Origin of the sequence: Mycolicibacter sp. MU0083 (assembly GCF_963378075.1) — a bacterium.
Lineage (GTDB): Bacteria > Actinomycetota > Actinomycetes > Mycobacteriales > Mycobacteriaceae > Mycobacterium > Mycobacterium kokjensenii.
Genome location: NZ_OY726394.1, coordinates 2,176,680 through 2,234,350, shown reverse-complemented (window position 1 = coordinate 2,234,350; position 57,671 = coordinate 2,176,680). Strand labels below are relative to the sequence as shown.

39 protein-coding genes and 1 pseudogene (2 of these 40 cut by a window edge) are annotated in these 57,671 nt (G+C 68.2%); 27 read left to right on the top strand and 13 right to left on the bottom strand.

Features of this window, described 5'->3' with window-relative positions; genetic code table 11:
* The 4 genes in view from RCP38_RS10305 to RCP38_RS10290 are tightly spaced (at most 20 nt apart) and all read left to right on the top strand, a layout consistent with a single transcriptional unit that may run on beyond the window.
* Positions 1 to 4,139, top strand: the 3' portion of a protein-coding gene (locus tag RCP38_RS10305) for a type I polyketide synthase (RefSeq protein WP_308472887.1). The gene continues 1,312 nt to the left of window position 1, outside the view; only the last 4,139 of its 5,451 coding nucleotides appear in the window; the start codon falls outside the window, past its left edge; it ends in the stop codon at positions 4,137 to 4,139.
* Positions 4,139 to 9,586 carry a type I polyketide synthase gene (locus tag RCP38_RS10300; RefSeq protein ID WP_308472886.1) on the top strand — a complete coding sequence of 1,816 codons (5,448 nt, stop codon included), beginning with the start codon at positions 4,139 to 4,141 and terminating at the stop codon, positions 9,584 to 9,586. The genes RCP38_RS10305 and RCP38_RS10300 overlap by 1 nt, the downstream gene beginning before the upstream one ends.
* Positions 9,583 to 13,998 carry a type I polyketide synthase gene (locus RCP38_RS10295; RefSeq protein WP_308472885.1) on the top strand — a complete coding sequence of 1,472 codons (4,416 nt, stop codon included), beginning with the start codon at positions 9,583 to 9,585 and terminating at the stop codon, positions 13,996 to 13,998. The genes RCP38_RS10300 and RCP38_RS10295 overlap by 4 nt, the downstream gene beginning before the upstream one ends.
* A gap of 20 nt (positions 13,999 to 14,018) precedes the next feature.
* The gene (locus tag RCP38_RS10290; protein WP_308472884.1) at positions 14,019 to 15,275 is read left to right on the top strand and encodes a phthiocerol/phthiodiolone dimycocerosyl transferase family protein; all 1,257 of its coding nucleotides are present in this window, start codon (positions 14,019 to 14,021) and stop codon (positions 15,273 to 15,275) included.
* On the opposite strand, the gene RCP38_RS10285 is transcribed toward RCP38_RS10290, so the two are convergent.
* On the bottom strand, positions 15,268 to 16,098 hold the full coding sequence (locus RCP38_RS10285) for a class I SAM-dependent methyltransferase (RefSeq protein WP_308472883.1): 831 nt from the start codon (positions 16,096 to 16,098) through the stop codon (positions 15,268 to 15,270). The two genes, RCP38_RS10290 and RCP38_RS10285, sit on opposite strands and share 8 nt — an antisense overlap.
* A 63-nt stretch (positions 16,099 to 16,161) precedes the next feature.
* On the opposite strand from RCP38_RS10285, the gene RCP38_RS10280 reads away from it, so the two are divergent.
* The 5 genes from RCP38_RS10280 to RCP38_RS10260 all read left to right on the top strand — a co-directional run bounded on the left by RCP38_RS10280 (position 16,162) and on the right by RCP38_RS10260 (position 21,745).
* Positions 16,162 to 16,842 (top strand): flavodoxin family protein, encoded by a 681-nt coding sequence (locus tag RCP38_RS10280; RefSeq protein ID WP_308472882.1) that lies wholly within the window; start codon positions 16,162 to 16,164, stop codon positions 16,840 to 16,842.
* 14 nt (positions 16,843 to 16,856) lie between these two features.
* On the top strand, positions 16,857 to 17,360 hold the full coding sequence (locus RCP38_RS10275) for a DUF2505 domain-containing protein (protein ID WP_308472881.1): 504 nt from the start codon (positions 16,857 to 16,859) through the stop codon (positions 17,358 to 17,360).
* Positions 17,353 to 18,084 carry a nitroreductase family protein gene (locus RCP38_RS10270; RefSeq protein WP_308472880.1) on the top strand — a complete coding sequence of 244 codons (732 nt, stop codon included), beginning with the start codon at positions 17,353 to 17,355 and terminating at the stop codon, positions 18,082 to 18,084. Before RCP38_RS10275 ends, RCP38_RS10270 begins: the two co-directional genes overlap by 8 nt.
* Before the next feature lie 164 nt (positions 18,085 to 18,248).
* The gene (locus RCP38_RS10265) at positions 18,249 to 20,042 is read left to right on the top strand and encodes a hypothetical protein (RefSeq protein WP_308472879.1); all 1,794 of its coding nucleotides are present in this window, start codon (positions 18,249 to 18,251) and stop codon (positions 20,040 to 20,042) included.
* A gap of 236 nt (positions 20,043 to 20,278) precedes the next feature.
* On the top strand, positions 20,279 to 21,745 hold the full coding sequence (locus RCP38_RS10260; protein ID WP_308472878.1) for a hypothetical protein: 1,467 nt from the start codon (positions 20,279 to 20,281) through the stop codon (positions 21,743 to 21,745).
* 81 nt (positions 21,746 to 21,826) lie between these two features.
* Here the strand turns inward: RCP38_RS10260 and RCP38_RS10255 are convergent, their stop codons facing one another.
* A complete protein-coding gene (locus RCP38_RS10255; protein ID WP_308472877.1) occupies positions 21,827 to 22,897 on the bottom strand; it encodes a PE-PPE domain-containing protein in 1,071 nt (356 codons plus the stop codon).
* Between the two features lie 156 nt (positions 22,898 to 23,053).
* On the opposite strand from RCP38_RS10255, the pseudogene RCP38_RS10250 reads away from it, so the two are divergent.
* Both RCP38_RS10250 and RCP38_RS10245 read left to right on the top strand, forming a co-directional pair.
* Positions 23,054 to 23,866: pseudogene (locus RCP38_RS10250) on the top strand (SDR family NAD(P)-dependent oxidoreductase); the annotation flags it as partial.
* 75 nt (positions 23,867 to 23,941) lie between these two features.
* The gene (locus tag RCP38_RS10245; protein ID WP_308477182.1) at positions 23,942 to 24,727 is read left to right on the top strand and encodes an alpha/beta hydrolase; all 786 of its coding nucleotides are present in this window, start codon (positions 23,942 to 23,944) and stop codon (positions 24,725 to 24,727) included.
* A gap of 48 nt (positions 24,728 to 24,775) precedes the next feature.
* Here RCP38_RS10245 and RCP38_RS10240 read toward each other — a convergent pair whose 3' ends face one another.
* The 5 genes from RCP38_RS10240 to RCP38_RS10220 form a co-directional block, all read right to left on the bottom strand.
* A complete protein-coding gene (locus RCP38_RS10240) occupies positions 24,776 to 25,588 on the bottom strand; it encodes a phthiotriol/phenolphthiotriol dimycocerosates methyltransferase (RefSeq protein WP_373692508.1) in 813 nt (270 codons plus the stop codon).
* A 70-nt stretch (positions 25,589 to 25,658) separates the two neighbouring features.
* Complete coding sequence (locus RCP38_RS10235) at positions 25,659 to 26,489, bottom strand: SDR family oxidoreductase (protein WP_308472875.1); 831 nt, start codon at positions 26,487 to 26,489, stop codon at positions 25,659 to 25,661.
* Positions 26,486 to 27,808 carry a cytochrome P450 gene (locus RCP38_RS10230; RefSeq protein WP_308472874.1) on the bottom strand — a complete coding sequence of 441 codons (1,323 nt, stop codon included), beginning with the start codon at positions 27,806 to 27,808 and terminating at the stop codon, positions 26,486 to 26,488. The genes RCP38_RS10235 and RCP38_RS10230 overlap by 4 nt, the downstream gene beginning before the upstream one ends.
* A 198-nt stretch (positions 27,809 to 28,006) precedes the next feature.
* Entirely contained in the window at positions 28,007 to 28,774 is a 768-nt protein-coding gene (locus RCP38_RS10225) for a phthiotriol/phenolphthiotriol dimycocerosates methyltransferase (protein WP_308477180.1), read from the bottom strand.
* A gap of 97 nt (positions 28,775 to 28,871) precedes the next feature.
* Positions 28,872 to 29,855 (bottom strand): AurF N-oxygenase family protein, encoded by a 984-nt coding sequence (locus RCP38_RS10220; protein ID WP_308477178.1) that lies wholly within the window; start codon positions 29,853 to 29,855, stop codon positions 28,872 to 28,874.
* A 335-nt stretch (positions 29,856 to 30,190) separates the two neighbouring features.
* On the opposite strand from RCP38_RS10220, the gene RCP38_RS10215 reads away from it, so the two are divergent.
* The 7 genes from RCP38_RS10215 to RCP38_RS10185 all read left to right on the top strand — a co-directional run bounded on the left by RCP38_RS10215 (position 30,191) and on the right by RCP38_RS10185 (position 42,154).
* Positions 30,191 to 31,678: a flavin-containing monooxygenase gene (locus RCP38_RS10215; protein ID WP_308472873.1), complete on the top strand. Its 1,488-nt coding sequence runs from the start codon at positions 30,191 to 30,193 to the stop codon at positions 31,676 to 31,678.
* A gap of 75 nt (positions 31,679 to 31,753) precedes the next feature.
* Positions 31,754 to 34,777 carry an MMPL/RND family transporter gene (locus RCP38_RS10210; RefSeq protein ID WP_373692335.1) on the top strand — a complete coding sequence of 1,008 codons (3,024 nt, stop codon included), beginning with the start codon at positions 31,754 to 31,756 and terminating at the stop codon, positions 34,775 to 34,777.
* 81 nt (positions 34,778 to 34,858) lie between these two features.
* Entirely contained in the window at positions 34,859 to 35,332 is a 474-nt protein-coding gene (locus RCP38_RS10205; protein WP_308472872.1) for a hemerythrin domain-containing protein, read from the top strand.
* A 384-nt stretch (positions 35,333 to 35,716) separates the two neighbouring features.
* Positions 35,717 to 38,860 (top strand): isoleucine--tRNA ligase, encoded by a 3,144-nt coding sequence (ileS, locus tag RCP38_RS10200; RefSeq protein WP_308472871.1) that lies wholly within the window; start codon positions 35,717 to 35,719, stop codon positions 38,858 to 38,860.
* A gap of 349 nt (positions 38,861 to 39,209) precedes the next feature.
* Positions 39,210 to 40,391, top strand: a complete 1,182-nt coding sequence (locus RCP38_RS10195) for a PPE family protein (RefSeq protein WP_308472870.1) — start codon at positions 39,210 to 39,212, stop codon at positions 40,389 to 40,391.
* An 18-nt stretch (positions 40,392 to 40,409) separates the two neighbouring features.
* On the top strand, positions 40,410 to 41,765 hold the full coding sequence (locus RCP38_RS10190; protein ID WP_308472869.1) for a PPE family protein: 1,356 nt from the start codon (positions 40,410 to 40,412) through the stop codon (positions 41,763 to 41,765).
* Positions 41,766 to 41,812: 47 nt separating this feature from the next.
* A complete protein-coding gene (locus tag RCP38_RS10185) occupies positions 41,813 to 42,154 on the top strand; it encodes a DUF732 domain-containing protein (RefSeq protein ID WP_308472868.1) in 342 nt (113 codons plus the stop codon).
* Positions 42,155 to 42,161: 7 nt separating this feature from the next.
* On the opposite strand, the gene RCP38_RS10180 is transcribed toward RCP38_RS10185, so the two are convergent.
* Positions 42,162 to 42,728: a class I SAM-dependent methyltransferase gene (locus RCP38_RS10180; RefSeq protein WP_308472867.1), complete on the bottom strand. Its 567-nt coding sequence runs from the start codon at positions 42,726 to 42,728 to the stop codon at positions 42,162 to 42,164.
* Between the two features lie 58 nt (positions 42,729 to 42,786).
* Here RCP38_RS10180 and RCP38_RS10175 point away from each other — a divergent pair, with 58 nt between their 5' ends.
* A complete protein-coding gene (locus RCP38_RS10175) occupies positions 42,787 to 44,133 on the top strand; it encodes a DNA polymerase IV (RefSeq protein ID WP_308472866.1) in 1,347 nt (448 codons plus the stop codon).
* An 81-nt stretch (positions 44,134 to 44,214) separates the two neighbouring features.
* Here the strand turns inward: RCP38_RS10175 and RCP38_RS10170 are convergent, their stop codons facing one another.
* Positions 44,215 to 45,153 carry an asparaginase gene (locus RCP38_RS10170; RefSeq protein WP_308472865.1) on the bottom strand — a complete coding sequence of 313 codons (939 nt, stop codon included), beginning with the start codon at positions 45,151 to 45,153 and terminating at the stop codon, positions 44,215 to 44,217.
* A gap of 41 nt (positions 45,154 to 45,194) precedes the next feature.
* On the opposite strand from RCP38_RS10170, the gene lspA reads away from it, so the two are divergent.
* Both lspA and RCP38_RS10160 read left to right on the top strand, forming a co-directional pair.
* The gene (gene lspA, locus RCP38_RS10165; protein WP_308472864.1) at positions 45,195 to 45,764 is read left to right on the top strand and encodes a signal peptidase II; all 570 of its coding nucleotides are present in this window, start codon (positions 45,195 to 45,197) and stop codon (positions 45,762 to 45,764) included.
* Positions 45,765 to 45,771: 7 nt separating this feature from the next.
* Positions 45,772 to 46,692: an RluA family pseudouridine synthase gene (locus tag RCP38_RS10160; RefSeq protein ID WP_308472863.1), complete on the top strand. Its 921-nt coding sequence runs from the start codon at positions 45,772 to 45,774 to the stop codon at positions 46,690 to 46,692.
* Positions 46,693 to 46,755: 63 nt separating this feature from the next.
* Here RCP38_RS10160 and RCP38_RS10155 read toward each other — a convergent pair whose 3' ends face one another.
* On the bottom strand, positions 46,756 to 46,989 hold the full coding sequence (locus RCP38_RS10155; RefSeq protein ID WP_308472862.1) for a dodecin family protein: 234 nt from the start codon (positions 46,987 to 46,989) through the stop codon (positions 46,756 to 46,758).
* Between the two features lie 138 nt (positions 46,990 to 47,127).
* Here RCP38_RS10155 and dnaE point away from each other — a divergent pair, with 138 nt between their 5' ends.
* Both dnaE and RCP38_RS10145 read left to right on the top strand, forming a co-directional pair.
* A complete protein-coding gene (dnaE, locus tag RCP38_RS10150) occupies positions 47,128 to 50,679 on the top strand; it encodes a DNA polymerase III subunit alpha (RefSeq protein WP_308472861.1) in 3,552 nt (1,183 codons plus the stop codon).
* A 458-nt stretch (positions 50,680 to 51,137) separates the two neighbouring features.
* On the top strand, positions 51,138 to 51,887 hold the full coding sequence (locus RCP38_RS10145; RefSeq protein WP_308472860.1) for a hypothetical protein: 750 nt from the start codon (positions 51,138 to 51,140) through the stop codon (positions 51,885 to 51,887).
* Between the two features lie 6 nt (positions 51,888 to 51,893).
* Here RCP38_RS10145 and RCP38_RS10140 read toward each other — a convergent pair whose 3' ends face one another.
* Positions 51,894 to 52,727 carry a class I SAM-dependent methyltransferase gene (locus tag RCP38_RS10140; RefSeq protein ID WP_308472859.1) on the bottom strand — a complete coding sequence of 278 codons (834 nt, stop codon included), beginning with the start codon at positions 52,725 to 52,727 and terminating at the stop codon, positions 51,894 to 51,896.
* A 72-nt stretch (positions 52,728 to 52,799) separates the two neighbouring features.
* Between RCP38_RS10140 and RCP38_RS10135 the strand changes: the two genes are divergently transcribed.
* Both RCP38_RS10135 and fadD11 read left to right on the top strand, forming a co-directional pair.
* A complete protein-coding gene (locus RCP38_RS10135) occupies positions 52,800 to 53,585 on the top strand; it encodes an enoyl-CoA hydratase/isomerase family protein (protein ID WP_308472858.1) in 786 nt (261 codons plus the stop codon).
* 26 nt (positions 53,586 to 53,611) lie between these two features.
* Complete coding sequence (gene fadD11 / locus RCP38_RS10130) at positions 53,612 to 55,417, top strand: fatty acid--CoA ligase FadD11 (protein ID WP_308472857.1); 1,806 nt, start codon at positions 53,612 to 53,614, stop codon at positions 55,415 to 55,417.
* Between the two features lie 16 nt (positions 55,418 to 55,433).
* Here the strand turns inward: fadD11 and RCP38_RS10125 are convergent, their stop codons facing one another.
* The gene (locus RCP38_RS10125; RefSeq protein ID WP_308472856.1) at positions 55,434 to 55,634 is read right to left on the bottom strand and encodes a hypothetical protein; all 201 of its coding nucleotides are present in this window, start codon (positions 55,632 to 55,634) and stop codon (positions 55,434 to 55,436) included.
* A 91-nt stretch (positions 55,635 to 55,725) separates the two neighbouring features.
* Between RCP38_RS10125 and RCP38_RS10120 the strand changes: the two genes are divergently transcribed.
* Together RCP38_RS10120 and ilvA are read left to right on the top strand one after the other, a co-directional pair.
* Positions 55,726 to 56,163, top strand: coding sequence for a nitroreductase family deazaflavin-dependent oxidoreductase (locus RCP38_RS10120; RefSeq protein WP_308472855.1), 438 nt, complete (start codon positions 55,726 to 55,728; stop codon positions 56,161 to 56,163).
* 28 nt (positions 56,164 to 56,191) lie between these two features.
* Positions 56,192 to 57,505: a threonine ammonia-lyase IlvA gene (gene ilvA / locus RCP38_RS10115; RefSeq protein WP_373692334.1), complete on the top strand. Its 1,314-nt coding sequence runs from the start codon at positions 56,192 to 56,194 to the stop codon at positions 57,503 to 57,505.
* Between the two features lie 53 nt (positions 57,506 to 57,558).
* On the opposite strand, the gene RCP38_RS10110 is transcribed toward ilvA, so the two are convergent.
* Positions 57,559 to 57,671: the end of a hypothetical protein gene (locus RCP38_RS10110; RefSeq protein WP_308472854.1), read on the bottom strand. 340 nt of this gene lie beyond the right edge of the window; the window shows 113 of its 453 coding nt (coding positions 341-453); the start codon falls outside the window, past its right edge — the gene reads right to left on this strand; its stop codon occupies positions 57,559 to 57,561.

Genomic DNA, 57,671 nt, shown 5'->3' with positions numbered 1-57,671 from the left:
TCGTGGTGGCATCGCAGGCGATGGAGTGGCCGGCGGTGTCGCGGCCGCGTCGTGCGGGGGTGTCGTCGTTCGGGGTGTCGGGGACCAATGCGCATGTGATCGTCGAGCAGGCTCCGGTGGTGGCGGCGGCCGAGGTCTCGGGTGCTGCGCCGGTGGTGTCGACGTTGGTGGTGTCGGGGAAGTCGGCGGCGCGGATCGCGGCGACGGCGGGGATGCTGGCGGACTGGATGGACGGCGACGGCGCCGACACCCCCCTGGCCGACGTGGCGAAAACCCTGCGGGAGCATCGAAGCCGCTACAAATACCGCGCCGCGGTCTGCGCCAGGGATCACGCCGCAGCGGTGACCGGACTGCGCGCGCTCGCCGCCGGGGAGAGTGCCGCCGGTGTCTCCGAACCGCAGAGTCGCACCGCGGCCGCACGCCCGGTGTTCGTGTTCTCCGGGCAGGGTTCGCATTGGGTGGGGATGGGTCGTCGGTTGTTGGCCGAGGAGCCGGTGTTTGCTGCGGCGGTTGCGGAGTTGGAGCCGGTTTTTGTTGCGCAGGTGGGTTTTTCGCTGCGTGAGGTGATCGAGTCCGGGCGTGAGATTTCTGGTGATGCGCAGGTGCAGCCGGTGATCATGGGGTTGCAGTTGGCGTTGGCCGAATTGTGGCGGTCCTATGGGGTGGTTCCGGATGCGGTGATCGGGCATTCGATGGGGGAGGTGTCTGCGGCGGTGGTGGCCGGGGCGCTGACGCCGGAGCAGGGTTTGCGGGTGATCGGGGTGCGGTCGCGGTTGATGTCGCGGCAGGCCGGTGCGGGTGCGGTGGCGTTGTTGGAGCTTGATGCCGGGGCGACGCAGGAGTTGTTGGCGGGTTATCCCGGTGTCGAGGTGGCGGGGTTCTTGTCCCCGCGGCAGACGGTGGTGGCGGGTTCGCCGGCGGATGTGGATGCGGTGATCGCTGCGGTGGCGGCGTCGGAGCGGTTTGCCCGGCGGGTGAATATGGAGGTGGCGTCGCATACGGCGTTCATGGATCCGATCCTGGCCGAACTGCGCACCGAACTCGCCGACCTCACCCCGGTGGCTCCGAAGATCGGGTTCTATTCCACGGCAACCGATCCGACCGGGCCCACACCGACGCTGGACGCCGACTACTGGGTGGCCAACGTGCGCAAGCCGGCACTGGTCCACCAGGCCGTGGCCGCCGCGGCGGTAGACCACGACACGTTCATCGAGATCAGCCCGCACCCGCTGTTGACGCACTCGATCATCGAGACGGCCGAGGCCGGCACCGCCGAACCGGTGACCGTGGCCTCGACGCTACGCCGGGGCGACGATGAGACGCTGAGTTTCCACCTGCAGCTCGCCGAACTCGGTCGGTACGAAAACAGTGCGGCCCCCGGCGGATTCGCCGAACTACCGCACACCCCGTGGCAGCACACCCGGCACTGGATCTCGGCGCCGGACCACGGCGGCCGGACCCGCGACGTTCACCCGCTGCTCGGGAACCACGTCGAACTGCTCAGCGGGACAGACCACGTCTGGCAACACGAGATCAACACGGCCGCGGTGCCGTGGCTGGCCGCGCATCCGGTGCACGGGCAGGCGGTGCTGCCCGCCGCGGCCCTGATCGAGATGATGGTGGCCGCCGGCAGCCAGGCCCTGGGCAGCCCCGCCGAACCCGTCGCGGTGGCGGGTCTGGAGATCGAACAGCCCCTGGTTCTGGACCAGCCGATGCAGGTCACCACCCAGCTCAGCCAGACCGATGGTCAGATCCGGGTCGAGGTGCACGCCCGCGCCGCCGGCGAACCCTGGACCCGGTACGCGTCGGCGCGCATCGACGCGGCCACCGCGTCACCCGCTTTGGCGGTGCCGGCCGGCGAGGGTGTCGCACTGGCCGACGGCGGAACACCGCACCCGGCCTACCGCCTGAACCCGGTGCTGCTCGATGCCGCGCTGCGGCAGCTGGCGAGCGCGATCACGGTCGGCGGCACCGAAGAGCGGGCCGTCTACGTGCCTGCCGCCGTCGACACGATCCGGGTCGTCGGCCGGCCGGCAAGCACGCTGCGCTGCCACACCGAACTGAACGCCGACGGCACGAACCCGGTCGGCCGGGTGGTCCTCGTCGACGACACCGGCAGTGCGGTCGCCGAACTGGCCGGCGTCGAACTGCGCCCGATCGATCCCCGAACCCTGCGGGTGCCGCTGGAGCAGAAACTGTTCGGCACCCGGTGGGCTCCGGCCGCCCTGCCCGGCGCGACCGGTGCGACCGAACCCGCACCGGGCACCTGGCTGGTGCTCACCGAACCGTCCGCGGCGGCACTGGCCGCCGAGTTCGGGGCACGTCTGGCCGGTCCGACCCGCACGGTGGTCACCGGCGCCTTCACCGACGAACCCGCCTTGGCCGAGGCGGTCGCACGCGCTGCCGCCGACCCGGCGTCGCCGCCGGTCGGCATCGTCGCCTTCCTGGATCGCCACGACTTCGACGGCACCGACCCCGAGGCCGTGACGGCTCGTGCCCGCGACCTCGTCTGGACGGCATCGGCGGTGGCCCGGGCGGCCGTCGACGGCTGGTCGGCGAGCACCGGTGCGGACCGGCCACGGTTGTGGCTGGTCAGCCGCGGCGGCCTGGCGTTCGATGCCGGGGAGGCCGGCGACCCGGCCATCGGAGCGCTCAAGGGCGTGGTCCGTACCTGGCGGTTCCCCGGTGAACTCGCCAGGGTGCTGGCCGACGAGCCGGATCTGGGCGCGACCCTGGTCGACCTGGCCGCCGGTGACGCCGGCGTCGACACGCTGCTCACCGAACTGACCGCCCCGCTGCGCGACGATGTGATCGCCTGGCGGGCGGGACAGCGCTACACCGAACGGCTCAGCCGGGCGAGCCTGGACGGCGCCGGGCCGGAAGCCGACGCACTGCACGCCGAGGTCCGCCCCGACGGCGCCTATCTGATCACCGGCGGGCTCGGGGGACTGGGCACCGTGGTGGCCCGCTGGCTGGTGGCCCGCGGCGCCGGGCGCATCGTCCTCAACGGCCGCAGCCAGCCGTCGGAGTCGCAGCGCGCCGTGCTCGACGAACTGGCGGCCGGCGCCGAGGTGGAGTTCGTCGCCGGCGACATCAGTGCCGTGGGCGTGGCCGAACAACTGGTGTCGGTGGCCGAACAGACCGGAAAACCGTTGCGCGGAGTGATGCACGCCGCCGGTGTGCTCGGCGACGGCCTGGTCACCGCCGTCACCCCGGAGAGCCTGGAGAGTGTGTGGTCGGCCAAGGCCCTCGGAGCGGCCCGACTGCACTGTGCGCTGCAGGAAGCCGATTCCGGTCGTCGTCTGGACTGGTGGGTGGGCTTCTCCTCGATGGCGGCACTGCTCGGCCTGCCCGGTCAACTCGGGTACGCCACCTCCAACGCCTGGGTGGATGCGCTGATGGCGTGGCGGCACTCCGCCGGCCTGCCCGCGACCGCCATCAACTGGGGGCAGTGGTCCGACGTCGGACTGGGTCGTTCGATGACGTTGAGCGTGCTGGATCCGATCAACCCGGACGAGGGCATCGAGGCGCTGGACGCGGTACTCGGGGCCGGCGCCGCGGTGGTCGGCGCCCGGGTCGGTGTCGGACGGTTGCGCATCGACCGCGCGGTCGCCACCTCGCCGGAATTCCGGGACCTGACCTTCTTCGAAGACCTGGTCGCCGAAGCCGCCGAAGCTACCGTGACGATTGAGGCTGTTGAGGCTGCTGATCAGCCTGGTGCCGGCGCGAACGCGGGCCCGCCGGACTGGGCGTCGATCCCGGCGGACCGGCGGTATGACGAACTCGTGGTCCGGTTGCAGGCTATCCTGGCCCGCGAGCTTCGGACATCTGCGGCAGCCGTCGACGTGGACCAGCCGTTCCCGGAGATGGGCCTCGACTCCATGATCGCGATGACGGTCCTCAAAGAGACACAACAGTTGGTGGGGGTGGATTTGTCGGCATCGATGCTGTGGAATCACCCCAGCATCTCGGCGTTGGCGACCCATCTGGTGGGATTGCTGGCATCGCGGTACGCCGTGCAGGACGGGTCAGCGCAAGACGACGACGATTTGGGGTTCGGCTCTGCCGGCGGTGTGCTGGACGAGTTGTTCGACCAGGTCGAGTCGGCTTCAACCGGTAGTGAGAGCGGTAGTTATTGATGACGGGAACCTTCACGACGTCGATCTTCAACAGGATGTCGGCGATGAGCGCCGACAAGCGGGGGGCGCTGACCGAGCAGTTCGACAAGGCGTCGCGGATCGCGTCCGCCGAGCCGATCGCGGTGGTGGGGATCGGCTGCCGTTTCCCCGGCGGCGCCTCCGGGCCGGACGCCTACTGGGACCTGTTGGAGAACGGCCGTGACGCGATCACCGAGATCCCCCCGGACCGGTGGGACGCCGACGAGTACTACGACCCGGACCCGCTGACCCCGGGCCGGATGTCGTCGAAGTGGGGCGGGTTCATCTCCGATGTCGCCGGCTTCGACGCGGACTTCTTCGGAATCTCGCCGCGCGAAGCCGAGGCGATGGATCCGCAACAGCGCTTGATGCTGGAAGTGGCGTGGGAGGCACTCGAGCACGCCGGCCTGTCCCCGGAGAATCTGTCCGGTATCCGTTCCGCGGTCATGATGGGTGTGTATTACACCGAATACCAAGGGATTTCAGCGTCCAATCCGGACAACATCGACGGCTACTCGGCCACCGGCAATGCCCACGCCGTCGCAGTCGGCCGGATCGCCTACCTGCTCGGCCTGCGCGGACCGGCCGTCGCCATGGACTCGGCATGCTCGTCGTCGCTGGTCACCATCCACATGGCCTGCCAGAGCCTGCGCCTGCGCGAGAGCGACCTGGCCCTGGCCGGCGGAGTCAGCCTGATCCTGCGTCCGGAGACCCAGATCGCCATGGCCAAGTGGGGCATGCTCTCCCCGCGCGGCCGATGCCACAGCTTCGACGCCGGAGCCGACGGTTTCGTGCGCGGCGAAGGCGCCGGGATCGTGGTGCTCAAGCGACTGGCCGACGCCATCCGTGACGGTGACCGGGTGCTGGCGGTGGTGCGCGGTTCGGCGATCAACCAGGACGGCAGATCCAACGGGCTGACCGCACCGAACACCATCGCGCAGGTGGACGCCATCACCCGTGCGCTGCGCAGCGCCGACGTCGCCGCGAACTCGGTCAACATGATCGAAACCCACGGCACCGGTACCGCTTTGGGCGACCCCATCGAATTCGAGGCGTTGGCCGACGTCTACGGGCGCGGCGCCGAGAAATGCGCACTGGGGGCGGTCAAGACCAACATCGGCCACCTCGAGGCGGCCGCCGGGATCGCAGGATTCATCAAGGCCGCGCTGGCCGTGCAGAAGGGCAAGATTCCGCCGAACCTGCACTTCTCCAAATGGAATCCGTCGATCGACCCGTCGCCGACCCGGCTGTTCGTCCCCACCGAGACGACCCCCTGGCCGGCGGCCGAGGGGCCGCGGCGGGCGGCGGTGTCCTCGTTCGGGCTGGGCGGGACCAACGCACACGTCGTCGTCGAACAGGGTCCGGACCCGGTTTCGGCACCGGCCGCCGCAGGCCCGATCGCCACACTGGTGATCTCCGGCAAGACCGAGCAGCGGGTCGCGGATTGGGCTGCGACACTGGCGGACTGGCTGGCCGGCCCCGGCGCGGACGTTCCGTTGACCGAGATCGCCAACACCCTCAACCACCGCCGCAGCCGGTACACGAAATTCGCCACCGTCTGCGCCGGCGACACCGAGCAGGCGCTGGCCGGATTGCGGGCGGTCGCCGGCGGCTACCCGGCGCCGGGCGTGGTCGGCACCCGCAGCGCCACGGGCGCCCAGGGAGCCAAGGGCACCGTCTTCCTGTATTCGGGGCAGGGCTCGCAGTGGGCCGGAATGGGCGGCCGGTTGCTGACCGACGAGCCGGCGTTCGCCGCCGCCGTCGACGAACTGGAACCGGACTTCGTCGCGCAGGTGGGCTTCTCACTGCGCCAGGTGCTCGAATCCGGTGAGCCGGTCGTCGGCATCGACCGCATCCAGCCGGTCCTGGTGGGCATGCAGCTGGCCCTGACTGCGCTGTGGCGCTCCCACGGGATCGAACCCGACGCGGTGATCGGGCATTCGATGGGCGAAGTGGCGGCCGCCGTGGTCGCCGGCGCGCTGAGCCCCGCCGACGGTCTCAAGGTGATCGCCACCCGGTCGCGACTGATGGCCCGGCTGTCGGGCCAGGGCGCGATGGCGCTGTTGGAACTCGACGCGCAAGCCGCCGAGAAGCTGGTCGCCGAATACCCGGACATCACCGTGGCCGTCTACGCCGCGCCGCAACAGACCGTCATCGCCGGGCCGCCCGAGCAGGTCGACGCCGCGGTAGCGGTGGTCGACGCACAGGGCAAACTGGCCCGCCGGGTCGAGGTGGACGTGGCATCGCACCACCCGACCGTGGACCCGATCCTGGGCGAACTGCGGACCGCGCTGGCCGATCTCAAGCCGTTGCCGCCGAAGATCCCGCTCATCAGCACCGTCGGCGAGACCGGAAGTGCGACTGCCGCTTTCGATGCCGACTACTGGGTGCACAACCTGCGTAACCCGGTGCGGTTCGCCGACGCCGTGAGCGCGGCCGCCGCGGCGCACGCCAGGTTCGTCGAGGTCAGCCCGCACCCGCTGCTCAGCCATGCCATCAACGGCACGCTGGAGACCGCCCGGCCCGCCGGTGACGCCGTCGTGGCCGGCACGCTGCTGCGCGACCAGCCCGAGGCGCTGAGCTTCCACACCAGCCTGGCCGCCGTGGCACCGCCGTCGGCCGAAGCGGCCGCACCCGACGGCGGTGTCGGGCGCGCCGACCTGCCGCCCCGGCCCTGGCGGCATGTCCGGTACTGGGCCGCACCCACTGCGGCCAACCGCAGTTCGGCCGATGCGCACCCGCTGCTGGGGGTACACGTCGAGCTTCCCGCAGGACACGGCCACGTCTGGCAGGCCGACGTCGGCACCGACATCGTGGCGTGGATGGCCCACCACAAGGTGCACGGCCAGGTCGTGATGCCCGCCACCGGCTTCGCGGAGATGGCGCTGGCCGCCGCCGCGGAGGCCCTCGGCCTGTCGGTATCCGAACTGGCGGTGGACCGCGTCGAGGTCGAACAGATGCTGCGCGTCGACGACCGCACCGAGGTCACCACCCGGCTGCTGCACGAGACCGACGGCACCGACGAACTGCGCATCGAGGTCCACTCCCGGGCCGCCGGCGGCGCCTGGTCGCGGCACGCCGTGGCACGGGTCGCGACGGCCGATCCGGACGGCGCACCGGGCCAACACCAGCCGTCGTCGGGCAGCGGTACGGCGCTGTCGCCCGCGGACCTGTACTCCGCGCTGCGGCGCACCGGCCTGCAGCACGGTCCGGCGTTCGCCGCGCTGACCCGGATCGTGCGCAAGCCCGGCGGCATCTCCGAGGCCGAGATCGTGCTGCCCGACGAAGCGGTCGCACACCGCGGCTACCGGATCCACCCGGTGATGCTCGACGCGGCGCTGCAATGTCTGGCCGCGGCCCTGCCCGACGAATCGCTGAGCGGATCGGCCGGGGCCGACGAGGCCACCTACCTTCCGGTGGCCGTGGAGACCATCCGGGTCTTCGGTGACGTCGGACGCCGGGCCCGCGGTCACGCCGAAGTACTGAGTCACGACGACGGCGGAATCCTGGGCCGGGTCATCCTGACCGACGACACCGGGACCGTCACCGCGGTCCTGGGCGGGATCTATCTGCAGCGCGTGCAGCGCCGTACCGTGCCGCTACCGCTGACACAGAAGATCTTCGACACCGACTGGATCGAGGTTCCGCCGCCCGCCCAGCCGCCGGCCGGCGCGGACGGCAGCTGGCTAGTACTGACCGACGGCCCCGAAAGTGAAGCTCTGGCAGCCGATTTCGCCGGCCGCTTCAGCTCCGACAAGCGCCGCGTGATCACCGCGGACCGCACCAGTGAATCCGCCGTGCGCGAAGCGTTCGCCCAGACCGCCGAGGACCCGGAACGTCCGCCGGTCGGCGTGTTGGTGTTCGCCACCCCCGGTGACTTCGACGGCTCGGACGCGACCACCGCCGGCGGCCTCGACCTGGCCTGGTCGGTCGCCTCGACGGTGCGCACCGTCGTCAGCGGCTGGCACGGCACCGCCCCGCGGCTGTGGCTGGTCGGCCGCAACGGCCTGACGGTCGATCCGGCCGAATCGGGCAACCCGTCGATCTGCGGCCTCAAGGGTCTGGTGCGCGTCCTGGCCTACGAACACCCGGATCTGCACACCGGTGTGGTCGACCTGGACGCCGCCGCCGACCCGGTGGCGGCACTGATCACCGAGCTGGGCCTGGCCGGCACCGACGACGTGGTGGCCTGGCGCGGGGCACACCGCTACGTCGAGCGGCTCAGGCGCGCCACCCTGACCGGGACCGGCGCCCCTGCCGTGCGCCGCGACGGCGCCTACGTCATCACCGGCGGCCTGGGTGGCATCGGCCTGGTGGTGGCCCGCTGGCTGATCGAGCACGGCGCCGGACGCATCGTGCTCAACAGCAGGTCGCAGCCCTCCGATGAGCAGCGTGCGGTGCTCGCCGAACTCGAAGCGCGCGCACAGATCGCGGTGGTCTCCGGTGACCTGGCCGCCCCGGGCGTCGCCGAGCAACTGGTCGCCACCGCCACCGAATCCGGGTTGGCCCTGCGCGGCGTCATCCACGGGGCGGCGGTCATCGACGACCAGATCGTGGTGGGTATCGACCGCGAGACCCTGGAGCGGGTCTGGTCGCCGAAAGCCACCGGCGCCCTGCGCCTGCACCAGGCGACCCTGGGCTCCGCCGGTGCCGACCTGGACTGGTGGGTCGGGTTCTCCTCCACGTCGTCGCTGCTCGGTGCACCCGGGCAGGCGTCGTACGCGGCGGCCAGCGCCTGGCTGGACGGACTGGTGGCGTGGCGCCGGGCGGCGGGGCTGCCGGCCATCACGATCAACTGGGGCCAGTGGTCGGGCGTCGGTGTCGCCCAGGAGCTGAAGTTCAGCGCCCTGGACCCGATCAACCCCGACGAGGGCATGGAGGCGCTGGAGGCGATCCTCGGCGGCGACCTGTCCCGGGTGGGCGTGGCCCGGCTGCGGCTGGACCGGGTGGCCGCGGCCTTCCCGGAACTGCAGCAGCTCGGATACTTCGCCACCCTGGCCGAAGAGCTCGACCTGGACAGCGAGGACGACGACTGGTCGGGTCCGGAAGCACTCAAGGCGCTCGACGCGGGCGAGGCCGCCAAGGCGGTCGTCGCACGGTTGGGTGCACGGATCATGGCGATCATGGGCTACCCCAAGGGCAGTGCGATCGACCCGGCCCGGCCGCTGACGGAACTCGGCATGGACTCGTTGATGGCGGTGCGCATCCGCAACACCGTCCGCGGGGACTTCGGGGCCGAACCACCGGTGGCCCTGCTGTTGCAGGGTGCATCGCTGAACGACCTGGCCGCCGATCTGAGCCGCCAGCTCGGGTTGACCGCACCGGAGAGTGCCGCCGATGGTGCCGGCGACGTGCGTAGCCGTGCCCAGCAGCGTGCCGCGGCACGGCAGCGGGCGGCGTCGCGGCGAAAAGTAGGAGAGCGATCGTGAGCACGAAGAACGAGGTGCCGCCCAACGCGATTGCCGTGGTCGGCATGGCCGGGCGGTTTCCGGGTGCCCGCACCCTGACCGGCTTCTGGGACAACCTGCGCAACGGGGTCGAATCCATCGTCACCCTCGGCGAGGACGAGCTGCGGGCCGCCGGCGTCAGCGACAAGGCGCTGGCCAACCACAACTACGTGCGGCGTGCGGCGCTGCTGGACGGTCTCGAGGAATTCGACGCGGGCTTCTTCGGCTTCACGCCGCTGGCCGCGCGCACCATGGACCCGCAGCACCGGCTGTTCCTGCAGACCGCCTGGCACGCCCTCGAAGACGCCGGCTACCGGCCGGGGGAGATCGACGGTGCGGTCGGCGTCTACGGCACCAGCACCACCAGCGGCTACCTGCTGCACAACCTGATGTCGCACTACGACCCGAACCTGATCATCGGCCAGGGCGTCAGCTTCGAGATGGTCAACCTGTCGCTGCAGAACGACAAGGACTACCTGGCCACCCGGGTGGCCCACCAGCTCAACCTGCGCGGCCCGGCGCTGTCGGTGCAGACCGCGTGCTCCTCGGCGCTGGTCGCCGTACACCTAGCCTGCCAGAGTATCCTCAACGGCGAGTGCGACATGGCGCTGGCCGGCGGGTCCTCGCTGCGGGTGCCGCATCACGTCGGCTACTGGCACGAGCCGGGGTCGATGGTGTCGGCCACCGGGCACTGCCGCCCGTTCGACGTGCGCGCCGACGGCACCATCTTCGCCAGCGGTGTCGGCGTCGTGGTGCTCAAATCGCTCGACGCCGCCGTCGAGGACGGCGACCAGATCCACGCGGTGATCCGCGGTTCGGCGCTGAACAACGACGGCGCGGTCAAGATGACCTACGCCGCACCCACCGCCGCCGGGCAGGCCGACGTGATCGCCGAGGCACACGCGGTCTCCGAGGTCGACGCCTCCACCATCACCTACATCGAGTCGCACGGCACCGGTACGCCGTTGGGCGACCCGATCGAGATCGAGGGCCTGCGGCAGGCCTTCGCGGTCTCCGAGGAACCGCGGTCCGGACCCTGCTACGTCGGCTCGGTCAAGTCCAACATCGGGCACCTGGAGTCGGCGTCGGGCATCGCCAGCCTGATCAAGACCATCCTGTGCCTCAAGCACCGGGCGCTTCCGGCCACCCTGCACTACACCAGCCCGAATCCCGAGCTGCATCTCGAGGACGGGCCGTTCCGGATCCGCGGCGAGTACGGGCCCTGGGAGTCCGACGGCATCCGCCGGGCCGGGGTCAGCTCGTTCGGGGTGGGCGGCACCAACGCCCACGTGATCGTCGAGGAGTGGCCCGAAGAGGCCGCGGTGGGCGCCGGGGTCGCCCCCAAGCCCGGACCGGAAGTGCTGCTGCTGTCGGCGCGTACCGCCGAAGCGCTGGCGCAGGGCCGCGCCGAGTTGGCCGAGGTGTTGGCCGGCGGCGACGAGCCGGGTGCACCGGCGTTGCCGGACGTGGCCTACTCGCTGGCCCGCCGGCACCCCGAGAGCCTGCGGCTGGCCGCGGTCGTCTCCGACCGGGCCGACGCCGTCACCGTGCTGGGCGCCGAGGAGAGCGACAACGTCTTCATCGGCGAGGAGGTGGCCGGTCTCGACGCGGCCGCCGACGCCGACCGGGTGGTGTTCCTGTTCCCCGGTCAGGGCGCGCAGCACATCGGCATGGCACGCGGGCTCTACGACACCGAACCGGTGTTCGCCGAGTACTTCGACCGCTGCGTGGCCGGCTTCGACGCCGAACTCGGCTTCGACCTGCGGGCGATGATCTTCGACGGCACCTCGCGTGACCTCGAGCGCACCGACCGGACCCAGCCGGCGCTGTTCACCGTCGAGTACGCCCTGGCGAAGCTGGTCGAAAGCTACGGCGTGCGCCCGGCGGCCCTGGTGGGACACAGCATCGGCGAGTACGCCGCGGCCACCATCGCCGGGGTCTTCGACCTCGACACCGCGATCAAGGTCGTCGCGATGCGTGCCCGGTTGATGCATGCCGCGCCGCGCGGGGTGATGGTCGCGGTGCCGTTGAGCCCCGACGCCGTCGGCCAGTATCTGACCGGCGACGTGGACCTGGCCGCGGTCAACGACCCCGACGGCTGCGTGGTGGCCGGCAGCGATGCCGATATCCGCGAGTTCACCGATCGGCTCAAGCAGGCCGGGATCACCGCCCGCCGGGTCCGGACCTCGCACGCGTTCCACTCCCGCCTGATGGACTCGATGATTCCGGAGTTCACCGGCTTCCTGTCCCGGCAGACGCTGCGGGAACCGACGATCCCGCTGCTGTCGAACCTGACCGGCACGGCGATGGCACCCAGCGAAGCGACCAACCCGGCCACCTGGGCGCGCAGCGTGCGCGCCACGGTGCGGTTCGCCGACGAGATCGACACGGTGCTGGACCAGCCCCACCGCGTCCTGGTGGAGGTGGGGCCGGGCGCCACGTTGACCGCCTCGGCGTCGCGGCACCCGAAGTTCTCCGGCGGCCACCGGGCCGTCCGGTTGATGCGCCACCATGCGCAGAACCGCGACGACCGGGACGCCTTCCTGTTGGCGCTCGGCCAGCTCTGGGCGGCCGGGATCGAGGTGGACTGGCGGCCGCTGCGCGGCGACTACCAGCCCAAGCGGGTCTCGGTTCCGGGTTATCCCTTCGAGCGGCAACGGCATTGGCTGGAGCACAACGCCGAGGCCGCCTGGGTCTCCGGGGCCGGCGCGAGAACCGGCGCCGACGCCGACGGTGCGTCCGGCGCGGCAGCGGTGGCCAAGGGCGAGACCATGGACACCACCCTGGCGCGCATCTGGGCGGTCTGCCTGGGGGTCGGATCCGTCGACCGCAACGCCAATTTCTTCGACATCGGCGGCGACTCGCTGGTCGCGATCAGCGTCGCGATGGCCGCGTCGCACGAGGGCCTCGACATCACCCCGCAGGACCTCTACGACAACCCGACGGTCACGGCGCTGGCCAAGGCGCTCACGGCCCGCTATGCCGCCGGCGGCCTGGCCCGCCAGGCTCCGGGCGACGTCGTGCATCCGCCGGTCCCGCCGAACCTCACCTACTTCCTGGAGAACGGTCTGCGCGAGCACGGCCGGTGGCGTATCCCGTTGATCCTGCGGCTGCGGCCCGACGTCGGTGTCGACGACGTCCGGGCGGTGCTCACCGCGGTGGTCAACCACCACGACGCCTTGCGGCTGCGGCTCACCGAACGAGCCGGAACCTGGGAGCAGCAGGTGGCCGAACCCGGCGAATTCGGTGAGATCGCCACCCACTCGCTGCCCGAGGGCCTGACCGCCGAGCACGATGCGGTGCGCACCCTGCTGGCCGAACACATCCGCGACCAGGATCTGTCCAGCCCGCCGCTGACCGCCTTGTACGTCCGGGGCTCGTCGGGCGATCTGTGCTACCTGGCGCTGAGCCTGCACGCCGCTGTCGGCGACGAGGCGTCCCGCGACGTCCTGGTCACCGACATCTTCACCGCGTTCGCCCAGCAACTCGAGGGCAACGAGATCGCATTGCAGCCGGTGGGTGTCGGATGGGCCGAGTGGTCGCAGCGCTGCGCCGGTTTGGCGACCCACTCGGCGGTGCTGGAGAGCCGTGAATTCTGGCTCGACGCCACCACCTCGGCGACCCTGCGGTTGGCATCGAAGGTCGCCGAATCACCTTCGGCCGGGGACCTTTCCAAGCTCACCGCCACGTTGTCCGGGGCCGACGTCAGCGAGATCGACGACGCACGGCGCCGGCTGGGTCTGCCGATCGACGAGATCCTGCTGGCCGGATTGAGCCGGGCCGTGGCGGACTCGGTCGGTGCGGGCACCGTGGCGGTCGACCTCGGGGGAGCGGGCCGCTCGGTGCTCAAGCCCGACATCGACCTGCGGCGCACCGTGGGCTGGTTCACCACGCTGTACCCGGTGGCGCTGGCCTGCACGACGGCTGAGCAGACCGGGGCACGGCAGGTGCTGGACTCGGTCCACGAGCTGCTGGAGGCGGTACCGCACTACGGGATCGGCTACGGCCTGCTGCGCTACCAGTACGCGCCGACCGCGCGACTGCTCGGCGCGGTCGCGCCCGCCGACATCCACTTCTCCTACGTGGGAGCGATTCCGGAGATGCCGTCGCTCGGCGATTCGCCGGTGCAGTTCGATCCGGACACCGCGATGCCGGTCCGCGACGCGATCCCGGGACTGGGGCACGCGCTGGAGTTGCGGGCCTACCGCACCGGCGGCGCGCTGCACCTGGACTGGTGGTACGACAACCGCCGGATCGAGCAGTCCGTGGTGCAGGCGATCGCCGACGCGTTCTCCGATGCGGTGTTGGACCTGGTGCGCCAGGCGGTCGCCGACCTCGAGTCGGAGGCCGATGACTCCGATGACTCGGCGATGACCCTGGTCGAGCTGTCTTAGAACGGGAGAGATCCGCAAAAGTGTTTGCCACGTCGGTCATTCGCAAGCTGGCGATCAGTGAGGAGATGCTCGCCGAGACCCACAACTTCGTGGGCCTCGCCGCGCATGTCACCGGTCCGATCGACCTCGATCTGCTCTCGGAGGCCTACGAGGCGCTGCTGGAGGCGCATCCGATCCTCACCGGGCGGCTGGAAACGCTGCCCGACGGCCGACACCAGTTCGTCACCGACGACCTGATGCCCGACGGCATCGAGGTCATCGAACTCGACGGACCCGACGCCAAGCCGCCCACCCCCCGCTTCGACCAGACCGAATCGCTGGTGGCGATGCGGGTGCTGATCTGCGGTGACCAGACCCAGCCGACCCTGTACGTGCATCACGCGGTCGCCGACGGGCACCACATGTATGCGCTGATCGAGGAGATGCTGTCCTACTACACGGATCTGGTCACCACCGGCCGGATCGGAGCGATCAACGTCGAACCCGCGCCGCTGTCGATCGAGGCGGTCCTGGCCGACCGGGGCATCGAGAAGCAGCAGCGCTCGGGAATCGAACGGTTCATGCCGGCGCTGTTCGCCTACGACCTGCCGCCGACCCGGCGCGCCGTCGGCGCGGAGACCCCGTCGTCGCCGGTGCTGGTTCCGATGGCCTCGGCCCGACTGACCGAGAGCCAGACCGACAACGTGGTCGCGTTCGGGCGGGCCCACGATCTGAGCCTGCACGCCGTGCTGTCCGCGGCGGTGCTGATCGCCGAATGGCAACTGCGGGGCAAGCTGAGCATCCCGGTGCCCTACGTCTACACCGTCGACCTGAGATACTTTCTGTCACCGCCGGTTTCGGCGACCGGATGCACCAACCCGATCGGGCTGGCCACCTACCTGGCCGAGATCGACGCCAAGACCGACCTGGTGGCCATCGCCCGTGACATCGCCGAGAACTTCCAGAAAGACCTCGACGAGGGCGTTATCCAGCAGTCCCGGTTGCACTTCAGCCCCCAGTACGTCGGGAACCCGCCCGGACTGCCCGACGTCGTCGTGCTGAGCAACAACGGCCTGGTTCCGCCCGTGCGGACCCCACCGGGCGTGGAGGTGAGCACCACCCACGGTGAGCTGTATTTCGCGGTGAGCGCCGGCATCGACATCTATTTCACCCAGATCTTCGCCGGGCAGCTCAACATCGAATACCACTCGCACGGACCGGAGCCGGAGCGTTCGGTGGAGGCGATCCGGGCGCTGCTGTGCGGGATCGCCGAGCAGCACGCCGCCGGCGTCAGCTGAGGCGGCCGAAGGCGTAGCGGTGGTACTGCAGCATGCCGCGCAGCGGCGACACCGCGCGGACCGGCAGGCTCGACCGCCGGAATCCGGCCGGGACCCGACTGAAGGTCTCGGCGTCGAAAAGGTTGGTGGCCGCCAACAGTCGAATCCCGTCGACCTTGCCCAGCACGTCGGCCGGGCCGTTGACCGCCCAGTGCAACGTGGCGCCGGACTGCCGCTGCAGGCGGTGGGTCTTCTGGGTTCTGATGCCGAACCAGTTGTAGAAGTCGATCTGCAGTTCGCCGGAGGGGAACCGGTCGACGACACTCTGCAGCAGGGCGACGCCGTCGGCTTCGGTCAGGTACATGCTGATGCCCTCCGCCAACAGCAGCACCGGACGGTCGGCGGGGATCTCGTTCAGCCACGACGGGTCGGTCGCCGACGTCGCCATCAGGCGGTAGCCCGGGCGGGTGGGATAAACCTTCTCGCGCAACGCGATCACCGGTGGCTGGTCGATGTCGTACCAGGCGACCCGGGGGTCGGGGTCGATCCGGAAGACCCGGGCGTCGAGTCCACAGCCCAGGTGGATGACCGTCGCCTCCGGGTTGGCCGCCAGGAACTGGCGAGCCCAGATGTCGTACTGGGCGGTCCGGACCGTCACCAACGGTGCCCAGCGACCATGGGCCTTGAGCCCGTCCCAGTCGAAGTCGATGCGCTCGACGGCTTCCCTGGCATAGCGATCACCCAGTACCGGGGAGTCGAAATCGGCGTCGAGTGCTTTGAGGTACAGCGTCGTCAGCATGGTTGCAGCGGCGCCGTGCAGGTCGACGGGGATCTTTTCTGCCACGATGGCGAGCCTAATACGCTGGACGGGCGTTCGACGCACCGCCGCATGAAACAGGAGGCACAGATGTCGGTTGAGGCCAGTGAGCGCGACGCGCGTGCGCCGCGGATCCTGTTGCTGTACTACAGCTTCTCCGGGCAGTCGCGCAAGGTGCTCGAGACCGCCGGTGAGGTGTTCGCCGAACACGGGTGCGACGTGGTCAAAGCCGGTATCGAGTTCACCGATCCGCGTTATGCCCAGCGTTTCTCGCAGTTCCCGCTGCGCCGGGTCTGGCCGGACATGCTCAGCGTTCTCAAAGCCCAGCAGCGCGGCGAGACGGGGGAGATCCGCACCCCCGACGCGGTGCGCGACGGCGACTACGACCTGATCTGTATCGGCTCGCCGACCTGGTGGAAGGCTCCCGCGATGCCGATCAGGTCGTTCCTGCAGACCGATGAGGCGCGAAACCTGTTGAACGGCAAGCCGTTTGTGGTCTTCACCGTTTGCCGCGAGTTCTGGCAGGAGAACTACGCGGAGGTCGCCCGACTGGGGGAGGAGTGCGGCGGCCGGTATCAGGACGAGATCCACCTGACCTATCCCGGCGATCCGCTACGTTCGATGTTGTCGCTGACCAGCTATCTGGGCAGCGGGCGTTACCGGCAGCGCTATCTGGGCCTGCGACTGCCGCCCACCAACGTCCAGCCCGAACAGCTCGACCGGGTCCGTAAGTTCGCCACCGGCCTGGTCGGCCGGTTGTTCGGCAAGTGAGAGGCCAGCGGTAGATGCCACGTTCCTTCGAGGTGAGTTGCACCTCACCAGCCACCGTCGAGCAGGTGCACGGCGCCTTCGGCGACCGATCGTATTGGCTGGCGCGATTGGAGGCCTTCGGCGGCAGCAAGACCCTCGACTCGCTCGATGTCGACGGCGGCGGCCGGGTGCAGGTGGTGGTCACCGAGGATCTGCGGCACGGCGCGCTGCCGGGGATGTTGGCCAAGGTCTATCGCGGCGACCTCAACATCGTCACCACCGAGGTATGGACGCCGGCCGAGGACGGTCGGGTGGCCGGCGCCATCACGGTCGCGGTGACCGGGGCGCCGGGCTCGGGCGCCGGGACCGCGGTGCTCGAACCCGCCGGAACCGGCTCTCAGCTGGCGCTGACCGGCACCGTGCAGTTCAAGGTCCCGCTGGTCGGCGGCCCGATCGAGAGCTTCTTGGCGCGCGAGTTCTCCCAGGGGATCCCCGAGATCCAACGGTTCACCACGAGCTGGCTGGCCGACCATGCCTGACGCCGAGCGCACCCCGGTGGTCACCCCGACCCATGTGCCCACCGCGGCCGAGGCGCTGGCCCGGTTGGACATGCCACTGGGTGAGGCGATGATGACCCAGCGCGCGATCCGGCGGGTGTACTCCGACCCGATCGATGACGAGGTGGTGCTGCGCTGCATCGAACTGGCACTGCGGGCACCGACGGGCAACGACGGCCAGAACTGGGAATTCATCGTCGTCAAGGACCGGCGGGTCAAGGAGGAACTGGCCAAGCGGTACCGGCAGGCGTGGAAGATCCAGCGTGGCCTGGTGCTGCGGCGCAAGCTCAAGACCGACGAGTCGATCGCCGGGATCGCGCGGGCGATGGAGTGGCAGATCGACCACTTCGCCGAGCTGCCGGTCCTGGTGGTCGCCTGCCTGCGGCTCGGGGCGCGGGAGGGCCGCCTGCCGGTGGTGCGGATGCCGCACATCGCCGAATCCGCGTACTGGGGCTCTATCTATCCCAGCGTGCAGAATCTGCTGCTGGCCGCCCGTGCCATGGGGTTGGGCGCCTCGTTGATCACGCTGCCGTTGTGGAGCCAGCGCGCCGCGCGGCGTGTGCTGGGCCTGCCACACGCGGTGACGCCGTGCTGCATCGTCCCGCTGGGATGGCCCCGTGGACGGTACGGCCCGACGACCCGCAAACCCGTCGGAGAGGTGACCCATCTCGATGGGTACGGCAACCGGGAGTGGCTGGACCGCTGATCGGCGACCGAAGATCAACCAGTGGAGAACATTATGGTTGACTATGCGGAAGTTATTCCGCGGCCCGTGTAAATTTATCTGTGCTCGCTTAGACACCTCACCGTTACGGCTATATGCTGTCCCGATCTGGTGGGGGGACCAAAGGGGGATATGTGACTAGTGGTGTGACTCGAAGGCGTGGTGGCGCGCACCGTGCCGTGCCGGACCGCCGATTCGCGTTCGCCGGCCCCAACCGCGCTCAGCGTCGATCGGGTACCGGCGGTGCACACCGTGCGGCACCGCAGCGTCGCGTCGCGCCCCTGGGTGCGCACCGTGACGCGGTGCAGACCCGTTACGCCACCGCCGGTGCCGCGGTAGCCGCCGCGACCGCTGTCGCCGTCGCGCCCATCAGCCCGGTCGGCGAATGGGCGCCCGGCCTGAGCGCCACCGAGCGCGCGGTCCAGCTGGCCGCGGAAGCCTCGATCTTCAACATCCCGTTCAACTTGATGCAGGACATCTTCAACATCCCCTACAACGAGGTGAAGGCCATCGACATCATGGCCGCCTCGTTCCTGTTCACCGGGAACTGGTGGACCCCGAGCGCCACCAACATCTGGGGCGAGGACCCGGGCGACCCCGGGCACTTCATGGCGATCGTGGACATGATGCTGCCGTTCGCGCCGGAGGCCTCCGGTGTGTTCCAGCCCGAGATCGACCCGGACGCACTGGCCAACGGCACCGCGGGCCTGGGTCAGCAGCTCGCACTGTTCGCCGCCGCCATGTTGCCGGTCAGCGCCTCGTGTGACTCGATCCAGTGCTACCCGATGTCGCCGGTGGATCCGATCACCGGCATCACCGGCATCGACCGGATGATCAACTTCTTCCTGAAGTTCACCAACTTCCCCAACGACGACAATCAGCTGGACCTGTTCAAGTACTGGCTGAAGGTGCCGTTGCAGGACCTGTTCAACGGATACAAGTTCCCCGGCAGCCCGTTCGAGACCGACAACCCCACCTCGCACGGCATCGCCAACCCGGTGGACGGGATCGGCGACGGCGGCGCGGTGCCGGGATCGCCGCGGGGCAGCATTCCGGGCACCGACCAGGACGGTCCCGGCTACGGCTTCGAGGGCACCCACCCGCTGCTCGACGAGAACGGTGATCCCGTCCTGGACGAGGCCGGCAACCCGATCAACCTGCAGCCTTGGGCGGGCCTGGAGTTCCTGTTCAACCCGATCAAGCCGTTCGAGGTGTGGTTCAACAGCTTGATGCAGCCGATGGACTGGAGCTTCAACGGCGACGACCCGCTGGTCGGCTTCCACTTCCCGGACATCAACGACGTCTTCCTGACGTTCAAGACGTTCCTGGGCGGGCTGGTCATCGACTTCAACCCGTATGTGGCCGGCAGCCCGCTGTGCCCGGGTGTCTGCAACATGGCGCCGTTCTCCCCGCCGTGGGGGGTGACCTCGCTGGATCTGGTCAAGTCGATCCAGAGCCTCGGTGCGCCGAGTCCGGCGCTGCAACAGTGGATCGACGCGACCGAGGCGGCGCTGGCGGCCGGCTGGACCGGTAACGCCGTGGGTGACGCCAACGGGGCGACCGACGAGCAGAGCATGGCCGGTATCGAGGCGCTGCAGACCGGGACCTTCACCTTCGACGAGGAGACCCACCGGGCGATCATCGACTTCCTGGCCGAGCTCAACCCGTACCTGCCCGCCCTGGCGGTCAACTCCGGCCTGCTGACCGACCCGGGCTTCCTCGGGCCGTGGCCGCAGGACGAGGCCGGCTATTACCACCCGCCTGGCTACGACCCCGATCTGCCGCTGGCCGACCAGACGGTGGGCGAGTACGGCGGCCTGAACAACCTGTTGCTCTGGGACGACTTCCTGGGCTTCCTCGACCCGAGCGGCGGCCTCTCCGACGACCTCGATGCGTTGTGGGCCGAAATCATGAGTTGGTTCGACTTCTCCGCGATGTAATACACGACCGACCGACACCGCAGCCCGGCCCCGTTCGCGAGGCCGGGCTGCGGCGTTTCGGCAGGCCGGCCCAGGGATATTGACGCGGTGACCTGCCCGCGCCACATTTGAAGGATTTATATCGTTTACCGATAGCTGACTCTGCGCTTGCACTCAGGAAACGCTTTGGTAGATTGCGTGAACCGCTTGCGGCCATGTTGCTTTCATCACGCTTCGTCATACTGGAGGACCCTCGGATGGTTTCAGCCTTGCGCACGTACGTCACGGCTGGGCTGGCTGTCACCACCGCGGGACTCATCGCGGTGACTCCGGTGGCGCCGCGCGTCCCGGCGGCCGCCACCACCCAATTGCAGACGACCCTGAGTGCGGGCGAATCGTTGTGGAACGTCCCGCTGAACCTGCTGCAGGACATCATCAACATCCCGGCCAACGAGATCCACGCGATGGACACGCTGGCGAAGTCGCTGTTCTTCAGCAGCCCGTGGTTCGTCGGCAGCCCCACCAACATCTGGGGAGAGGACGCCGGCGACCTCGGACACTTCGAAGCGGTGATGCAGTTCCTCTTCCCGATCCCCGAGCTCTCCGGCGCCGGTCACGAAGGCGAATTCCTCTACCCCGGCCTGGGACAACAGCTGTCCATGCTGGCCAACGTCGAGATCCCGATAAACCTCACCTGCGCGAGCCTGGACTGCCTGCCGGCGATGCCGGTGAGCCCGATCACCGGCTTCACCTGGATCGACCAGACCCTGTGGAGCCTGCTGATCATCACCGGTCTGCAGAAGTTCCCGCTGATCGAGAACTGGTTCCAGGTGCCGTTCTCGGAGATGATGAACGGCAACTCCTACTACTTCGACCCGAACGGCCCGGGCATGATCGGCAGCGGGTTCGCCCACGACCAGTTCTACTGGGAGGGCACCCGCACCCTGGAGCAACTCGGCTTCAATCCCGAGGACTACCCCAACATCGACCCGGACGCCCCGATGATGCCGTGGACGGGGATGTCCTACCAGATGGACTTCGACACGCCGTTCATCAATTGGTTCGACAGCCTGATGCAGCCCTTCGATCCCGACAAGTTCGAACTGCCGGGCCTAGTGGAGTTCGGCCGTGCGCTGCAGGCGATGATCGCCTCGTTCACGGTGGCGTTCAACCCGTTCATCCCCGGCAGCCCGATCTGCCCGGGGCCGTGCCTGCTGCTGGAGCCGGGCGGCAACATCTGGGATCCCGAAGACTGGAACACCCCCAGCTATTACCTGGCGGTCAAGGCGATCGGCGACCTGTGGCCGGGCAACACCGTGATCGACCAGTGGCTCGCGGACTACGACGCGGGCGTCGCCAACGTCTCCACCCCGGAGATCATCGCCTACGAGGCCTGGTTGTGGCGCCTGGGCACCGTGCTGCTCGACATCAAGAACCCGCTGCCGCCGGACTCGGTGATCGAGAACGTCGACTACCTGCCCACCGTGGACCAGATCCGCGATTTCCTCGGCGACTACTTCTTCAACATCGCCGACAACATCGGGATCATCGGGCCCTTCGACATCCAGGGACTCTGGGACGCCGTCTTCAACATCACCCCAGCGGACGACGAACCGCTGGACAACGGACCGGTCGACGAAGGTCCGGGAGTCGACGTGCCGGGCGACGGCGATGTGCCGATGGATCTCGATCTCGCGCTGATCGACCTCGACCCGGCGATCTAGCCGCCCGGATACGCGCTCGGGCCCGCCGACCCTCGACAGTGGGTTTCGGTGGGCCCGAAGCGTATTCCCGCCCGCAGCGCCCTACAGGCCGAGGAGGCCCGACAGGTCCGGAAGGTAGGGGTAGAGGTCCGGCAGTTCGGTCTCGGGCAGCATGCCCAGGTCGACCTGCGCGGCGATCCAGCCCTGTTCGAAGCCGAGCTGCAGGTTCTCCGACACCTCGTCCCAGTCGATCGACGGCATGCTCCACGACACCGGCGTGATCACGTCGGCGGCATCGGTGCGGTCATAGCCGAGGTCGATCAGTACCCGCAGGGCGGGCTGAACCAGATCCGCCATCGCCGGCCCGAAGATCGGGAAGGCACGGATACCGTCGAGCAGCGGCAGATTCTGGGTGGGGATGAGGTAGTAGTCGACGTTGCCGTCCTCATCCGTCGGAAGCAGCACCGCGTTCTGGATCGATTCCGTGTCGAACGTGGTGGGCCACCCCGGCAGCAGGGCGGGGTGCAGATTGATGTAGCCGGCCATCGCGTTGGCCACCGCGAGCAGGTTCAGCGCATACTTCGGGAAGTCGGTCGCGCCGCTGTACTCGATGTTGTAGATGTCGGTGTGGTAGGCCGAGTCCGACGGTACGACCGGCATGTCGGAGCCGAACCGGGTGAAGAACCCGCCGTTGGGGTTGGCGAGGGTCTCCAGCAACACGAACTGCAAAGAGTCCGGGTCGGGTCGTTCGCCCGGGGCCAGCGCGAGCAGGTCGGCCAACTCCTGAGTGGCCACCGCGGCGCTCATCGAGTAGCCGAACACGGTGACGTTGTCGCCGGCCTCCGCCAGGTATTGGTTGATGGCTTTGTCGATGTCGGCGACACCCTGGATGAGTCCCGGGCCGTAGTCGGTCTCCGGTGTCGTGACTCCCACCGGGGTGTACCCGGGGAAGGTCGGCTGGCCGGCGAAGGGATTCTCCGGGTTGAGGAAGTCGGCCATCACGTCGTCGATATAGGACTCCGCCGGCGTCGGCTGAAAGGCCGAACCCATGATCAGAGCGGTGTCGGCACCGAACGCGAACCCGGCGTTGAGCACCGAGGTCAACCCCATCAGTCCTGCGCAGCCCCCCGCCACCAGACCGGCCGTCAGCCAGCGAACATTTGAATGCGTCATGAAAGCCCCCCGGTTATAGCGCACACATGTCCGCGTTAGCGTACACAGAAAGTATTCCCAGCGCCTGTCGAGGGCGCGAATATGTGAAGATGGGCCGGACTTCCATCGCGGTGACGGTTTTTCGGACGTTAGTGCACCGAAGGATAGGGTGGGTACGTGGGCGTACCGGTTACAGGCGGTGACCGTGCGGCGATCGTGACCGGCGCATCGTCGGGCATCGGCGCAGCGGTGGCACGCGAACTGGCGCGCCGCGGTCATCGGTTGGTGCTGGTGGCGCGCAGCGTCGACCGCCTGCAGTTGTTGGCGGACGAACTGGTGGCGGGCGGCCTGGGACCGGTACACGTGGTGCCGGCCGACCTGCGCGACGCCGCCGAGCGAGCCGCGCTGCCCGGCCGGGTCGCCGCGCTCGGCGTGGAGCCCGAGATCCTGGTCAACAACGCCGGCGTGGCGATCGTGGGGTTGGTGGCCGATACCGAGCCGCAGGATCAGCTGAGCCTGATCGAGGTCGATGTGGCCGCCGTCGTCGATCTGTGCACCCGGTTTCTGCCGGGCATGGTGGCGCGGGGTCGCGGTGCGGTCCTGAACGTGTCGTCGGTGGCCGCCTTCGGCCCGCTGCCCGGCCAGGCCAGCTACGGTGCCGCCAAGGCCTTCGTGGCCTCCTACACCGAGAGTCTGCGCACCGAGTTGCGGGGCACCGGCGTCACCGCCACGCTGTTGTGTCCGGGGCCGGTGGATACCGGCCTGGATGTGGCCGCCGGGTTCGACCGCGGCGAACGCCGCGAGGTGCTGCCCGCCGCGATGTGGAAGCCGGTGGACCGGGTCGCCCGCGCGGCGCTCGACGGCCTGGAGAAGGGCCGAAGCCGGGTGGTGCCGGGCTGGATGAACCGGCTCCTGGTCGCGGTGTACCGTTACGCGCCGCACGGCCCGCTGCTACCGTTGCTGGCACGGCGAATGCCGCGCTCGACGCGTGGCCCGGTTGGGGGGAATACCGGGCGGTGTGCGAGGCGGGCGAAGGGCGGACCGCCGGACAGGGGGAGCGGTGTTGTGCTTGAGGTGATCGACAAAGGCTGCGTCAGTGCGGAGCATCCCGTCCCGCTGCTGTTCGTCCACGGTGCGTGGCATGCGGCGTGGTGCTGGGACGAGCATTTCCTCAGCTACTTCGCCGACCAGGGATACCGCGCGATCGCGGTCAGCCTGCGGGGGCACGGCGGCAGTTCCATCGACAAGCCGCTGCGGATCTGCAGTGTCGACGACTACGTCGACGATGTTCGCTCGGTCGCCGACGAATTGCCCGTCCCCCCGGTGGTCATCGGGCATTCCATGGGTGGACTGGTGGTGCAGAAGTTCCTGGAGCTCCGGCCGTCGCCGGCCGGGGTGCTGATGGCCTCGATTCCCCCGCAGGGCAATTACGGATCGAGCCTGCGGTGGCTGCGCAATCATCCGTGGCACGCGATCAAGATGGTGATCACCGGTCGAGCACTGCCCTACATCAACACGCCCGCGCTGGCCCGGGAGAAGTTCTTCTCCGCCGGCACGCCCGAAGCCGATGTCGTGGAGTGCGCCGCGCGACTGCAGGAGGACAGTGCCCGGGTCAGTGTCGACTGCCTGATGCTCAAGTTGCCGCACCCCAAGCGGATCAGCACGCCGCTGTTGGTCCTGGGTGCCGAAGAGGACGGCGCGCACACCTGCAAAGAAGTGCGGGCCACCGCGCGGGCCTACGGCACCGAGGCGGTCTTCTTCCCCGACATGGGACACAACATGATGCTGGAACCGGGCTGGGAGGACGTGGCCGAGCGGATTCACGACTGGCTCGGCGAGCGAGGACTCTAGACCCGGCACCCGGGACCGGAGGCTCCCCGCTCCGCCGCGCCGCCCCGGTCAGTCCTTGGTGAAGCAGTACAGCCGGTAGACGAATTCGCCGTTCTTCAGGGCGCCGTTGAAGGTCCAGTCGGTTGCGGCACTGGCGAATCGGGCCAGGCTGCCGTGGTGGGCGATCATGTCCTGCTTGCGGGCGAGGTTCTTCTCGTTACCGCGCAATACGGCCATGCTGATGTCTTCTTCGGAGATCAGTCGCAGACCGGTCGCGGCCAGTTCGGCGTCCCAGCGGGCCGTTTCACTGCGGCGGCGGAAGTCGGTGTAGAGGAAATGTCCGCCCGGAGCCAGCACGCGTGCCGCACCGTTGAAGAACTGCGCCGGGTTCGGGTACAGGTGCGACGCTTCCACGTGCAGCACCACGTCGAACGATCCGTCCTCGAAGGGCAGGTTCTGGGCATCGCCCTGGACGAACTCCATGCCGGGCAACTTGTGCCGATCCCGGCAGAATTCGATCGCGGTCTCGTTGAGGTCGAGGCCGGTGTAGGAAGCGGGCTTGAACGTGCGGGCCACATAGGAGGCGCCGCCGCCGTGACCACAGCTGACCTCGAGCACCTTCTTGCCGGCCAGGTCGGTCTGAGCGGCGGTGCGGTGATACTGCTGGATGAAGAATCGGTTGGCCTCGTCGGAGGGCTCCAACGGCACCGCCATCGGCGGGTCCTCTTCGTAGCCGTAGTTGAGGAATAGCCAGTCGTCACCGCTGAGCATCTTGGTCTGGGCGGTGAATCGCTTGTTCACGAACGAGGTGAACACCAGGTGGTAGACGAACGGAGTCGTCATCACGCGATGGGCAACCGGGTTGAACAGCAGACGGTTCATCGTGGGCATCGAGGAAGTATCTCACGATCTATCGTATTGTGCCGAGGTCGGGTGGGGCGGGGGCGAACGTTCAGTCGCGCAAGCCGCGCATCAGGATTCGTTCCCACATCCGGTCGGTCACCAACGCCCGTGCCAGCACCGTGGCTTTCCCGGAGAGCCCGACCACGTAGCGCGGCTTGGGGTTTCCGGCCCGGACCACGCGCAGTACGGCGCGCGCGACATCGTCGGCTTCGATCATCACACCGCGTTTGGCGGACAGTTGCCGGGTGTTGTCGGCGTAGCGGAGTTTGAAGCCGCCGTAGGGGTCATCGGCGGCGTAGGTCGGTCGTGCTTCCTGCTGTGCGGTGACGAACGGCGTGCGCACCGCCGTCGGGTCCAGCAGCACCACCCGCACCCCGAACGGCGCCACCTCGGCGCGCAGCGACAACGACAGCGCCTCCATGCCGTACTTGATCACGTGGTAGCCGCCGGCGCCGGGACTGGCGAACCTGCCGCCGGTGCTGCCGATGTTGACGATGACGCCGGACCCGCGTCGTCGCATCTCCGGCAGGACGGCCTGGCACAGCTGCAGTGTCGCCACCACGTTCGTTTCGAAGAGCCTGCGGAAGTCGTCGAGGGCCAACTGCTCCAGCGGGCAGGTCAGTGGAAATCCCGCACTGTTGACCAGGACGTCGACACCGCCGTGTTCGGCCGTGATCTCGGCGACGACGGCATCGACCGCGTCCTCGTCGGTGATGTCGAGCTCACGGGCGATCAGGCCGCGGTCGGTAAGGCGTTGCAGTGCTTCCGGATTGCGCCCCACCGCGACAACGAGGTGGCCGGCGGCGTACAACCGGTGTGCGGTCGCCTCGCCGATCCCGCTCGTCGCCCCGGTGACCAGCGCTACCGGCCGGACACTCATCGACTGCCGGCGTCGGCGGGTATCAGTTCGACCGGCAGGTGCTCGAGCCCGCGCATGGTCGCATTGACCAGATAGCGATACTGCCCGTCCAGCCGGATCTCCTGGACGTGGGGGATCAGCTGCGTCAGCACCCGGCTCACCTCGATGCGGGTGAGGTGGGTGCCCAGGCAGTAGTGCGCGCCGCCGCCGAACGCCAGATGATCGGTCGGGTTACGGTCCAGATCGAAGGTATCCGGGTCCGGGTAGTGCCGCGGGTCGCGGTTGCCGGCGGCATAGAGCACCAGCACCCGGGCGCCGGCGGGGATGGTGTGCTCGCCGACCCGGTAGTCGCGGGTCGCGGTCCGGTAGAAGCCCTGCACCGGGGAGACCAGCCGCAGCTGTTCCTCGATGGCGGCGGGGATCAGCTCGGGCTGCTCGCGCAGCCGGGTGTAGACGTCCGGGCGCTGCGCCAGGGTCAGGAACAGTCCCGAGATCAGATTGGTGGTCGTCTCGCTGCCCGCGCCGACGAGCATCGACGCGGTCCAGAACACCTCGTCGTCGGAGAGTGTGTCCGCACCGCTGGGTGCGGCCAGCATCGAGATGAGGTCGTCGCCGGGTTCGGCGCGGCGCGCCCGGATCATCGGGTCGAGGCTGCGGTACATCGCATAGACCGCGTCGCTCGAGCGCATGTTCAGCACCATCCCGCGCAGGCTCAGCGGTGCGAACGCGGCCTCGTTGATGGTGTCCGCCCATTCCAGGAACTGGTGGCGGTCTTCCTGCGGTATCGCCAGCATCATCGTGATCAGCCGATTGGGCAGTGGCTTGGCCAGGTCCGCGACGATCTCGACACGCCGGCGTTCGATCATCGCCGCGACCAGTTCGTCGGCGGCCCGGTTGATGTTGATCTCCCACGACTTCATCGCGCGCGGGGTGAACGCCCGCGACACCGACCGGCGCAGCCGGGTGTGCACCGGCGGGTCGGTGGCGTTCATGGTCTGCAGTCGCACCCGGAAGCGGGCCTGGCTCTCCGCCGAGGACAACGCCTCGTCGTCGCGCAACGCCTGGCGGACCTCGTCGTAGCCCGGGATGATCCAGATGCCGCGCTTGCGGCTGTACCAGACCTTGGGGCCGTTGAGCAGCGTGCGGTAGCCGGGGTAGGGATCACGCATGGTCTCGGGCGCGAACGGATCGAAGTCGGTCAACGGCGCGGTCTCGTGTCGGGTCACCGCATACCGGTAGGCGGTCGCCCGGTCCCGGATGACTCCGCGCAGTCCGTCGGTGCCGATCTTGAGCAGCCCGGCGCGAAACCGCAGCCGGCGCGTCAGTTCCTTCTGATCCATATCTGGCAAGCCCTTCGTCACGATCGTCGGGTTGGGAACGCGCTGGGACCCGCTACGGGGCACCGCGATTGGTCTGCAATGAGGCTCGCCGCCACCCTAGTCGGGGTTCGGCCGTCGCCGGAACGGACGTCGATACGACAGAAGCGCCGGAGCGCCGAGATATCAATCCCGATCGCCCGGCGCTTCTCCGGTCGGTGTTCAGTCCTTGACGAGGTCGAAGATCCGGTAGGTGATCTCACCGCGGTCCAAGTCGCGGTAGAACAGCGATCCCTCGACCACCGCGAACTCCCTGGCGAAACGGCGCAGGTAGAACGGCATCCGCTCGTTGATCAACGCGTTCGAGCGCGGCGAGTTCGCCGCCAGGCCGCGGACCACCTCGCGGCTGATGTCACGCTCGTTGACCAGCCGCAGCGGCGGGGTCTGCAGGGTCTGCTGCCAGGACTCGATGTCCTCCTTGGCACGGAAGTCGGTGTGCAGGAAGTGCCCGCCCGGGCGCAGCACGCGGCCCACCTCACGGACGAACTGTGCGAAGTCCGGGTAGATGTGGGAGGCCTCGACGTTGACGATCGCGTCGAACGAGTTGTCCGGGAACGGCAGGTTCAGCGCATCGCCCTGCACGAATTCCAGGCCCGGCACCTGGTGCCGCTTCTGGCAGAAGGCCACCCCGTCGGGGTTGAAGTCCAGACCGGTGTAGGACGCGGGCGCCAGCGTGCGGGCCAGGAAGGACGCGCCGCCGCCGTGGCCGGAGCTGACCTCGAGGACCTTCTTGCCGGCCAGGTCGATCTGGGTGGCGGTCTGGTGGTAGAGCTGGATCGAGTACCGGTTCTCCTCGTCGGACTCATCGAGCTTCAAGCCCAGCGGCGGGTCCTGCTCATAACCCCAGTTGAGGAAGACGACGTCGTCGTGTCCCATCCGCTTGGTCATGAACGGATACCAGTATTTGAAGGCCTTCTTGTAGAGCGGCATCGCCGAGATGCGGTAAACCAGCTCGGAGCCGACTTTTTCCAAGGTCGCGGATGGGGAAAGCACCATACCGAAAGTATGGCACAGGCCGGCGGCTGTTTCAGACCCCGGTGAGCTGGGCGGGCACCTGCGCGCGCTGCGGCTCGCCGCGGTAGCGCGCCGGTACGCCGTCGATCTTGCAGAACCGCCACATCGACCGTCCGGCGGCGGTCATCAAACCGATGTCGTCGCAGAGCATCCGGATGTCGGCGAAGGTGTCGCGCAGCGCCTGCCGGGACTCGGGGGAACCCGCGGCAAGCTGTTTGCGGACCGAGCGGGGGATATCGAACTCACGGAAGAAGCTCTTCGGCGGCGTCACCATCGGCTTGGCGAGCAGTCGCATGACGAACGGCACGTACAGCGACATCCACAGGCGGTTGATCCGCCACACATGCGGAACGCGCTTACGCAGGTAGGCGTCCGCGAACGAGATGTGACGCGCTTCTTCGGCGACGTGGATGGCCATCACCTTCTTCACCACCGGATGGCCGGTCTCGGCCATCCGCAGTGCGTTGGTCTGCAACACGTCCACCGGCACCTCGCCGGCCAGCACGCCGAAGAAGAACACGTTGGGGAACGGCCCGGCGTACAGCGGCATCAGCGGGGACAACAACCGCATCCACCACTGCATGCCGGGAACGTTGTAGCCGATGCGGTTCACCAGTTCCTGGAACATCAGCACGTGGTTGCATTCTTCGACGGACTCGTGGATGCAGTAGCGATGTTCGGGGGAGCCGTTGGGGACCCGCGAGGCGTACTGGACCAACCCGCGGATCAGCATGCTCTCGAACTGGAGGGTGACCTTGGCGATGTTGGCCTGCCGCCACATCCCGATGGCGATCTGCTTTTCCAGCGGCTGACTGCGGTACCACTCGGTGCGTCCCAACGGGTCGTCGGTGAGCACCCAGCGCGGGTCGTCGGCGGTGATGGCGTGCTCGGGGGCATCCCAGTCGATATCGATGAAGGGGTCGAAGCGGCGACGCACCGAGCTCTCCGACAGGCCGGCCAGGATCGCCGTGTACTCGGCGTCATCGGTCACGTCCATGTTGCGCCGGTAGCGTCCCAGCGCGCGGACGGCAACGGTGATCACGGAAACGATGACCAGCGCGGTAACCGCGATGCAGATATCGATCCATAGCGCCATCGGTGAAGGCTCTCCCGTCCAGTGTGTGCCCGGCACCCGAGGGCGCCGCGACTCGCTCGAAATCTTAGCGTGGAGATTGGCAAAACTTTAAGGCTGCCCGCGCCGATTGAGTGTGATCGCTGCCATCTTGCGACCATGTGGCAGCCGTCACTTTATCTAGCGGTGTAAAAGGGTGGAATTAGCTCCCGTTTATCGGATCGGGGGCTACTGCTCATTTGCGGTAGCGTGTTGTTCTTATGGGGACCCAGCAGTACGACGCGGTCATCGTGGGCGCGGGCTTCGGCGGTATCGGAGCGGCGATCCAGCTCAACCGGCTCGGTTACGACAACATCGTGATCGTCGACCGGTTGGACGGCCTGGGCGGGACGTGGCGGGTCAACCATTATCCGGGACTTTCAGTCGATCAGCCCTCGACCACCTATTCCTATTGGTTCGAGCCGAATCCCTATTGGTCGAGACTTTTCGCCCCCGGCAACGAGGTGCAGGCCTACGCCGAGCACGTCGCGCAGAAATACGACGTGGAGCGCTTCATGCGTTTCAACACCACCGTCGAGGGCGCCCAGTGGGACGACGATGCCAAGGTGTGGCGCACATCGTTGGCCGGCGGCGAGACGTTGACATCGCAGTTCCTGATCGTCGCCACCGGATTCCTGTGCCAGCCCAAGATCCCGGACATCCCGGGCATCGAGACGTTCGCCGGGCACCTGGTGCACACCGCGTCCTGGGACCACGACTATTCGATGGCGGGCCGGCGGGCCGCCATCATCGGAACCGGATCCACCGGTATCCAGGTGATCCCGGAACTGGCCAAAGAGGTCGCCGATCTGACCGTCTACCAGCGCACCCCGATCCTGGTGACGCCGAAGTCCGACGTGGTGTTCCCGCCGGCCGTGCAGCGGATGTTCGCCCGGGTGCCGTTCACCCAGCGCATCGTGCGGTGGATGACCGACAACACCACGGACTTCATGATGGTGTTGACGATGTGGCGTTACCGACGGTTCAAGTTCCTCAACAAGGCGATGGCGGCGCAGTCGGCGTGGCATCGGCGACGGGCGGTGCGCAATCGTGAACTCGCCGACAAGATGCGGCCCGATTTCGATTTCGGCTGCAAGCGGCCGTCGATCTCCAACGACTACTACCCGACGTTCGCCCGGCCGAACGTGCAGTTGGTCACCGAGGGGATCGAGCGGATCGAACCCGACGGCATCGTGTCGGGCGACGGCGTCAAGCGTGAGATCGACACTTTGGTGCTGGCGACCGGCTACGACGTCTGGGAGGGCAACCTGCCCGCGATCGAGGTCATCGGGCGTGGGGGCCGCAATCTGGGCAAGTGGTGGCGCGAGACGCGGTTCCAGGCCTACCAGGGCATGACGGCGCCGCAGTTCCCGAACTTCATCAACATGGCCAGTCCGTTCTCCTGGGTGGGCCTGTCCTGGTTCAACACCGTCGAGTATCAGACGCGGCACATGAAGCGGCTGTTCGGTGAGGTGCAGCGTCGCGGGGCGAAGACCTTCGAGGTCACCGAGGACGCCAACACCGCGTTCTACCAACGGATGATGGACCTGTTGGACAGTTCGGTGTTCCACCGCGGCAACTGCGCCACCTCCAATTCCTACTGGTTCAACCAGCAGACCGGCGAAGCCCCGCTTTTCCGGCCGACGTCGGTGCGCAGCGCGGTCAAAGAGCAGGACCATTTCCCGCTGTCGGACTATTCGATCGAATAATTTCCGCTGCTGCGGTCCTGGACAGGGGGTTACAGTGATCGTTTGGGCATATCGGCTGGTGGGGGGTCTCGGGCAGTGACGCGTACAGATCACCAGAGTGCCGACCGGTCGTCCGCCGCCGGGTTGGTGCGACGGTTCGCGTGGCCGATCATTCTGGCGTGGGTGGCCCTCACGGCACTGGTGAGCATCGCCGTTCCGCCGTTGGAACAGGTCGCCAAGGAACACCCGGTGTCGTTGAGCGCCAAGGACTCACCGTCGATCCAGGCGATGGCCCGGCTCGGCCACGACTTCGCCGAATCCGATACCGACAGTGCGGCGATGATCGTCATCGAAGGCGATGAGCCGCTCGGCGACGCCGCGCACCACTACTACAACGAGCTGATCGCCCAGCTCAACGCCGATACCGCCCACGTTCAGCACATCCAGGACTTCTGGGGCGACCCGCTGACCGCGGGCGGTGCGCAGAGCGCGGACGGCAAAGCCGCGCTGGTGCAGCTCAACCTCGCCGGCAACCAGGGTGAGGCGTTGGCCAACGATTCGGTGGAGGCGGTCCGCGACATCGTGCGCCGCACTCCCGCGCCGGCCGGGGTGCGGGCCTATGTGACCGGTCCGGCACCGATGGTCACCGACATGAACACCAGCGGTGACCGTGCCGTGCTGAAGATCCTGGTGGCCACCGTCTCGGTCATCTCGCTGATGCTGTTGCTGCTCTATCGGTCGGTCGGCACCGTCGCGCTGTTGCTGGCCGTGGTCGGCGTGGAATTGGCCGCCGCCCGCGGCATCGTGGCGTTCCTGGCGGACAACGGCTGGATCGGGCTGTCCACGTTTGCCATCAATATCCTGGTGACGCTGGCGATCGCCGCCGGTACCGACTACGGGATCTTCTTCATCGGCCGCTACCACGAGGCCCGCCATGCCGGTGAGGATCCCGTGACGGCGTACTTCACCACCTACCGCGGGGTCGCCCACGTGGTGCTGGCATCGGGGCTGACCATCGCCGGCGCCACTTTCTGCCTGAGTTTTACCCGGTTGCCGGTCTTTCAGACCATGGGCCTGCCGTGCGCGGTCGGCATGCTGGTGGCCGTCGCGATCGCGCTGACCCTGGTTCCGGCGGTGCTGGCCGTGGCCACTCGCCGCGGCATGCTCGAGCCCCGGCGCAAGATGTCCGATCGGGGCTGGCGCAAGGTCGGCACCGCGATCGTACGCTGGCCCGGGCCGATCTTCGTGGCCGCCGGCGCGGTCGCCCTGATCGGCCTGCTGGCGCTGCCCGGTTACCAGGTCAGCTACAAGGATCCGTCGTTCATTCCGCAGGACACCCCGGCCAACCTCGGTTGGGCGGCCGCGTCGCGGCACTTCCCGGAGGCACGGTTGCTGCCGGAGGTGTTGTTGATCGAATCCGATCACGACATGCGCAACTCCGCCGATTTCCTGGTGTTGAACAAGCTGGCGAAAAGCGTCTTCGCGGTCGAGGGCGTCGCGATGGTGCAAGGGGTCACCAGGCCGGAGGGAACCCCGCTCGGGCACACCTCGATCCCGTTCCTGCTCAGCATGCAGAACGCCGGGCAGATGCAGAACCTCGACTTCGTCAAGAGCCGGGTGGCCGATATGCGCAAGCAGGCCGACGACCTCGAGGAGACGGTCGCCTCGTTGCAGCGGATGTACGGGTTGATGCAGGAGCTGGGCAACAACACCCATCACGCGGCCGGTGTCTCCCAGGAGGCGATGGACCTGGCGCAACAGGTGCGCGGCAACATCAACGAACTCAACGAGAATTCCAAGTCGCTACGCGAATCCGTTGAGACACAGCAGAACTGCCGTAACGACCAGACCTGCATGTCGCTGCGGGCGGCGTACGCGTCGATGGACGGCACCACCCTGCTGACCGAGAAGATCAGCGAGCTGGCGCCCGACATGAGCAATATCGACGCGGTGACACCGCAGTTGCTGGCGATGATGCCGGCCCAGATCGGTGCGTTGCGCAGCCTGCAGACCATGATGCTGACCCTGCACAGCACCATGTCGGGCATCGTGGCCCAGGTCGAGGAGGTCGGCGGCGACTCGGCGGCGATGGGCCAGGACTTCGACGCCGCGAAGAGCGACGACTCGTTCTACCTGCCCCGCGAGGCGTTCGACAACCCCGATTTCAAACGGGTGATCCAACTGTTCCTATCACCGGACGGGCATGCCGCACGCTTCTTCATCACCCACGACGGTTACCCGGCGACCCCGGAGGGCATGGCCCGGGTCAATGTGATCAAGAAGGCGGCCACCGAGTCGCTGAAGGGCACGCCGCTGTCGAGCGCCAAGGTCTACGTCGCCGGCACCGCGGCCCTGTTCAACGATCTTCAGGGCACCGCGGACCTGGACCTGCTGATCGCAGGGATCACGTCGTTGGCGATCATCTTCATCATCATGTTGCTGATCACCCGCAGCTTCGTCGCGTCGGTGGTGATCGTCGGAACGGTGCTGGCGTCGCTGGGTGCCTCATTCGGGCTGTCGGTGTTGTTGTGGCAGTACATCTTCGGCATCCACCTGCACTGGCTGGTGATGGTGATGTCGGTGATCATCCTGCTCGCGGTGGGATGTGACTACAACCTGCTGCTGGTCGCCCGATTCAAGGAGGAGATGGGGGCCGGACTGAAGACCGGCATCATCCGGACCATGGGCGGCACCGGCAAGGTCGTCACGGCAGCCGGTCTGGTGTTCGCTTTCACCATGGCTTCCATGCTCGTCAGCGACCTGCGGGTGGTGGGCCAGGTGGGCACCACGATCGGGCTGGGCCTACTGTTCGACACCCTGGTGGTGCGGTCCTTCATGATGCCGTCGACGGCCGCACTGCTGGGCCGGTGGTTCTGGTGGCCGCTGAACGTGCGGGTGCGGCCGGCGCGGGCACCACGTGTCGCGGTACCGGCAGCGGCAGCGCCCGCGGCGTCCGGGGCGTCCGCGGTTCCTGCGAGTGCCGGACACGACCGGGCCTTCGAGGACATGGTGGCCAGCGCCTTCCCCGAACTGTCCGGTCGCCCGGGCGCGGGGGTTGGCGACGGGACCACCGAACTGCGCAGGGCCGCCCCGCCCGCAGAGGACGAGAGCGGTCGCTGATCGGGTATTGGCCGCCGCACCACCGGTGGACTATTTTTGACAAGTCCACGTTGTAGAAATACGTCTGAGGGGCGGTGCGTGATGTCCGAGGGAACCCTGTCCGCAGCACTGGAACGCGAGCACATGCAGATCGACGCCGGAATCGGCGACTTCCTGGAAAAGCTCGATTCCGGGACCCTCGACGCCGACGGGATCACCACCACGCTGACCACGCTGCGCCGGCACATCTACCTGGAGGAACAGCTGTTGTTCCCGCCGATCAGCAAGGGCACCCACATGATGGCGGTATTCGGCATGATCCGCGGCCACGGCGAGATCTGGCGCACCATGGGCACGCTCGACGCGCTACTGGGAGACGGCGCAGACCGTGACTCGCTGCGGTCGCAGTGCCTGCGTCTGCAGGAACTGCTGGTGGACCACAACAAGGTGGAGGAACCGGTGGTCTACCCGGCTGCCGATACCGGGCTCTCGACAGAGCAGGCCGCCGAGCTGTCCGAGTTCCTGGCCCACGGCCGGATGCCCGAGGGGTGGACCTGCGCGAAGGCCGCGGCCTGAGCCGTCGAGGTCAGTCGTGGATCCAGGCCGCCGGCCCCGGCCAACTGCGCGGAGTCGGCCTGGATGCACCGTCTTCCGGATAACGCCCGCGGGCACAACGCCACATCGACCGGGGCGGAAGTTGTGGCCTGCCGCACGCGGCACCGCTGCGAGGCCTTAGAATTCGCCGTAACGGCATCGAACCGGCAATCACCGGGGAGCCTTCGGAAGAACAGCCCGTCGCGTCCGCGATCCGGCCCAGTAGAACCGAACGGGACGGCCCGTCACAGCCTGACATCGAGCGGTCGCGCGCCAGACCCGGTGCGCGGCAAGCGGGGTGGTACCGCGGCGCTCGCGCAACCGCGCGGCGTCGTCCCCGGGCAGGGTCCTTGGGAGACGACACACGTGAGCGAACGCAGTTATCCGAAGCCGGCCGCCGGCGCCCCCCACTTCCCGGCTGCCGAGGCCGCGGTCCTCGACTACTGGGCCGCCGACGACACCTTCCGGGCCAGCATCGCCCGCCGCGACGGCGCACCGGAATACGTGTTCTACGACGGCCCGCCGTTCGCCAACGGACTGCCGCACTACGGGCACCTGCTCACCGGCTACGTCAAGGACATCGTGCCGCGATACCGAACGATGCGCGGCTACAAGGTGGAACGCCGATTCGGTTGGGACACCCACGGGTTGCCGGCCGAACTCGAGGTGGAACGCCAGCTCGGGATCACCGACAAGTCGCAGATCGACGCGATGGGCATCGCCGCGTTCAACCAGGCCTGCCGCGATTCGGTGCTGCGCTACACCGACGAGTGGCAGGCCTACGTCACCCGGCAGGCCCGCTGGGTCGACTTCGACAACGACTACAAGACGCTGGACCTGCCGTTCATGGAGTCGGTGCTGTGGGCGTTCAAGCAGCTGTGGGGCAAGGGTCTGGCCTACGAGGGCTACCGGGTGCTGCCGTACTGCTGGCGTGACGAGACCCCGCTGTCCAACCACGAGTTGCGGATGGACGACGACGTCTACAAGAGCAGGCAGGATCCGGCGCTGACCGTCGGATTCCGGATCGCAGACGGCGAACTGGGCGGCGCCCACCTGCTGATCTGGACCACGACCCCGTGGACGCTGCCGTCCAACCAGGCCGTCGCGGTCAACCCGGACGTCACCTATGTCCAGGTCGCGGCGGGGGAGCGGCGCTACGTCCTGGCCGAAGCCCGGTTGGGCGCCTACGCCCGCGAACTGGGCCTCGGTGAGGGCGAGGAGCCGCAGGTGCTGGGCAGCTACCGGGGTTCGGAGTTGCTCGGTGTGCGCTATGCGCCGCCGTTCCCGTACTTCATGGACGCGGCGAACTCCTTCCAGGTGCTGGCCGCCGACTTCGTCTCCACCGAGGACGGCACCGGGATCGTGCACCTGGCACCGGCCTACGGCGAGGACGACAAGAACACCACCGACCCGGCAGACATCACCCCGGTCACCCCGGTGGACGCCAAGGGCCGCTTCGACACCACCGTCGCGGACTACGCCGGGCAGCACGTGTTCGACGCGAACAAGGCGATCATCGCCGATCTCAAGAACGCCACCGGGCCGGCCGCGGCCAACGGCGCGGTGCTGGTACGCCACGAGACCTACGAGCACCCCTACCCGCACTGCTGGCGCTGCCGCAACCCGCTGATCTACAAAGCGGTGTCGTCGTGGTTCGTCCGGGTCACCGAGTTCCGGGACCGGATGGTCGAGCTCAACGAACAGATCACCTGGTATCCGGAGCACATCAAGGACGGCATCTTCGGCAACTGGCTGCGCGGGGCGCGGGACTGGTCGATCTCCCGGAACCGCTACTGGGGCACCCCGATCCCGGTGTGGAAGTCCGACGACCCGGCCTACCCGCGAATCGACGTCTACGGCAGCCTCGACGAGCTGGAACGTGATTTCGGCGTGCGGCCGGACAACCTGCACCGCCCCTATATCGACGAGCTGACCCGGCCCAACCCCGACGACCCAACCGGCAAGTCGACCATGCGGCGCATCCCCGATGTGCTCGACGTCTGGTTCGACTCCGGTTCGATGCCCTACGCCCAGGTGCACTATCCGTTCGAGAACGCCGACTGGTTCGACGGCGGCGCGGGCCAGGTCGCCCACTATCCGGGCGACTTCATCGTCGAATACATCGGTCAGACCCGCGGCTGGTTCTACATGATGCACGTGCTGGCCACCGCGCTGTTCGACCGTCCGGCATTCAAAACCTGTGTGGCGCATGGCATCGTCCTCGGCAGCGACGGGCAGAAGATGAGCAAGTCGCTGCGCAACTATCCGGACGTGTCCGAAGTGTTCGACCGCGACGGATCCGATGCCATGCGCTGGTTTCTGATGTCGTCGCCGATTCTGCGCGGCGGAAACCTGATCGTCACCGAGGCGGGCATCCGGGAGGGCGTGCGCCAGGTGATGCTGCCGTTGAGCAACGCCTACAGCTTCCTGACGCTGTACGCCCCGAAACCGGGTGCCTGGCGGACGGATTCGCAGCACGTCCTGGACCGCTACATCCTGGCCAAGCTGGCGACGCTGCGCGACGACCTGACCGCGGCCCTGGACGTCTGCGATGTCTCCGGTGCCTGCGAGCAACTGCGACTGTTCACCGAGGCACTGACGAACTGGTACGTGCGGCGGTCCCGGCAACGGTTCTGGGACGAGGACGCCGACGCCATCGACACCCTGCACACCGTGCTGGAAGTCACCTCGCGCCTGGCCGCGCCGCTGCTGCCGCTGACCACCGAAGTGATCTGGCGGGGCGTCACCGGCGATCGCTCGGTGCACCTGACCGACTGGCCCGAGGCCGACGAGTTGCCCGCCGACCCCGACCTGGTGGCCGCGATGGATCAGGTGCGGGAAGTCTGCTCGGCGGGGTCCTCGGTGCGCAAGGCACACCAACTGCGGGTCCGGTTGCCGCTGCCCAAGCTGACGGTGGCCGTCGACGACGCGCAGCGCCTGGCACCGTTCACCGACCTGATCGCCGACGAACTCAACGTCAAGGCGGTCGACCTGACCGAGGACATCGCGGCCTACGGCCGCTTCGACCTGGCGGTCAACGCCAAGGTGGCCGGCCCGCGACTGGGCAAGGACGTGCAGGCCGCGATCAAGGCGGTCAAGTCCGGGGACGGGGTGGTGAACCCGGACGGCACCCTCAGTGCCGGCCCGGTGGTGCTGTTGGAGAGCGAATACACCGCCAAACTGGTGGCCGCCGACCCGGAGTACACCGTCGCGCTGCCCGACGGGGCGGGCCTGGTGGTGCTCGACAGCACCGTGACGCCCGAACTGGAAGCCGAAGGCTGGGCCAAGGACCGGATCCGGGAACTCCAGGATCTGCGTAAGAACACCGGGCTGGAGGTCTCCGACCGGATCGGTGTGGTGATCGCGGTGCCGGATGAGCGCCGGGAATGGGCGCAGGCGCACGCCGGATTGATCGCCGGGGAAATTCTGGCGACCAGCTTCGAATTCGGCGACCCGGTCGATGCCGTCGAAATCGGCGACGGAGTTCGGGTAGCTATCGCCAAAGTGTGATGGGTCACACCGACTAAATCGGGAACCCTCGGAGAGCGACTTATCCGCGGCTTGATTCTTAAGTCTCTCGGCCGCCCGGCCCCGGGATTCGCGTGGTGCGCGGTGGCAGAAAAAGCCCGGTCAGCACCGTCGGCGAGGGGCGGGCCGGCCCCCGGCCGCGGCGACGCGGTTCCGATTAGCCGTGTCGGTCGCTTCGACGGTTGTTGGCCCCCGATTAATCTTCAAGTCATCCGAACAGTTTTTCTGCGGTTGGTTCTGACCCCGCCCGAATCGCCTTGAACCGGCAACCGCTGCGTGCAGCGACTCGGGGGGTCGGTGCATTGCACGGTAATGAGGGGCAGGGGCATTCATGGATTTCGGGGCACTCCCGCCGGAGGTGAACTCGGCGAACATGTACGCCGGTCCCGGCTCGGCGCCGTTGCTGGCCGCCGCGGCCAACTGGGCGGCGATGGCCACCGAACTGCACTACACCGCGACGTCTTACGACACGGTGATCGCCGACCTCGCGGACGCGGCGTGGCAGGGTCCGTCGGCAGCGGCGATGGCGGCCGCCGCAGCACCCTACGCGGCCTGGATGAAGGCCACCGCGGTCGGCGCCGAGGAGACCGCGATCAAAGCCAAGGCCGCCGCTGCAGCCTATGACGCCGCCTATGCCGCCACCGTTCCGCCGCCGGTGATCGCGGCCAACCGGACCGTGCTGGCCACCCTGGTCGCGACGAACTTCCTGGGGCAGAACGCACCGGCGATCGCGGCCACCGAAGCACAGTACGGCCAGATGTGGGCCCAAGATGCGGCCGCCATGTACACCTACGCCGGTTCGTCTGCCGCGGCCAGCCAACTGGCGCCCTTCAGCGCGCCGCCGGAGACCACCAATCCCAGCGGGCAGGTCGGTCAGTCGGCCGCTGCCACCGATGCACTGTCGGGCGGGATCACCCAGCTCCTCGACGACTACCAGGCGATCCTGAAGACCTTCACCAACGTGCTGTCCACCGCGAACGGGCCGTACGGCATCGGGTTGGCCAGCTCCGCACGCGGCATCTACCAGATGTCGATCAGCATCCCGTCGGTGGCCAATGCCCTTGCCAACCTGAGCAACACCTTGAACCCCAAGCCGATCGCCGGAGCGTTGGTACCGCTGCTGTCGAGTCCACTGCTGAGCGGCTCCCGTGCGGTCGGGACGGCGCTGCCGGCGGTGTCCGCAGCGTTGGGCCGGGCCGGGTTGGTCGGGTCACTGTCGGTTCCGGCCGGCTGGGCCAGTGCGGTGCCCGCGGTCAAGACCGCGGCGGTCGCATTGCAGGCCAGCGTGCTCGAGGCGGCCCCGGCGCTCGCCGCCAACGGCGAGAGCATGCTGGCCGGACAGATGGCGCTGTCGAGCCTGGCCGGGCGGGCGCTCGGCACACCGGTCAAGCAGGCCGCCGGAGCCGGCGCCACCCGGGCGATCAGCGCCATCTCGCACGTCACCAACACCCAGACGGGACCGGATATCGCCACCACCGCCACCGTCATCGTCATCCCCCCGATCGCGAAGTAACGAAAGTAGGTCGCGTTCATGGTTTTTCCGAGTTTCGCCACACAGCCGCCGGAGATCATCTCCGGACAGATGTACTCCGGGCCGGGTGCCGACCCGCTGTTCGCCGCCGCGGGGGCCTGGTCGAGCCTGGCCGCCGAACTGCAGTCCGCGGCGTCGTCGTATCGGGCGGTGCTGGCAACGCTGAGCGGCGGCTGGCAGGGGCCGGCGGCGGCGGCCATGGCCACCGCCGCGACGCCGTATGTGACGTGGATGTCGACCACGGCGGCACAAGCCGAGCAGACCGCCGCGCAGGCCACCGCAGCCGCCGCGGCCTATGAATCGGCGTTCGCGGGGATCGTGCCGCCACCGGCGATCGCCGCCAACCGCAGCCAGTTGGCCGCGCTGGTGGCATCGAACATCCTGGGACAGAACAGCACCGCCATCGCAGCCGTCGAAGCCGAATACGGACGGATGTGGTCGCAGGACGTCGCCGCGATGCTCGGATACGCCGGCGCATCGGCGACGGCGTCGGATCTGACGACGTTCACCGAGCCGCCGCCCACCACCAACGGCGATGCGGGCGCTGCCCAAGCAGGTGCCGCCGAGGCCGCCGCCGCGGCAACCCCGCAGGGCATCCTCGACGCGATCTTGCAGGAGATCAACTCGCTGGCGTCGGGATACACCGCCGGCTGGCAGAACTTCCTCGACGGACTCCCCGGCGGGACTGCGATCCGGGGGTTGTGGGAGTCGGATCTGGCGGCGTTCGCGGGCATCTCCGGCCAGACCGGGTGGGTCAACGCGACACACGCCTCGATGAACCTGGGTATCACCCAGTTCCGCAGCATGTATCGGGCGGTGCTGCCGGCGATCCCCAAGTCCGCCCTCGGCGGCCTGCACAGCTCCGGTCTGGGAGTGGGGGCCGGTCTGCGTTCGGCCGGCGCCGCCGCCGGCAGTGCGATGCGGGTGGGCGCCCTCTCGGTTCCGCCGAACTGGGCCAGCGCCACCTCGGCGATCCAGTTGTTCGCGACCTCGCTTCCGGAGAGCGCGCTCGGCGCCGCCCCGGCCGCGGGGACGGTTCCGGGGATGCTCGCTCCGGCCGCGCTGGGCAGCGCGGCGGGCGGTGCACTGGGTGCCCCGGCGGCCCGGACCCGCACGGTGGCTCCGGCGGCCCGGGTGGTGTCGACCAACATCAACGACCGCGAGGCCCCGGTCCCGCTGGACCAGGTGATCGCGCAATTGCAGCAGACCCCCGATGTCGTGCAGCATTGGAACGTCGATCAGGCCGGCCTCGACGAACTGGTCGCGAAACTGTCCCTGAAGCCGGGAATCCACGCGGTACACGTCCTCGACGACGAGGACAGCGCACTGGCCGGGTCGCAGCCCGCGCTCGGCTGACGAGGCTGTTCGTACCCGCCGGACGTCGACCGCCCGAGGAGAAACCTATGAAGCCGTTGCTCGCTCCGCTCGTCGTGGTGGCCGCGATCGCGCTGGCCGTGCCCGGTCACGCCGACCCCGAAGCGGTGGAGGCCGGTGCGATCGACCGAACCGAGTTCCTCGAATCGCTTCGCCAGGTCGGGATCGTCATCGACCACCCGGATCAGGCCGTGGCCGCCGCCGAAGCGATGTGCGGTTTGGCGGCCAACGGCTCGACCAGCCTGGAATTGCTCAACGACCTGACCGACGCCAACCCCGACCTGACCGTCGCCGATGCGGCCCGGTTCGCCGCGATAGCGGCGAAAACGTACTGCCCGCACCAGCTGGCCAAGGCGGGTGGCTCGAAGTAGCGGCGCGTCAGGGCTTGACGGCCCGCCAGCGTTGGTCACCGCCCCGGACGGTCACCTCGATATCGCGGAATCCGGTGCGCTGCAGCCGTTCTGGCAGCGTATCGGGCGAGACGGGATTGTAGGTGTCCCGGAAATGCAGCGCCTGGAAGATCGTCGAGTGCACACCGTCGGTGCCGGCGAAGACCGCACCCGGCTTGAGTACCCGAAAGGCCTCGGCGAACAGCAGATCCTGCAATTGCGCGGTCGGAACGTGATGCAGCATGGTGAAGCACACCACCGAACTGAAGTCATCGGACGGTAAGCCGGTATCGGTACCGTCGCCGTTGACGATCCGCGCGCGTGCCCCGTATTTCGCCTGCAGGCGCGCGGCCATCGCCGTGTCTATCTCGACGGCGGTCAGCTGCGGCGTCATCTCCACCAGGCATCGCAGGTTGGCGCCGTAGCCGGGACCGATCTCCAGCGTGTTGTCGCCGAGATCGACACCGGCCAGTGCCCACGGCAGCAGGTCACGTTCCACACTGCGGGCCCAATAGCGGGAACTGCAGCACATGCGGTGCGCCAGATTCATCGCCATAACCGGAAACGATAGTCGGATACCGTCGAGATCCGGCACGACCAATAGGCTGATCCGGGTGGACGGCCGATGGGTCCTGCACCTGGATATGGACGCATTCTTCGCGTCGGTCGAGCAGTTGACGCGCCCGACGCTGCGGGGACGGCCGGTACTGGTCGGTGGTCTCGGCGGCCGCGGTGTCGTCGCAGGTGCCAGCTATGAGGCGCGGGTCTTCGGCGCCCGCTCGGCCATGCCCATGCACCAGGCGCGCCGACTGGTCGGCGCCCCCGCGGTCGTACTGCCGCCCCGAGGAGCGGTCTACGGGCTCGCGAGCCGCCGCGTCTTCGAGACGGTGCGTGCGGTGATCCCGGTGCTCGAGCAGCTCTCCTTCGATGAGGCGTTCGGCGAACCGGCCGAGCTGGTGGGCGCGGACGGGGCAGCGGTGCGGGAGTTCTGTGAGCAGCTGCGCCGCAGGGTCCGCGAGGAAACGGGTCTGGTGGCATCGGTGGGAGCCGGATCGGGGAAGCAGATCGCCAAGATCGCGTCGGATCTCGCCAAGCCCGACGGGGTGTTCGTGGTCAACCGCGCCGATGAGCGGCAACTGCTCGACGGCCTTCCGGTGCGGCGGCTGTGGGGGATCGGTCCGGTCGCCGAGGAGAAGCTGCACCGGTTGGGCATCGTCACGATCGGTCAGCTCGCGGCGTTGACCGACGCCGAGGTCGCCGACGTCCTGGGTGCCACCGTCGGTCCCGCATTGCACCGACTGGCCCGCGGCATCGATGACCGGCGCGTCGCCGAACGTGCCGAAGCCAAGCAGATCAGTGCCGAATCCACCTTCGCCGTCGATCTGACCACCCTGGAGCAGTTGCGCATCGAGATCGGCCGGATCGGGGAACACGCGCACCGTCGGCTGCTGCGCGACGGCCGCGGTGCGCGAACCGTCACGGTCAAGCTGAAGAAGGCCGACATGAGCGTGCTGACCCGGTCCGCCACCCTGCCGTACGCCACGACCGATGCCGCCGCACTGACCGCGGCCGCCGGACGACTGCTGCTCGATCCGCGGGAGATCGGGCCGATCCGGCTGCTCGGGGTCGGGTTCTCCGGGCTGACCGACATCCGGCAGGAATCGCTGTTCCCAGACCTGGAACTCGGCGATGCGGCACCGGTCGCACCGGAACACTTTGTGCCGGAAACGATTCCGGTGTCGACATCGGCGCAGTGGCGGGTCGGTGACGACGTCGGGCATCCCGAACTCGGTCACGGCTGGGTGCAGGGCGCCGGCCACGGGGTGGTGACGGTGCGTTTCGAGACCCGCGACTCGGGACCGGGCCCGGTGCGGACGTTCCCCGACGACGAGCCCACGATCAGTCGCGCCGACCCGCTGGACAGCCTGGCCTGGCCGGATTACGTCGCCCCTCCGGACTAGGGGACCTCCTCGTCTCAGAGCGCACCAACACCGCCACGCGCTCCCAGGGGGTCAAACTCCCCGAACGGACCGGCTGTTGGGTCAACCCCACCGATCGATCACGTCGGCGACGGACTCCCCGGCGGCCAGCGCCGCCATCAGCAGGATCCGGGCCTGCGGCGGGCGCAGTCGCGGCACCATCACCGCTCCCGCATCCACCAGGGCGCGGCCCGGACCGTAGTCCGCGGTGACCCGCCCGGCCGGAACGCGGCTGGATACCGCGACCGCCAGGCCGGCGCGGCAATGCCGTCGCACCGCGTCGACCAGCGCCGACGGCGCGTTGCCGGATCCGAGTCCGGCCAGCACCACGCCGCGGGCACCGGCGGCCGCGTAGGCGTCCAGTGCGACACCGTCGGCGCCCCCGTACAGCGCGACGACGTCCACTCGTGGGACGGTGGCCGGTATGCCCAGGTAGGGCCGGGTCTTGGCCGCCGTCAGCGTGACGCGGCCGTCGGTGACCGTGCCCACCGGATCCCCGGCGAAGCCGGTCAGACCGGTCAGCGTCACCTTCTGCAGGCCCAGCGGTGCCAGCACCTGTCCGGCGAAGCAGAGCAGCACCCCCAGTCCCCGCGCCGCCGGGTCCGCGGCCAGGGCCAGGGCGTCGCGCAGATTCCCCGGGCCGTCGGCGTCGGGGGCGTCGGCGCTGCGCTGCGCCCCGGTCAGCACCACCGGCGCGTCGCCGTCGTAGCCCAGTTCGAGCCAGAGCGCACCTTCCTCGCAGGTGTCGGTGCCGTGGGTGACCACCACCCCGTCGGCGCCGCCGGCCACCGCGGCACGTACCGCGGTGAGGATCTGCGTCCAGTCGGCCGGGCCCAGTTCCGCACTGTCCCGTGACATCAGATCCACCACGGTGACGTCGGCACCGGGTGTTCCGGTGAGCAGATCGGCTCCGCTTCGGGCCGGTCGCAGCGTCCCGTCGTCGTCGGTGCTGCAGGAGATGGTCCCGCCGGTGGTGATGACGGTGATGCTGGTGGACACCATGCCGCGATCATGCCGCACTCGGGTTAAGGGATGATGGTGGCGTGACTGAGGAGACAACCGACTCGACCGAGCCGGAGGTGGCCCCGGAACCGGAGTCGGCGGCTCCGTCCCGGCGACTGGGCCTGCTGCTGTCGGTGGCCGCGGTCGTCCTGATCACCGATGTCGTCACCAAGGTGCTCGCGGTGAAGATGCTGACCCCCGGCCAGCCCGTGTCGATCATCGGCGACACGGTGACCTGGACGTTGGTCCGCAACTCCGGTGCCGCCTTCTCGATGGCCACCAGCTACACCTGGGTGCTGACGCTGATCGCCAGCGCGGTGGTGCTGGGGATCATCTGGATGTCGCGCCGACTGGTGTCGCCGTGGTGGGCGATCGGGTTGGGCATGATTCTCGGCGGGGCGCTCGGAAACCTGGTGGACCGGTTCTTCCGGGCACCCGGCCATCTACAGGGCCATGTCGTCGACTTCCTGTCGATCGGCTGGTGGCCGGTGTTCAACGTCGCCGATCCCGCGGTGGTGGGCGGCGCGATCCTGCTGGTCGCGCTGTCGGTGTTCGGATACGACTTCGATGCGGTGGGGCGCCGTCGCGTCGAGGCCGGTGAGCAACCCTGATGCGGCTGTGACGGAGCGATCCATGCCGGTCCCGGAGGGGCTGGCCGGCATGCGGGTGGACGCCGGACTGGCCCGGCTGCTGGGGCTGTCGCGGACCGCCGCGGCGACCATGGCCGAAAACGGCGATGTGGAGGTCGACGGCGTGCCCGTCGGCAAATCCGACCGGCTGATCGCCGGCGCGTGGCTGCAGGTGCGACTGCCGCAGGCGCCACCGCCCCTGGAAAACACCCCGACCGAGATCGAGGGCATGGCGATCCTGTACTCGGACGCCGACATCGTCGCGGTCGACAAGCCGGCCGGGGTGGCTGCCCACGCCTCGGTGGGATGGAGCGGCCCCACGGTGCTCGGGGGTCTGGCCGCCGCGGGCTATCGGATCACCACCTCGGGGGTTCCCGAGCGTCAAGGCATCGTGCACCGCCTGGACGTCGGCACCTCCGGCGTCATGGTGGTGGCGATCTCCGAACGGGCCTACACCTCGCTCAAGCGTGCCTTCAAGGCGCGCACCGTCGAGAAGCGCTATCACGCGCTGGTGCAGGGCCATCCCGACCCGTCCAGCGGAACCATCGACGCACCCATCGGCCGCCACCACGGGCCAGACTGGAAATTCGCGGTCACCGCCGATGGGCGGCACAGCATCACCCACTACGACACGGTCGAGGCGTTCGTCGCCGCCAGTCTGCTCGACGTGCATCTGGAGACCGGGCGCACCCATCAGATCCGGGTGCATTTCTCCGCGCTGCGGCATCCCTGCTGCGGTGATCTCACCTACGGTGCGGATCCGACGCTGGCGCGCAAACTGGGGCTGGAACGCCAGTGGCTGCACGCTCGTTCACTGGCGTTCGCCCATCCCGCGGACGGCCGACGCGTCGAAATCACCAGCGAATACCCGGATGACCTCAGACACGCATTGGACGTCCTACGGCGTTGATGCTGCACCAGGGCGCGGGTTGCCCGCACTTGTACGCCCTGGAGGCAGTGTCAACGGGGGTGGTCAGGCGTCGTCGGCGGGCTTCGACGACTTCGGCGGCCGGATCTTGAACGAGATGCGCAGCTTGGTGCGGTAGACGATCCCGCCCTTCTCGTCGAGGGTGAGATCCTGCTCGACGACCTGGGCGACGCGGATGTCGTCGATGGTCTGCTTGGCCCGGTGCACCGCCTCGGCCGCGGCGTTCTCCCAGGACGAGGGACTCGTCCCGATGATGTCGATCACCCGGTACACGCTCATGTATGACTCTCCTCCGCTTCAGCCGAACCTCAACGTAGTCCACCGCGGCGGCCGCTGTCCCGGGAAACGACAGCGCCAAAGACACGGTTGACGACACGCCCGGGAACCGTCGGTGCGCAGTCCTAGACTGGCGGACCTATGGACAGTTCATCGTCGCGGTCCTTCGTGCACCTGCATAACCACACCGAGTACTCGATGCTCGACGGCGCGGCGAAGATCGCCCCGATGCTGGCCGAGGCGCAGCGTCTCGAGATGCCGGCGATCGGCATGACCGACCACGGAAACATGTTCGGCGCCAGTGAGTTCTACAACGCGGCGACCAAGGCCGGCATCAAGCCGATCATCGGCGTCGAGGCCTACATCGCGCCGGCTTCTCGTTTCGACACCCGCCGAATCCACTGGGGCGACCCGGGCCAGAAGAGCGACGACGTCTCCGGCGGCGGTTCCTACACACACATGACCATGGTCGCCGAGAACGCGACCGGGTTGCGCAACCTGTTCAAGCTGTCCTCGCTGGCATCCTTTGAAGGCCAGCTCGGCAAGTGGTCGCGGATGGATGCCGAGATCATCGCCGAACACTCCGCGGGCATCATCGCCACCACCGGCTGCCCGTCGGGGGAGGTGCAGACCCGACTGCGGCTGGGCCAGGACCGTGAGGCGCTGGAATCGGCGGCCAAATGGCGGGAGATCTTCGGCCCGGAGAACTATTTCCTGGAGGTGATGGACCACGGGTTGTCCATCGAACGCCGGGTCCGCGAGGGGCTGCTGGAGGTCGGCCGCAAACTCGGCATCCCGACATTGGCCACCAACGACTGCCACTACGTCACCCGCGACGCCTCGCAGAATCACGAGGCGCTGCTGTGCATCCAGACCGGCAAGACGCTGTCGGATCCCACCCGGTTCAAGTTCGACGGGGACGGCTACTACCTCAAGTCGGCCGCCGAGATGCGGGCGCTGTGGGACGACGAGCTGCCCGACGCCTGCGATTCGACGCTGCTGATCGCCGAGCGGGTGCAGTCCTACGCCGACGTGTGGGCCCCCCGTGACCGGATGCCGGTGTTCCCGGTGCCCGACGGCCACGATCAGGGTTCCTGGCTGCGACACGAGGTGAAGGCGGGGCTGGAGCGACGCTTTCCGGGGGGTGTGCCGCAGGAGTACACCGATCGGGCCGCCTACGAGATCGACGTCATCTGCGGCAAGGGCTTCCCCTCCTACTTCCTGATCGTGGCGGACCTGATCAGTTATGCGCGTTCGATCAACATCCGGGTCGGCCCGGGCCGTGGGTCGGCGGCCGGCTCACTGGTGGCCTACGCGCTGAACATCACCAATATCGACCCCATCCCGCACGGGCTGCTGTTCGAACGGTTCCTGAACCCGGAACGCCCGTCGGCTCCCGATATCGACATCGACTTCGACGACCGCCGACGCGGCGAGATGGTGCGGTACGCCGCCGAGCGGTGGGGCAGCGACCGGGTCGCACAGGTGATCACCTTCGGCACCATTAAGACCAAAGCCGCGCTGAAGGATTCGGCACGCGTGCATTACGGCCAGCCGGGTTACGCGATCGCCGACCGGATCACCAAGGCGCTACCGCCGCCGATCATGGCCAAGGACATCCCGCTGTCGGGGATCACCGACCCCAACCACGAGCGGTACAAGGAAGCCGCCGAGGTCCGCGGGCTGATCGACACCGATCCCGACGTGCGCACCATCTACGAGACGGCGCGGGGGCTGGAGGGCCTGGTCCGCAACGCCGGCGTGCACGCCTGCGCGGTGATCATGAGTTCCGAGCCGCTGATCGACGCGATCCCGTTGTGGAAGCGGCCGCAGGACGGCGCGATCATCACCGGCTGGGACTACCCGTCGTGTGAAGAAATCGGCCTGCTGAAGATGGACTTCCTGGGCCTGCGCAACCTGACGATCATCGGCGACTGCCTGGAGAACATCAAGGCCAACCGTGGTATCGACCTGGACCTGGACACCCTGCCGTTCGATGATCCGGCCACCTACGAGTTGCTGGGGCGCGGCGACACCCTGGGGGTGTTCCAGCTCGACGGCGGCCCGATGCGCGACCTGCTGCGCCGCATGCAGCCCACCGAGTTCAACGACATCGTCGCGGTGCTGGCGCTGTACCGGCCCGGTCCGATGGGCATGAACGCCCACAACGACTACGCGGACCGGAAGAACGGCCGGCAGGCCATCAAACCGATCCATCCCGAACTCGAGGAGCCGCTGCGCGACATCTTGTCGGAGACCTACGGCCTGATCGTCTACCAAGAGCAGATCATGTTCATCGCCCAGAAGGTCGCCTCCTACACGATGGGCAAGGCCGACGCGCTGCGTAAGGCCATGGGCAAGAAGAAGCTCGAAGTGCTCGAGGCCGAGTACAAGGGCTTCTATGAGGGCATGACCGCCAACGGTTTCTCCGAGAAGGCGGTGAAGGCGTTGTGGGACACCATCCTTCCGTTCGCCGGCTACGCCTTCAACAAGTCGCATGCCGCCGGCTACGGCCTGGTGTCCTACTGGACGGCCTACCTGAAGGCCAACTACCCGGCCGAGTACATGGCCGGGCTGCTCACCTCGGTCGGCGACGACAAGGACAAGGCCGCGGTGTATCTGGCCGACTGCCGGCGGTTGGGTATCACCGTGCTGCCGCCCGATGTGAACGCCTCCGAGCTGAACTTCGCATCGGTGGGCCAGGACATCCGTTACGGGTTGGGAGCGGTGCGCAACGTCGGTGCCAACGTCGTCGGCTCGCTCATCGCGACCCGAACCGAAAAAGGCCAGTTCACCGATTTCTCCGACTACCTCAACAAGATCGACATCGCGGCCTGCAACAAGAAGGTCACCGAATCGCTGATCAAGGCCGGGGCGTTCGACTCGCTCGGCCATCCCCGTAAGGGACTGTTTCTGGTGCACACCGATGCGGTCGACCAGGTGCTCGGCACCAAGAAGGCCGAGGCGGTCGGACAGTTCGACCTGTTCGGCGGGGGCGACGGCGACAGTTCCGGAGCCGACGCGGTGTTCGGCATCAAGGTCCCCGACGAAGAGTGGCCCGACAAACACAAGCTGGCGCTGGAACGCGAGATGCTGGGTCTTTACGTCTCCGGGCATCCCCTCAACGGCATCGCGCATCTGTTGGCCGCCCAGGTCGATACCCAGATCCCGGCGATCCTGGAGGGCGATGTCGCCGACGGGACGCAGGTGCGGGTGGGCGGCATCCTGGCGTCGGTGAACCGCCGGGTCAACAAGAACGGCCTGCCGTGGGCCTCGGCGCAGTTGGAGGACCTCACCGGTGGCATCGAGGTGATGTTCTTCCCGCAGACCTATTCGGCGTACGGCGCCGACGTCGCCGACGACGCCGTGGTGCTGGTCAGTGCCAAGGTGAACATCCGCGACGACCGGCTCTCCCTGATCGCCAACGAGCTGGTGGTGCCCGACTTCACCAGCAACGCCGCGGATCGGCCGCTGGCCGTCAGTCTGCCGACCCGGCAATGCACCATGGACAAGGTCAGTGCGCTCAAGCAGGTGTTGACCCGGCATCCCGGCACCGCGCAGGTGCAGCTGCGGCTGATCAGCGGGGAGCGCATCACGGTGTTGGAGCTCGATCCGTCACTGCGGGTGACACCGTCCTCGGCACTTATGGGCGATCTGAAGGCTTTGCTGGGTCCGGGTTGTCTGGGCGGTTGAGATCGCCTGACGTAACCTTCGGAACTTATGCGTTTCACAGCTAAGCGGCGGTCAAACCTCAGTCGTAAGTTCGCTTATTGCGTGGGGTAATGCCCCGCTTCGGGGGTGTGGCCGGATGTCGGGACACTGAGCGAGCCGTGGCTCCGGCCGCCTGTGCGGCGCATCCGGGTCCGCTGTTTGCTGACGGATCGGCAACCGGTTATCCCATCTGACCTGCCGATTAAGTGAAAAATTGTTTCGAATTGCGACTTCGCATAGACCGTGTATGGTCTGAGGATTCGCGGACCGAAGCACGCTCCGGGGGAGCGTGCTCCGCGGCCCGGCAGCCCTGACTGAGAAACCTCAAGTTTTACCAAAGGTTTAAATCAATTTAGGATGTCGATCAGATAACACTGGAGTAACGTCTGAGCATCGGGGGGACACCGTTACGCATGTGCAACAACAACACGGAGGCAGTCATGTGGGATCCGCGTCGTCTTTTGACCCTGCTCGGGGTGGGCGCCGCCGCTGCGGTTACCGCACTCGTGCTGCCGATGTCGGCCGCGCAGGCCGCGCCCGGACCGATACCGGGCTGGGGTGAAGGCCCCTTCGAGACCTGCAACGGGGCGGTCTGCATGGTGATGGAGCCGCTGACCCGGGAGAGCCTGGAGAACTGGTCGTACGAGGGGATTCGGCCGTTCATCACCGACTGGAAGGGCGAGCAGCTCTACAACATCGAGTACACGCCGGAGGGCTCGGAGGAGTCCACGCTGGCCGGCAGCTACAACATCCAGATCGAAGACTTCTGGAACTCGTTCTTCTCCAGCTCGGCCTACCAGTTCGGTGATTTCGTGGCCAACCCCGACCTGGCGGAAGCCTTGGACCCGATGCTGCTGGGCAACTTCGGCTACCTGTCGGGATCGTCGATCTACGAGGTCACCATCGGTGACTTCACCAACCTGACGATGAACGGCATCGGGCCCCACGACATGAACTACTGGGTGATGTCCTTCGGTGACCTGACCTACACCGTGGCCACCGACCCGAACAACTTCGCCTCGGCGGGCTACTTCCAGACCGGTGACGACGACCCGATTCAGCTGTGGAACAGCCTGTGGCATCCGTGGGCGCCGGGCGTGCCGGACTACCTGATCCCGAACGATCCGTTCGCCGAACTCGATTTCGACCCGGCCGACTTCTTCGATTCGGACGCGCTGGCCTGGTTCTGACCGGCGTCAGAACTTGTAGCGCAACACCCGGGCTCTGCCGGCCACCGACTTGAACCGGCCGGCAACCCGGGTCATAGCGCGGGCGGGTCCGGGAAACGCATCGACTTCCGCGGCATGCGCCAGGCAGGCCTGTTCGACCAGCCGAAGGCGCGGTTCCCAGCGCTGCGGGGTCCGCGGATCGGTGAACCCCGGATTGGCCCACACATGGCGCAGCACGCTGAACATGCCACGCGGAGCCAGCTTCATCGACAACGAACTCAGCGGCCCGACCCGGCCGTAGTCGTTGAAGAGCAACTCACCGGTCCCGAAGTGATCGACGGCATGGCCGAGCAGGGCGATGACCTGGGGTTCGGACAGGAACGCGAACAGGCCGTCGGCCAGCAGCAGGGTCGGCCGACCGGCCGGGATCGCCGCCGTCCAGTCGCTGCCGGTCAGATCTGCGGCGATCGGATGCTCCGGCGCCTGCGTGGGCACCACCTCGGCACGCAATGTCATCACCCGCGGCAGGTCGATGCTGAACCAGTCGACGCCGGCCGGCGGCTGCACCCGGGCCAACGGTTCGTTGAGTCCGGCGCCGAGGTCGACCACCACCGCCTCCGGGTTCGCGGTGGTGTAGGCCCGCACCCGGTCGTCGAGCATCTTGGCGCGCAAAGCGGTCTGCCGCACCACACTCGCCGGTATCCGGAACGCGGCGAAGTCGTAGTCGATCAAGCCGACCACCCGTTCGGAGAACTCGTCGCCGAGGATCGGGGCGGGCGAGCGGTAGTCGAGCGCCCGGGCATAGGCGGTCAGGAACGCTGTCTGCTCGACCAGGCTGAACTCGGTGACGGCAATCGACATGGCCTCACCGTAGGCGATGGCGGCCGCGCAAACCCGTGTCACGGCCGGAGCGGCGCCGCTAACGTCAGCGGCATGGAATCGTTGGAGTCCACCACGATCGAGGTGACAGCGGACGGAGCCCGCGGCGCGATCACCCTGAACCGCCCGGAGAAGCTCAACCCGCTGAGCACGGTGGCGCTCGAGGAACTGGTGGCGGCGGCCCGCTGGTTCGACGCGCGGCCAACGGTCAAGGTCGTGGTGGTGTCCGGCAACGGCCGGGCGTTCTCGGCGGGTGCGGATCTGGCGGCCTTCGCGGCGGCCGCAGACGGTGCCGGGGCGATCCGGGAGGCGGCGGACGCCGGACGGCGGATGGCCGAAGCAGTCGAGGCCATGCGGGCGGTCACCGTGGCCCGTCTGCACGGCCATTGCATCGGGGGCGGGGTGGTGTTGGCCGCGGCCTGCGACTTGCGGGTGGCCGCCGACGACACCCGGTTCTCGATCCCGGAGGTCGATCTCGGCATCCCCTTGGCCTGGGGCGGCATCCCGCGGCTGGTCCGGGAGATCGGTCCGGCGCTGACCAAGGAACTGGTGATGACCTGCCGCCCGTTCGGTGCCGCGGAGGCGAAAGCGGCCGGATTCCTCAACCGGGTGGTTCCCGCGGCCGAGCTCGACGCCGAAGTCGAGGAACTGGTGGGCGGCCTGGCCGGCAGATCCGCCCTCACCCTGGGGGGCACCAAACGCCAGGTCAATGCGGTGACCGAGGGAATGGTGGTGACCGCTCGTAGTTGGAACGACGCCGACGCGCTGGTCACGGCGGTGCACGACGCCGAATCGCAGGCCTGCGCGATGGCGTATCTGGAACGGATCAGTCGCCGCTGAGGCGGCAGAGAGCAGGAGGAATCTCCATGACGGGAACACCGCCGCCGGCAACCCTGTGCGAGGCGTTTCAACGCACCAGTGCCATCGATCCCGACGCGGTGGCCGTCCGTACCGTCGGTGATGGTCAGACGCTCACCTGGCGCGACTACGCCGAGCAGGTGCGCGGGGTCGCGGCGGGGTTGGCCGGCCTCGGGGTACGGCGCGGCGACACGGTGTCGCTGATGATGTCCAACCGCGTGGAGTTCTATCCGCTGGAAGTCGGCGCCCAGCATGCGGGCGCCACCTCGTTCTCGGTGTACAACACTCTGCCGCCCGAGCAGATCGGTTATCTGCTGGGCAATGCCGGGACCAAGGTCATGATCTGCGAGGCCGCCTACGTCGACACGATCCGCGCCAGCGGTGCGGCGGTCGACCACATCGTGTGCGTGGACGGGCAGCCGGCAGGCACCCTGTCGGTCGCCGACCTGTTGGCCGCTGCTCCCGACGATTTCGACTTCGAAGGCACCTGGCGTGCGGTGGAACCCGATGATGTGGTCACCCTGATCTACACCTCCGGCACCACCGGCCTGCCCAAGGGGGTGGAGATGACTCACACCAACCTGCTGTTCGAGGCGGCCGCCCTCGACGCGGTGCTGGGAGTGCGCTTCGGCGACCGGATCACCTCCTACCTGCCGTCGGCGCACATCGCCGACCGGGCGATGGCGCTGTACAACCAAGAGATCGCCGGGGTGCAGGTCACCGTGGTGCCCGACGTCCGCCAGATCGGCGCGGCACTGTCGGATGTGCGGCCCACGATTTGGGGTGCGGTGCCGCGGGTCTGGGAGAAGCTCAAGGCGGCAACCGAATTCGCCGTCGCCGCGGAAGCCGATGAGAACCGGCGGGCCGCGTTGCAGTGGGCGCTCGGGGTGGGGGCGAAGCGGTCGGAGGCGCTGCTGGCCGGCGAACCGGTTTCCGAGTCCGTGGCAGCGGAATGGGCGCAGGCCGACGAACTGGTGTTATCGAAGCTGCGGGCGAAGCTGGGGTTGGACGAGTTGCGGTGGGCGGTGTCGGGTGCGGCGCCGATTCCCAAGGAGACCCTGGGTTTCTTCGCCGGCATCGGGATCCCGATCTGCGAGGTATGGGGGATGTCGGAACTGAGCTGTGTGGCCTCGACCGCGCACCCACGGGACGCCCGGCTCGGGACCGTCGGAAAACTGTTGCCCGGTTTGGAGGGCCGCATCGCCGACGACGGCGAATTCCTGGTGCGCGGGCCACTGGTGATGCGGGGCTACCGCAAGGAACCCGAGAAGACCGCCGAAGCGGTCGACGCCGACGGCTGGCTGCACACCGGTGACATCCTCGAGCAGGACGCCGACGGCTACCTGCGCGTGGTGGACCGCAAGAAGGAGCTCATCATCAATGCGGCGGGGAAGAACATGTCCCCGGCCAATATCGAGAACGCGGTGCTGGCGTCGTGCCCGATGATCGGGGCCATGGTCACCATCGGCGATTCCCGGCCCTACAACACCGCGTTGATGGTGTTCGACGCCGACTCGGTGGCGCCCTATGCGGCTGCCCACGGGGTGGCGGAGGCGACGCCGGAAGCGTTGGCCGCCGACCCCGGGGTGATCGCCGCGATCGCGGCCGGCGTGGCCGAGGGCAATGCCAAGCTGTCCCGGGTAGAACAGATCAAGCGTTTCCGGGTGTTGCCGCAGTTGTGGGAGCCCGGCGGTGAGGAGGTGACCCTCACGATGAAGCTGAAACGGCGGCCCATCGCCGCGAAGTACGCCGCCGAGATCGAGGGCCTCTATGCCGCCGATCCCGATCCCGCGGTGCACGAGCCGTCGCCGTAACCGACCGCGGGCCGGCTCAGGAGAGCCTCACCGCCAGCGTGAGCCAGGTGGCGGTGCAGACGCCCGCCGCGCTCAGCACCGCGGCCGCGGCGCTGGATGTGAGGGCACCCACCCCCAACAGCGTGATCAGCCCGACGGCCAGGGCCACCAGTTTGTAGGCCGGCCACGGCACACCTGCGATGGCGACGTATCGCCCGGGAGGTTCTGCGGTGGACATGGGATTAACGGTAGTCGACAACCGATTGTTGGGCTAGCCGAAATCTCCTGGTCGGGTGGGTCGGCGCGGGTGCCCGGCTAGGCTGGTGGCCATGCCTCTGAGCGGAGAATACGAACCCAGCCCCATCGACTTCCCCCGAGAGCACGTCGAGAGGATCGTCTCCTCGGGCGGCACCGAAGGCACCGAGTTGAAGGGCAAACCGGTCGTCATTCTGACCACGGTGGGCGCCAAGACCGGCAAGCTGCGCAAGATCCCGCTGATGCGCGTAGAGCACGACGGCCGGTACGCGGTGGTGGCCTCGCTCGGCGGCGCCCCGAAGAACCCGGTCTGGTACTACAACGTCGTCGCGAATCCGCGGGTCGAACTCCAGGACGGTCCCGCCGTCGGTGACTACGACGCCCGCGAGGTGTTCGGTGACGAGAAGGCGCTGTGGTGGGAGCGGGCCGTCGCCGCATGGCCGGACTATGCCGACTACCAGACCAAGACCGATCGTCCGATCCCGCTGTTCGTACTGACCCCGGTGGGCTGAACCCGCTGCTGGGTGACACCATATTGCGGTGTCCGCCGAACTGCGCCAGAACCCGAGTGGCCCCAACGCCGGCCCGTCGAAGACCCCGCCGCCGGGGACTTTGACCGCGGCCGATATCGATGCGTCGGCCAAGCGGATCGCCGGGGTGGTCGCACGCACCCCGCTGCAGCACAGCGACCGCCTTTCGGCGTTGACCGGCGCCGAGGTGTACTTCAAACGCGAGGATCTGCAGTCGGTGCGGTCCTACAAGCTGCGCGGTGCCTACAACCTGTTGGTGCAGCTCAGCGAGCGGGAGCTGGCCGCGGGCGTGGTCTGTTCGTCGGCCGGTAACCATGCGCAGGGCTTCGCCTACGCCTGCCGCACGCTCGGCGTCCACGGCCGGGTGTACGTGCCGGCCAAGACCCCGAAGCAGAAGCGTGATCGCATCCGGTATCACGGTGGGGAATTCATCGAGCTGATCGTCGGTGGGGCGACCTACGACATGGCCGCCGAGGCCGCGCAGGCCGATGTCGAGCGCACCGGTGCAACCCTGGTGCCGCCCTACGACGACCTGCGGACGATGGCCGGGCAGGGCACCATCGCCGTGGAGATCCTCGAACAGCTCGGCAGCGAACCGGATCTGGTGATCGTCCCGGTCGGCGGCGGGGGTTGCATCTCCGGCATCACGACATACCTGGCGGAGCGGACCACCGGCAGTGCCGTACTGGGAGTCGAACCGGCCGGTGCCGCATCGATGATGGCCGCGCTGACCGCCGGCGAGCTGGTGACCCTGGATCATGTCGACCAGTTCGTCGACGGCGCGGCGGTCAAACGGGCCGGGGCACTGCCCTATGCGGTCATGGCCGGCGCCGGCGACATGGTCTCGGTGACCACCGTCGACGAAGGCGCGGTCTGCACCGCGATGCTGGACCTCTACCAGAACGAGGGGATCATCGCCGAGCCCGCGGGCGCCCTGTCGGTGGCCGCACTGCTGGAGGCGGAGATCACCCCGGGCTCGACGGTGGTGTGCCTGATCTCCGGTGGCAACAACGACGTCTCCCGGTACGGCGAGATCTTGGAGCGCTCGCTGGTGCATCTGGGCCTCAAGCACTATTTCCTGGTCGACTTCCCGCAGGAGCCCGGTGCGCTACGGCGCTTCCTCGACGAGGTGCTCGGGCCCGGCGACGACATCACCCTGTTCGAATACGTCAAACGCAACAACCGGGACACCGGGGAGGCGTTGGTCGGTATACAGCTGAGTTCCGCGGCAGACCTCGACGGGCTGTTGGCGCGGATGCGCAGTTCGGAACTGCACGTCGAAACCCTCGACCCGGGTTCGGCGGCGTATCGCTATCTGCTCTGAGCGCGGGCCGGGATCGGCTGCGCGGCTGCCCAGCGCACCCGGGCACAGGCCCGTCAACTCGCTGCTGGCAACGCGGCACACAGCATTTCGTCGTTCGCTCGGAATATCGGCTCCAGCGGAACGTCGAAGCGTGTCGCCACCTCCGTCAGCTGCTTCGCCCACACCC

Excerpts from the sequence above, each read along its gene's own strand:
- RCP38_RS10140 (WP_308472859.1), bottom strand. The coding sequence starts at position 52,727 with ATGTCGATTGCCGTCACCGAGTTCAGCCTGGTCGAGCAGACAGCGTTC.
- RCP38_RS10240 (WP_373692508.1), bottom strand. The coding sequence starts at position 25,588 with ATGAACCGTCTGCTGTTCAACCCGGTTGCCCATCGCGTGATGACGACT.
- RCP38_RS10260 (WP_308472878.1), top strand. The coding sequence starts at position 20,279 with ATGGTTTCAGCCTTGCGCACGTACGTCACGGCTGGGCTGGCTGTCACC.
- fadD11 (WP_308472857.1), top strand. The coding sequence starts at position 53,612 with ATGACGGGAACACCGCCGCCGGCAACCCTGTGCGAGGCGTTTCAACGC.
- RCP38_RS10125 (WP_308472856.1), bottom strand. The coding sequence starts at position 55,634 with ATGTCCACCGCAGAACCTCCCGGGCGATACGTCGCCATCGCAGGTGTG.
- RCP38_RS10190 (WP_308472869.1), top strand. The coding sequence starts at position 40,410 with ATGGTTTTTCCGAGTTTCGCCACACAGCCGCCGGAGATCATCTCCGGA.
- RCP38_RS10185 (WP_308472868.1), top strand. The coding sequence starts at position 41,813 with ATGAAGCCGTTGCTCGCTCCGCTCGTCGTGGTGGCCGCGATCGCGCTG.
- RCP38_RS10255 (WP_308472877.1), bottom strand. The coding sequence starts at position 22,897 with ATGACGCATTCAAATGTTCGCTGGCTGACGGCCGGTCTGGTGGCGGGG.
- dnaE (WP_308472861.1), top strand. The coding sequence starts at position 47,128 with ATGGACAGTTCATCGTCGCGGTCCTTCGTGCACCTGCATAACCACACC.
- RCP38_RS10220 (WP_308477178.1), bottom strand. The coding sequence starts at position 29,855 with ATGGACGTGACCGATGACGCCGAGTACACGGCGATCCTGGCCGGCCTG.
- RCP38_RS10215 (WP_308472873.1), top strand. The coding sequence starts at position 30,191 with ATGGGGACCCAGCAGTACGACGCGGTCATCGTGGGCGCGGGCTTCGGC.
- RCP38_RS10280 (WP_308472882.1), top strand. The coding sequence starts at position 16,162 with ATGTCGGTTGAGGCCAGTGAGCGCGACGCGCGTGCGCCGCGGATCCTG.
- RCP38_RS10120 (WP_308472855.1), top strand. The coding sequence starts at position 55,726 with ATGCCTCTGAGCGGAGAATACGAACCCAGCCCCATCGACTTCCCCCGA.
- RCP38_RS10275 (WP_308472881.1), top strand. The coding sequence starts at position 16,857 with ATGCCACGTTCCTTCGAGGTGAGTTGCACCTCACCAGCCACCGTCGAG.
- RCP38_RS10230 (WP_308472874.1), bottom strand. The coding sequence starts at position 27,808 with ATGGATCAGAAGGAACTGACGCGCCGGCTGCGGTTTCGCGCCGGGCTG.
- RCP38_RS10135 (WP_308472858.1), top strand. The coding sequence starts at position 52,800 with ATGGAATCGTTGGAGTCCACCACGATCGAGGTGACAGCGGACGGAGCC.
- RCP38_RS10180 (WP_308472867.1), bottom strand. The coding sequence starts at position 42,728 with ATGGCGATGAATCTGGCGCACCGCATGTGCTGCAGTTCCCGCTATTGG.
- RCP38_RS10195 (WP_308472870.1), top strand. The coding sequence starts at position 39,210 with ATGGATTTCGGGGCACTCCCGCCGGAGGTGAACTCGGCGAACATGTAC.
- RCP38_RS10145 (WP_308472860.1), top strand. The coding sequence starts at position 51,138 with ATGTGGGATCCGCGTCGTCTTTTGACCCTGCTCGGGGTGGGCGCCGCC.
- RCP38_RS10270 (WP_308472880.1), top strand. The coding sequence starts at position 17,353 with ATGCCTGACGCCGAGCGCACCCCGGTGGTCACCCCGACCCATGTGCCC.
- RCP38_RS10205 (WP_308472872.1), top strand. The coding sequence starts at position 34,859 with ATGTCCGAGGGAACCCTGTCCGCAGCACTGGAACGCGAGCACATGCAG.
- RCP38_RS10170 (WP_308472865.1), bottom strand. The coding sequence starts at position 45,153 with ATGGTGTCCACCAGCATCACCGTCATCACCACCGGCGGGACCATCTCC.
- RCP38_RS10300 (WP_308472886.1), top strand. The coding sequence starts at position 4,139 with ATGACGGGAACCTTCACGACGTCGATCTTCAACAGGATGTCGGCGATG.
- RCP38_RS10235 (WP_308472875.1), bottom strand. The coding sequence starts at position 26,489 with ATGAGTGTCCGGCCGGTAGCGCTGGTCACCGGGGCGACGAGCGGGATC.
- RCP38_RS10225 (WP_308477180.1), bottom strand. The coding sequence starts at position 28,774 with ATGCCGCTCTACAAGAAGGCCTTCAAATACTGGTATCCGTTCATGACC.
- RCP38_RS10155 (WP_308472862.1), bottom strand. The coding sequence starts at position 46,989 with ATGAGCGTGTACCGGGTGATCGACATCATCGGGACGAGTCCCTCGTCC.